Source organism: Streptomyces sp. NPDC059499 (assembly GCF_042749285.1).
Classification (GTDB): domain Bacteria; phylum Actinomycetota; class Actinomycetes; order Streptomycetales; family Streptomycetaceae; genus Streptomyces.
In genome coordinates this window covers 322,913-379,579 of record NZ_JBHYTT010000003.1, presented here as the reverse complement: position 1 = coordinate 379,579, position 56,667 = coordinate 322,913, and the positions used below count along the sequence as shown (strand labels likewise).

Annotated in this window: 47 protein-coding genes and 2 pseudogenes (1 of these 49 running past the window's edge); 24 read left to right on the top strand and 25 right to left on the bottom strand. The window is 70.6% G+C overall.

Translation table 11 applies throughout. From position 1 onward, the window contains the following. Window positions 1–516 carry the start of a LacI family DNA-binding transcriptional regulator gene (locus ACFW9O_RS10425; protein ID WP_384607254.1) on the bottom strand. 552 nt of this gene lie to the left of the window's left edge, so only the first 516 of its 1,068 coding nucleotides appear in the window; it begins with the start codon at window positions 514–516; its stop codon lies off the left edge, out of view. Between the two features lie 110 nt (window positions 517–626). Between ACFW9O_RS10425 and ACFW9O_RS10420 the strand changes: the two genes are divergently transcribed. The 4 genes from ACFW9O_RS10420 (at window position 627) to ACFW9O_RS10405 (ending at window position 4,563) form a co-directional block, all read left to right on the top strand. Continuing rightward, on the top strand, window positions 627–1,778 hold the full coding sequence (locus tag ACFW9O_RS10420; RefSeq protein WP_384607251.1) for a Gfo/Idh/MocA family protein: 1,152 nt from the start codon (window positions 627–629) through the stop codon (window positions 1,776–1,778). Then, window positions 1,775–2,917: a dihydrodipicolinate synthase family protein gene (locus tag ACFW9O_RS10415; protein WP_384607248.1), complete on the top strand. Its 1,143-nt coding sequence runs from the start codon at window positions 1,775–1,777 to the stop codon at window positions 2,915–2,917. The genes ACFW9O_RS10420 and ACFW9O_RS10415 overlap by 4 nt, the downstream gene beginning before the upstream one ends. Continuing rightward, complete coding sequence (locus tag ACFW9O_RS10410; protein ID WP_351171374.1) at window positions 2,914–3,747, top strand: sugar phosphate isomerase/epimerase family protein; 834 nt, start codon at window positions 2,914–2,916, stop codon at window positions 3,745–3,747. The genes ACFW9O_RS10415 and ACFW9O_RS10410 overlap by 4 nt, the downstream gene beginning before the upstream one ends. 264 nt (window positions 3,748–4,011) lie before the next feature. After that, window positions 4,012–4,563, top strand: a complete 552-nt coding sequence (locus ACFW9O_RS10405; RefSeq protein ID WP_384607245.1) for a hypothetical protein — start codon at window positions 4,012–4,014, stop codon at window positions 4,561–4,563. Window positions 4,564–4,594: 31 nt separating this feature from the next. Here the strand turns inward: ACFW9O_RS10405 and ACFW9O_RS10400 are convergent, their stop codons facing one another. Together ACFW9O_RS10400 and ACFW9O_RS10395 are read right to left on the bottom strand one after the other, a co-directional pair. Beyond that, the gene (locus tag ACFW9O_RS10400) at window positions 4,595–5,320 is read right to left on the bottom strand and encodes a class I SAM-dependent methyltransferase (RefSeq protein WP_384607242.1); all 726 of its coding nucleotides are present in this window, start codon (window positions 5,318–5,320) and stop codon (window positions 4,595–4,597) included. Window positions 5,321–5,563: 243 nt separating this feature from the next. Beyond that, window positions 5,564–6,067, bottom strand: coding sequence for a DUF6584 family protein (locus tag ACFW9O_RS10395; RefSeq protein WP_384607239.1), 504 nt, complete (start codon window positions 6,065–6,067; stop codon window positions 5,564–5,566). Window positions 6,068–6,182: 115 nt separating this feature from the next. Here ACFW9O_RS10395 and ACFW9O_RS10390 point away from each other — a divergent pair, with 115 nt between their 5' ends. Continuing rightward, window positions 6,183–8,414, top strand: a complete 2,232-nt coding sequence (locus ACFW9O_RS10390) for an ATP-dependent RecD-like DNA helicase (protein WP_351171386.1) — start codon at window positions 6,183–6,185, stop codon at window positions 8,412–8,414. 197 nt (window positions 8,415–8,611) lie between these two features. After that, window positions 8,612–9,901, top strand: coding sequence for a citrate synthase (locus tag ACFW9O_RS10385; RefSeq protein ID WP_351171389.1), 1,290 nt, complete (start codon window positions 8,612–8,614; stop codon window positions 9,899–9,901). Between the two features lie 645 nt (window positions 9,902–10,546). On the opposite strand, the gene ACFW9O_RS10380 is transcribed toward ACFW9O_RS10385, so the two are convergent. The 3 genes from ACFW9O_RS10380 to ACFW9O_RS10370 all read right to left on the bottom strand — a co-directional run bounded on the left by ACFW9O_RS10380 (window position 10,547) and on the right by ACFW9O_RS10370 (window position 14,214). After that, entirely contained in the window at window positions 10,547–12,955 is a 2,409-nt protein-coding gene (locus tag ACFW9O_RS10380; protein WP_384607235.1) for a heavy metal translocating P-type ATPase, read from the bottom strand. Window positions 12,956–13,109: 154 nt separating this feature from the next. Continuing rightward, window positions 13,110–13,415 (bottom strand): heavy-metal-associated domain-containing protein, encoded by a 306-nt coding sequence (locus ACFW9O_RS10375; RefSeq protein ID WP_384607232.1) that lies wholly within the window; start codon window positions 13,413–13,415, stop codon window positions 13,110–13,112. Window positions 13,416–13,503: 88 nt separating this feature from the next. Next, window positions 13,504–14,214: a TetR family transcriptional regulator gene (locus ACFW9O_RS10370; protein ID WP_384607229.1), complete on the bottom strand. Its 711-nt coding sequence runs from the start codon at window positions 14,212–14,214 to the stop codon at window positions 13,504–13,506. A gap of 152 nt (window positions 14,215–14,366) precedes the next feature. Here ACFW9O_RS10370 and ACFW9O_RS10365 point away from each other — a divergent pair, with 152 nt between their 5' ends. Together ACFW9O_RS10365 and ACFW9O_RS10360 are read left to right on the top strand one after the other, a co-directional pair. Continuing rightward, complete coding sequence (locus tag ACFW9O_RS10365) at window positions 14,367–16,652, top strand: MMPL family transporter (RefSeq protein ID WP_384607227.1); 2,286 nt, start codon at window positions 14,367–14,369, stop codon at window positions 16,650–16,652. Window positions 16,653–16,697: 45 nt separating this feature from the next. Beyond that, complete coding sequence (locus ACFW9O_RS10360; protein ID WP_384607225.1) at window positions 16,698–17,750, top strand: zinc-dependent alcohol dehydrogenase family protein; 1,053 nt, start codon at window positions 16,698–16,700, stop codon at window positions 17,748–17,750. Window positions 17,751–17,754: 4 nt separating this feature from the next. On the opposite strand, the gene ACFW9O_RS10355 is transcribed toward ACFW9O_RS10360, so the two are convergent. Next, window positions 17,755–17,946 (bottom strand): MerR family transcriptional regulator, encoded by a 192-nt coding sequence (locus tag ACFW9O_RS10355; RefSeq protein ID WP_351171406.1) that lies wholly within the window; start codon window positions 17,944–17,946, stop codon window positions 17,755–17,757. A gap of 230 nt (window positions 17,947–18,176) precedes the next feature. Further along, the gene (locus ACFW9O_RS10350) at window positions 18,177–19,103 is read right to left on the bottom strand and encodes a sugar phosphate isomerase/epimerase (protein ID WP_351171409.1); all 927 of its coding nucleotides are present in this window, start codon (window positions 19,101–19,103) and stop codon (window positions 18,177–18,179) included. A 116-nt stretch (window positions 19,104–19,219) separates the two neighbouring features. Between ACFW9O_RS10350 and iolC the strand changes: the two genes are divergently transcribed. From iolC to ACFW9O_RS10325, 5 genes are all read left to right on the top strand, one after another. Next, window positions 19,220–20,341 (top strand): 5-dehydro-2-deoxygluconokinase, encoded by a 1,122-nt coding sequence (gene iolC, locus ACFW9O_RS10345; protein WP_384607223.1) that lies wholly within the window; start codon window positions 19,220–19,222, stop codon window positions 20,339–20,341. Next, window positions 20,338–21,225 (top strand): deoxyribose-phosphate aldolase, encoded by an 888-nt coding sequence (locus ACFW9O_RS10340; RefSeq protein WP_384607221.1) that lies wholly within the window; start codon window positions 20,338–20,340, stop codon window positions 21,223–21,225. The genes iolC and ACFW9O_RS10340 overlap by 4 nt, the downstream gene beginning before the upstream one ends. A gap of 32 nt (window positions 21,226–21,257) precedes the next feature. After that, on the top strand, window positions 21,258–22,139 hold the full coding sequence (gene iolB, locus ACFW9O_RS10335; RefSeq protein ID WP_351171418.1) for a 5-deoxy-glucuronate isomerase: 882 nt from the start codon (window positions 21,258–21,260) through the stop codon (window positions 22,137–22,139). A 74-nt stretch (window positions 22,140–22,213) separates the two neighbouring features. Next, a complete protein-coding gene (iolD, locus tag ACFW9O_RS10330) occupies window positions 22,214–24,115 on the top strand; it encodes a 3D-(3,5/4)-trihydroxycyclohexane-1,2-dione acylhydrolase (decyclizing) (protein ID WP_384607219.1) in 1,902 nt (633 codons plus the stop codon). Window positions 24,116–24,128: 13 nt separating this feature from the next. Then, on the top strand, window positions 24,129–25,628 hold the full coding sequence (locus ACFW9O_RS10325) for a CoA-acylating methylmalonate-semialdehyde dehydrogenase (RefSeq protein ID WP_384607216.1): 1,500 nt from the start codon (window positions 24,129–24,131) through the stop codon (window positions 25,626–25,628). A 60-nt stretch (window positions 25,629–25,688) separates the two neighbouring features. Here the strand turns inward: ACFW9O_RS10325 and ACFW9O_RS10320 are convergent, their stop codons facing one another. Continuing rightward, complete coding sequence (locus tag ACFW9O_RS10320; protein ID WP_384607213.1) at window positions 25,689–26,378, bottom strand: VC0807 family protein; 690 nt, start codon at window positions 26,376–26,378, stop codon at window positions 25,689–25,691. 260 nt (window positions 26,379–26,638) lie between these two features. Here ACFW9O_RS10320 and ACFW9O_RS10315 point away from each other — a divergent pair, with 260 nt between their 5' ends. Continuing rightward, complete coding sequence (locus ACFW9O_RS10315; RefSeq protein WP_384607210.1) at window positions 26,639–27,340, top strand: DUF4291 domain-containing protein; 702 nt, start codon at window positions 26,639–26,641, stop codon at window positions 27,338–27,340. Here the strand turns inward: ACFW9O_RS10315 and ACFW9O_RS10310 are convergent. After that, the gene (locus tag ACFW9O_RS10310; protein WP_384607209.1) at window positions 27,268–27,687 is read right to left on the bottom strand and encodes a GNAT family N-acetyltransferase; all 420 of its coding nucleotides are present in this window, start codon (window positions 27,685–27,687) and stop codon (window positions 27,268–27,270) included. The two genes, ACFW9O_RS10315 and ACFW9O_RS10310, sit on opposite strands and share 73 nt — an antisense overlap. Window positions 27,688–27,818: 131 nt before the next feature. Between ACFW9O_RS10310 and ACFW9O_RS10305 the strand changes: the two genes are divergently transcribed. The 4 genes from ACFW9O_RS10305 (at window position 27,819) to ACFW9O_RS10290 (ending at window position 33,645) form a co-directional block, all read left to right on the top strand. Continuing rightward, complete coding sequence (locus ACFW9O_RS10305; protein WP_384607207.1) at window positions 27,819–30,470, top strand: alpha/beta fold hydrolase; 2,652 nt, start codon at window positions 27,819–27,821, stop codon at window positions 30,468–30,470. Further along, a complete protein-coding gene (locus ACFW9O_RS10300) occupies window positions 30,467–31,354 on the top strand; it encodes an ABC transporter permease (protein WP_351171439.1) in 888 nt (295 codons plus the stop codon). The genes ACFW9O_RS10305 and ACFW9O_RS10300 overlap by 4 nt, the downstream gene beginning before the upstream one ends. A 126-nt stretch (window positions 31,355–31,480) precedes the next feature. Continuing rightward, complete coding sequence (locus ACFW9O_RS10295) at window positions 31,481–33,076, top strand: von Willebrand factor type A domain-containing protein (protein WP_384607205.1); 1,596 nt, start codon at window positions 31,481–31,483, stop codon at window positions 33,074–33,076. Between the two features lie 113 nt (window positions 33,077–33,189). Then, window positions 33,190–33,645: a DUF1772 domain-containing protein gene (locus ACFW9O_RS10290; RefSeq protein ID WP_384607204.1), complete on the top strand. Its 456-nt coding sequence runs from the start codon at window positions 33,190–33,192 to the stop codon at window positions 33,643–33,645. Here the strand turns inward: ACFW9O_RS10290 and ACFW9O_RS10285 are convergent. The 8 genes from ACFW9O_RS10285 to ACFW9O_RS10250 all read right to left on the bottom strand — a co-directional run bounded on the left by ACFW9O_RS10285 (window position 33,605) and on the right by ACFW9O_RS10250 (window position 41,680). Beyond that, on the bottom strand, window positions 33,605–34,186 hold the full coding sequence (locus ACFW9O_RS10285) for a hypothetical protein (protein ID WP_384607201.1): 582 nt from the start codon (window positions 34,184–34,186) through the stop codon (window positions 33,605–33,607). The genes ACFW9O_RS10290 and ACFW9O_RS10285 overlap by 41 nt on opposite strands. Window positions 34,187–34,304: 118 nt before the next feature. Continuing rightward, the gene (locus ACFW9O_RS10280) at window positions 34,305–34,619 is read right to left on the bottom strand and encodes an L-rhamnose mutarotase (RefSeq protein WP_384607199.1); all 315 of its coding nucleotides are present in this window, start codon (window positions 34,617–34,619) and stop codon (window positions 34,305–34,307) included. A 17-nt stretch (window positions 34,620–34,636) separates the two neighbouring features. Next, window positions 34,637–35,722 (bottom strand): rhamnose ABC transporter substrate-binding protein, encoded by a 1,086-nt coding sequence (rhaS, locus tag ACFW9O_RS10275; RefSeq protein WP_384607196.1) that lies wholly within the window; start codon window positions 35,720–35,722, stop codon window positions 34,637–34,639. A gap of 56 nt (window positions 35,723–35,778) precedes the next feature. After that, entirely contained in the window at window positions 35,779–36,840 is a 1,062-nt protein-coding gene (locus ACFW9O_RS10270) for an ABC transporter permease (RefSeq protein WP_384607193.1), read from the bottom strand. Continuing rightward, window positions 36,837–37,877, bottom strand: coding sequence for an ABC transporter permease (locus ACFW9O_RS10265; RefSeq protein WP_384607191.1), 1,041 nt, complete (start codon window positions 37,875–37,877; stop codon window positions 36,837–36,839). The genes ACFW9O_RS10270 and ACFW9O_RS10265 overlap by 4 nt, the downstream gene beginning before the upstream one ends. Beyond that, window positions 37,874–39,397 carry a sugar ABC transporter ATP-binding protein gene (locus tag ACFW9O_RS10260; protein WP_384607189.1) on the bottom strand — a complete coding sequence of 508 codons (1,524 nt, stop codon included), beginning with the start codon at window positions 39,395–39,397 and terminating at the stop codon, window positions 37,874–37,876. The genes ACFW9O_RS10265 and ACFW9O_RS10260 overlap by 4 nt, the downstream gene beginning before the upstream one ends. A 358-nt stretch (window positions 39,398–39,755) precedes the next feature. Next, window positions 39,756–40,346: a GNAT family N-acetyltransferase gene (locus ACFW9O_RS10255; RefSeq protein WP_384607186.1), complete on the bottom strand. Its 591-nt coding sequence runs from the start codon at window positions 40,344–40,346 to the stop codon at window positions 39,756–39,758. Window positions 40,347–40,405: 59 nt separating this feature from the next. After that, the gene (locus tag ACFW9O_RS10250) at window positions 40,406–41,680 is read right to left on the bottom strand and encodes a phosphoribosyltransferase family protein (protein ID WP_384607183.1); all 1,275 of its coding nucleotides are present in this window, start codon (window positions 41,678–41,680) and stop codon (window positions 40,406–40,408) included. Between the two features lie 102 nt (window positions 41,681–41,782). On the opposite strand from ACFW9O_RS10250, the gene ACFW9O_RS10245 reads away from it, so the two are divergent. Next, window positions 41,783–42,586 (top strand): HAD-IIA family hydrolase, encoded by an 804-nt coding sequence (locus ACFW9O_RS10245; protein WP_384607180.1) that lies wholly within the window; start codon window positions 41,783–41,785, stop codon window positions 42,584–42,586. A 109-nt stretch (window positions 42,587–42,695) separates the two neighbouring features. Here the strand turns inward: ACFW9O_RS10245 and ACFW9O_RS10240 are convergent, their stop codons facing one another. Together ACFW9O_RS10240 and ACFW9O_RS10235 are read right to left on the bottom strand one after the other, a co-directional pair. Continuing rightward, complete coding sequence (locus tag ACFW9O_RS10240) at window positions 42,696–44,198, bottom strand: phosphoesterase (protein WP_384607177.1); 1,503 nt, start codon at window positions 44,196–44,198, stop codon at window positions 42,696–42,698. A gap of 191 nt (window positions 44,199–44,389) precedes the next feature. Continuing rightward, window positions 44,390–46,248: pseudogene (locus ACFW9O_RS10235) on the bottom strand (TerD family protein). Window positions 46,249–46,503: 255 nt separating this feature from the next. Between ACFW9O_RS10235 and ACFW9O_RS10230 the strand changes: the two are divergent. After that, window positions 46,504–46,986 (top strand): hypothetical protein, encoded by a 483-nt coding sequence (locus tag ACFW9O_RS10230; RefSeq protein WP_384607175.1) that lies wholly within the window; start codon window positions 46,504–46,506, stop codon window positions 46,984–46,986. Between the two features lie 208 nt (window positions 46,987–47,194). Further along, a complete protein-coding gene (locus ACFW9O_RS10225) occupies window positions 47,195–47,959 on the top strand; it encodes a hypothetical protein (protein ID WP_384607172.1) in 765 nt (254 codons plus the stop codon). A 170-nt stretch (window positions 47,960–48,129) separates the two neighbouring features. Here ACFW9O_RS10225 and ACFW9O_RS10220 read toward each other — a convergent pair whose 3' ends face one another. From ACFW9O_RS10220 to ACFW9O_RS10210, 3 genes are all read right to left on the bottom strand, one after another. Further along, window positions 48,130–48,570: a hypothetical protein gene (locus ACFW9O_RS10220; protein WP_384607170.1), complete on the bottom strand. Its 441-nt coding sequence runs from the start codon at window positions 48,568–48,570 to the stop codon at window positions 48,130–48,132. Between the two features lie 128 nt (window positions 48,571–48,698). Beyond that, on the bottom strand, window positions 48,699–51,602 hold the full coding sequence (locus ACFW9O_RS10215) for an ATP-binding protein (RefSeq protein ID WP_384607168.1): 2,904 nt from the start codon (window positions 51,600–51,602) through the stop codon (window positions 48,699–48,701). A gap of 133 nt (window positions 51,603–51,735) precedes the next feature. Next, entirely contained in the window at window positions 51,736–52,287 is a 552-nt protein-coding gene (locus ACFW9O_RS10210) for a hypothetical protein (RefSeq protein ID WP_384607165.1), read from the bottom strand. Between the two features lie 297 nt (window positions 52,288–52,584). Here ACFW9O_RS10210 and ACFW9O_RS10205 point away from each other — a divergent pair, with 297 nt between their 5' ends. Together ACFW9O_RS10205 and ACFW9O_RS10200 are read left to right on the top strand one after the other, a co-directional pair. Beyond that, a complete protein-coding gene (locus ACFW9O_RS10205; RefSeq protein WP_384607162.1) occupies window positions 52,585–53,289 on the top strand; it encodes a hypothetical protein in 705 nt (234 codons plus the stop codon). Window positions 53,290–54,425: 1,136 nt separating this feature from the next. Then, a complete protein-coding gene (locus ACFW9O_RS10200) occupies window positions 54,426–54,911 on the top strand; it encodes a hypothetical protein (protein WP_384607159.1) in 486 nt (161 codons plus the stop codon). Window positions 54,912–55,095: 184 nt separating this feature from the next. On the opposite strand, the gene ACFW9O_RS10195 is transcribed toward ACFW9O_RS10200, so the two are convergent. Continuing rightward, window positions 55,096–55,419 carry a hypothetical protein gene (locus ACFW9O_RS10195; protein ID WP_384607157.1) on the bottom strand — a complete coding sequence of 108 codons (324 nt, stop codon included), beginning with the start codon at window positions 55,417–55,419 and terminating at the stop codon, window positions 55,096–55,098. A 219-nt stretch (window positions 55,420–55,638) separates the two neighbouring features. On the opposite strand from ACFW9O_RS10195, the pseudogene ACFW9O_RS10190 reads away from it, so the two are divergent. Further along, window positions 55,639–55,743, top strand: a pseudogene (locus ACFW9O_RS10190) (IS5/IS1182 family transposase); the annotation flags it as partial. Window positions 55,744–55,986: 243 nt separating this feature from the next. Here ACFW9O_RS10190 and ACFW9O_RS10185 read toward each other — a convergent pair. Next, the coding region (locus tag ACFW9O_RS10185) for a tetratricopeptide repeat protein (RefSeq protein WP_384607155.1) at window positions 55,987–56,667 on the bottom strand (681 nt) is incomplete at its 5' end.

Below are 56,667 nucleotides of genomic sequence, written 5' to 3'. Positions count from 1 at the left end.
CGCGTCGGTGTCCGGCAGCGGCGGCCGCCCGCAGAACACGATGCGGGTACCGGCGTCCGCGAGCTTCGCCAGCTTCGTGGCCATCGCGGCCTGGTGGGCCGGGTCCTCCAGGGCGCCACCGGTCAGGACGACGGCTGCGGCGCGCTGGCGCTGGAGCAGGGTCAGGTAGGTGAGTTCACGCTCGGGGGAACCGCCGGTGTTGCAGACGACGGCGAGCTTCTCGCCGCCCCCGCGGCCCGATCCGTCGCCGGGTCCGCCGATCTCGGTCTGCGCGGCCCCGGCCATGATCCCGAAGAAGGGGTCGGCGATGTCGTTGACCAGGATCCCGACCAGGTCGGACGTCGAGGCGGCGAGCGAACTGGCGGGGCCGTTCAGTACGTAGTCGAGGTCGTCGACCGCACGCAGGACCCGCTCCCGGGTGGACGCGGCCACCGGGTAGTTGCCGTTCAGCACGCGGGACACGGTGGCCGGGGACACCCGGGCGCGAGCCGCCACGTCCGCCAGGGTGACTGTCATCGCTCTCCTCCGAGGAGTTGTGGCGCGGCCCCTCTTGTCCGGGCCGCTGTCGGCAGGCTAGCGTCATACCAAATAGAAAGCGCTTGCTACGGCTTTATGGAGGGAACTTCGTGACACGCAGGACAGTGCGCATCGCCATGAACGGCGTCACGGGTCGCATGGGATACCGGCAGCACCTGGTGCGCTCGATCCTCGCGATCCGCGAGCAGGGCGGCCTCGACCTCGGCGACGGCGAGGTGCTGTGGCCCGAGCCCGTCCTCGTCGGCCGCCGCGCCCACGCGCTGGAGGCACTCGCCGCGCAGCACGGTCTGACCGAGTGGTCGACCGATCTGGACGCGGTACTCGCCGACGACTCGATCGACATCTACTTCGACGCCCAGGTCACCTCGGCCCGCGTCGAGGCGATCAAGAAGGCCATCGCGGCCGGCAAGCACATCTACACCGAGAAGCCCACCGCCACGGACGTCGAGGGCGCCCTGGACCTGGCCCGCCTCGCCCGCGACGCCGGGATCAAGCACGGCGTCGTCCAGGACAAGATCTTCCTGCCTGGCCTGCTGAAGCTGAAGCGCCTCATCGACGGCGGCTTCTTCGGCGAGATCCTCTCCGTGCGCGGCGAGTTCGGCTACTGGGTGTTCGAAGGCGACTGGCAGGAGGCCCAGCGGCCGTCCTGGAACTACCGCGCGGAGGACGGCGGCGGCATCGTCGTCGACATGTTCCCGCACTGGGAGTACGTGCTCCACGAGCTGTTCGGCCAGGTCACGAGCGTATCCGCGCACGTGCAGACACACATTCCGCAGCGCTGGGACGAGCAGGGCAAGCCCTACGCCGCCACCGCCGACGACGCCGCGTACGGCACCTTCCAGCTGGCGAGCGGCGCCGTCGCCCAGATCAACTCCTCCTGGACGGTCCGCGTCAACCGCGACGAGCTCGTCGAGTTCCAGGTCGACGGCACCCACGGCTCCGCCGTCGCCGGACTGCGCAACTGCCGCGTCCAGCACCGCTCGGCCACCCCGAAGCCGGTCTGGAACCCCGACCTCCCGGTCACCGAGCCGTTCCGCGACCAGTGGCAGGACGTCCCCGACAACGCCGTCTTCGACAACGGCTTCAAGGCCCAGTGGGAGCTCTTCCTGCGCCACATCGTCCTCGACGAGCCCTACACCTGGGACCTGATGGCCGGCGCCCGCGGTGTCCAGCTCGCCGAGCTCGGCCTCAAGTCCTCCGCCGAGGGCCGCCGCTTCGACGTGCCGGAGCTGAACCTGTGACCATCCACCTCCCGCAGGGCCCGTACGAGCCCCGCACCACCCCGCTCGACCTCGCACCGGGCGGTGCGGCGCTCGCCTCCCGTACGGTCTTCTCGGCCGCCCACGTCGTCGCGGACCCGTACGCCGACGTCAGCCCCGACGCTCCCGCCGTCGTCGACTGGGACGCCACCCTCGCCTTCCGCCGCCACCTGTGGTCGCACGGCCTGGGCGTCGCCGAAGCGATGGACACCGCGCAGCGCGGCATGGGCCTGGACTGGGCGGGCGCGGCGGAACTGATCCGCCGGTCCTCCGCCGAGGCGAAGTCCGTCGGCGGCAGGATCGCCTGCGGTGTCGGCACCGACCAGCTCACCGGCCCCGCGACGCTCGCAGAGGTGCGTGCGGCGTACGAGGAGCAACTGGCCCTCGTCGAGGAGAGCGGAGCCCAGGCCATCCTGATGGCCTCCCGCGCCCTCGCCGCCGCGGCGAACGGCCCCGAGGACTACCTGGAGACGTACGCCCATCTCCTGCGCCAGGCCACGGAACCGGTCGTCCTGCACTGGCTCGGCCCGATGTTCGACCCCGCGCTGGAGGGCTACTGGGGCTCCACGGACCTCGACGCCGCCACGGACACCTTCCTGAAGGTCATCGCGGAACATCCGGACAAGGTCGACGGCATCAAGATCTCGCTCCTGGACGCCGAGCGCGAGATCGACGTCCGGCGCCGCCTTCCCGGCGGGGTGCGCTGTTACACCGGCGACGACTTCAACTACCCCGAGCTGATCGCCGGGGACGACCGGGGCTTCAGCCACGCGCTGCTCGGCATCTTCGACCCGCTGGGCCCGCTCGCCGCCCATGCGGTACGGGTCCTGGACACCGGGGACGTCGAGGGCTTCCGCGCCCTCCTCGACCCGACGGTCGAGCTGTCCCGCCACCTCTTCGAGACCCCGACCCGGTACTACAAGACGGGCGTTGTTTTCCTCGCCTGGCTGGCGGGCCACCAGGACCACTTCACGATGGTCGGCGGCCTGCAGTCCGCACGCTCGCTGCCGCACCTGGCGACCGCGTACGAACTCGCCGACCGGCTCGGCCTGTTCCCCGACCCGGAACTGGCCGAGACCCGGATGCGCGCCTTGCTGGCCGTCCACGGAGGAGCACGATGAGCACCGCCCTTTCCCGCCTCTCCATCAACCAGGAGACCATCAAGCAGTGGTCCCTGCCCGAGCTCACCGAGGGCTGCGTCAAGGCGGGCATCGGACAGGTCGGCCTGTGGCGGGCGCCCGTACAGGAATACGGGGTCGAGCGCGCCGCGCAACTGGTGAAGGACGCGGGCCTCACCGTCACCAGCCTCTGCCGGGGCGGCTTCCTCACCGCGGTCGACCCCGCCGAGCGGGCCCGCGCCCTGGACGACAACCGGGCGGCGGTCGACGAGGCCGCGGCCCTGTCCACCGACACCCTGGTCCTGGTCTCCGGCGGACTCCCGTCCGGCGAGAGGGACCTGTACGCCGCCCGGGAGCGGATCGCCGACGCCCTGGGCGAGTTGGGCCCGTACGCGCAGGAGCGGGGTGTACGTCTGGCGATCGAGCCGCTCCACCCGATGTTCGCCTCGGACCGCTGCGTCGTCTCCACCCTGTCCCAGGCCCTCGACCTCGCGGAGCGCTTCCCGGCCGAGCAGGTCGGCGTGGTCGTCGACGCGTACCACATCTGGTGGGACGACCAGGCTCCCGCGCAGATCGCCCGGGCGGGCGCGGGCGGCCGGATCCACTCCTTCCAGCTGGCCGACTGGATCACGCCGCTTCCGGCGGGCGTCCTGGTGGGCCGGGGCCAACTGGGCGACGGGTGCGTGGACTTCAGGACCATGCGCCGTCAGGTCGAGGCCACCGGCTTCGACGGCCCGATCGAGGTCGAGATCTTCAACGAGGACCTGTGGGCGCGTGACGGCGCCGAGGTACTGGCCGAGGTCGCGTCCCGCTACCTGGAACATGCCTGCTGAGAGCGTGTCCGGCGGACTTTGGTAAAGAGAACGTCAAGGCGTGCAACCTTTGCCCGCCTTCCCCGGTCGTACTCAGCGTCGGGACTTCCGGGGAGGGATCCGGGGGGATCGGGAAGACCCGACGGAGGGGGACAGCGAGGGGGGTCCGGCCTTGTGGCCGGACCCCATTCCGCTTTTCCGGGACGCGGCTTCCCGGAACGCCGGCGCCGCGGCGGAGCCCGTCGCCGGTCTGGCAGGATCGCCGGAATGGCGAAGGATTCATTCATGACCTACAGGAGTGTCGGCGCGCTCCTCCGCGAGACCGGCATGGTGTCCGCGGAGAAGGCGCACAGCGTCCTCGAAGGACTCGCCGCCCACGCGGACAAGAAGCTGGCCCCCCACGAGGCGGCCGGTGCCCTGGTGGAATTCGGTGCGGCGGTCTCGGTGCACGTCGACGACATCGACTCCATCTACGAGGACTACGCACCCCTGCTGGCAGCCGCCGCCGAGATCGCCGGCGGCAGAGTCACCGTCACCGACGTCCGGATCGTCAAGGGCGAAGGCGGATTCGAGGACGGCGGCCGCTGCGATCTTCTGGAGTTCGAGAGGAACGGCACGCTCGTCTCCCTCGTGGCCGAGCACTTCTCGGAGGACTACTACGACCACGAGACGGCCTACCTGGCCATCAGGGAAACCGCCCACGACGACGACCCCCGGTCATGGCACAACGTCGACTTCGCACGGGAGCCGGGCTCCATCCACGACAACGTCATCGTGCTGGCCACGCCCGCGCAGAGCGAGGCGCTCCACGAACATCTGGGGCTGACGCTCTTCTGAGTGGGCGCGTGGCCGGTTCGCGGCGGAAGACCTAACCGGCCTTCCTGAACAGTGCGGTCCAGAGGAACTCCTCGCCGAAACAGGGGGAGTCGGCCGGTTCGTCCCGCATCCGGCGCAGTTCGACCTCCGTCAGTTCGGAGAAGATCCAGCGCAGCGACTCCGGCGAGTAGGCGAGTCCGCCCTGGAGTCCCGCCTCACGGTAGAAGTCCGCGTCAGGCAGCTCGGAGCCCATCGCACCCGAGGCGAAGCAGCTGAGGGACAGGTGCCCACCGGGGGCGAGGACACGGTCCACGAACGCGAGGTAACTGACGCGGCGGTGGGGCGGCAGGTGGTGGAAGCAGCCGGAGTCGTGGACGAGGTCGTACGGCCCGGCCGGTGCGTCCTCCGCGAAGGCGTCGCCGCGGTGGAAGCGGATGTCCGCCCCGGCCTCGCGGGCCCGCTCCTCGGCCCAGGCGATGGCCTCGGGCGACAGATCGACCGCGTCCACCTCGAAGCCCCGCGAGGCGAGGTGCAGCGCGTTGCGCCCCGGCCCGCAGCCGAGGTCGAGCGCCCGGCCCGGGGCGATCAGGCCCCGGTCGAGGTACGAGACGAGGTTCTCGTCCGGCTTCGCCACGAAGAACGGAACGGGCTTCGACCGGTCCGCGTAGAACCCGTCCCACCATGAACCCGCCCCGCCGGTCCACCGGTCTGCCCCCGGTGCGAACAGGCTGTCCATGAGCTTCAGTACGTCGTCCACCGAGCGTACGTTCCGGTCCATCCGGACCCCCTTCCAGAGGCCCTCATTCTAGGCGGATTTGCTGCATCACTCCAGGTCAGAGCCACTTTATGGTGAGTCAGGGCGGGCGGCTGCGCGCCTTTCGCGAGGGGGTCGGGAGGCAGGGGTACGGAAGGAGCGGGTGCGCTCCGAGAGGCCCGCCTGCGGGCCTGGACGGGGCGCTGGAAGGGACGCCCGGAGGTGTTTCTCGACCGGTTCACCGTTGCCGGGCCGACCGCGCCCGGCTCAGTCGAACAGGTCGATCAGCCCGTTCACCCAGATCGCCACGAAGGCGGCCACGAGGAGGAACGTCCCCGCACACCCCGCGAAACGGCGCACGCCGCCCGTATCCGGCTCCTCCTCCTCGCCGGTGAAGGTGTCCCAGTCGACGGCCCGGCCCAGCGACTCCGCGCAGGCGGTACGGACAGCGGTCAACTGCGCTTCGGCGAAGGCGGATCCGGCCAGCGACTCATGCCCTCGCCAGGCCAGTGCGCGCATGCGGCGGGCAGGCAGGGTGTACCTGTCCTCGAAGGCGGCCGTCTCCACCGGATCGCGGTCCTCCTCCAGGTACATCCACCGTCCGGCCTGCGCCGGTTCTCCGTACAGCCGGTAGATCTCCGCCAGACGCCGGCGCACCTCCGCGCTCGCGGGGTAGGCCTGGACAAGCCCGCGAAGCCGGGTGCGGGCCATGGGTATGCGTCCGGCGGCGAGGTCGGCGTCCGCGCGCGCCAGGGTGTCGATCAGTGCCATGCGCACATCATCGGCCACCGGGCGCGGTCCGCCGAACGGCCACCCCCTCCTCCGTCCGCCCGCAGGAAGGCCTCCGGCCCGTCCGGCTGTCGGCGCCGACCGGTAACGTCGTCGTATGTCCAACATGGCTGTCCTCGAAGGTGTCCTGGAGAGGATCACGTACGCCAACGAGGAGAACGGGTACACCGTCGCGCGCGTCGACACCGGGCGCGGAGCCAACGACCTGCTCACCGTCGTCGGTTCGCTGCTCGGCGCGCAGCCCGGCGAATCACTGCGCATGGAGGGCCGTTGGGGCTCCCATCCGCAGTTCGGGAAACAGTTCACCGTCGAGAACTACACGACGATCCTCCCCGCCACGATCCAGGGCATCCGCCGCTACCTCGGCTCCGGTCTGATCAAGGGCATCGGACCGGTGATGGCCGACCGCATCACCACGCACTTCGGCGTCGACACCCTGGACATCATCGAGCAGCAGCCCAAGAGGCTCGTCGAGGTGCCCGGTCTCGGTCCGAAGCGGACGAAGATGATCGCCGCGGCCTGGGAGGAACAGAAGGCGATCAAGGAGGTCATGGTCTTCCTGCAGACCGTGGGCGTCTCGACCTCCATCGCCGTCCGCATCTACAAGAAGTACGGGGACGCCTCGATCTCCGTCGTCAAGAACCAGCCCTACCGGCTGGCCGCCGACGTCTGGGGCATCGGTTTCCTCACCGCCGACCGCATCGCCCAGGCCGTCGGCATTCCGCACGACAGTCCGGAGCGGGTCAAGGCCGGACTCCAGTACGCGCTGTCGCAGTCCACCGACCAGGGGCACTGCTTCCTGCCCGAGGAGCGGCTCATCGCGGACGGGGTGAAGCTCCTCCAGGTGGACACGGGGCTCGTCATCGACTGCCTCGCCGAGCTCGCCGAGGACCCGGAGGGCGTCGTACGGGAGAAGGTGCCGGGCCCCGAGGACGGGGTGCCCGTCACCGCCGTGTACCTGGTGCCCTTCCACCGGGCCGAGATCTCGCTCGCCGCCCAGGTGCAGCGCCTGCTGCGTACACCGGAGGACCGTATGCCGGCCTTCCAGGACGTGGACTGGGAGAAGGCCCTCGCCTGGCTCGCGCAGCGCACGGGGGCAACTCTGGCACCCGAGCAGGAGGCGGCCGTCCGGCTCGCGCTCAGCCGGAAGGTGGCCGTCCTCACCGGCGGTCCCGGCTGCGGCAAGTCGTTCACGGTCCGGTCCGTCGTCGAGCTGGCCCGCGCCAAGAAGGCGAAGGTGGTGCTGGCCGCACCCACCGGGCGGGCGGCGAAGCGGCTCTCGGAGCTGACCGGTGCCGAGGCGTCCACCGTGCACCGGTTGCTGGAGCTGAAGCCGGGCGGGGACGCCGCGTACGACCGTGACCGGCCGCTGGACGCCGATCTGGTCGTCGTCGACGAGGCGTCGATGCTCGATCTGCTGCTGGCCAACAAGCTCGTGAAGGCGGTGGCACCCGGTGCCCATCTCCTGCTGGTGGGCGATGTCGACCAGCTGCCCTCGGTCGGCGCGGGGGAGGTGCTGCGGGATCTGCTCGCCGAGGGCGGCCCGGTGCCGGCCGTCCGCCTGACCACGATCTTCCGTCAGGCGCAGCAGTCCGGCGTCGTCACCAACGCCCACCGGATCAATTCGGGAGTGCCCCCGCTGACCGAGGGCCTGAGCGACTTCTTCCTCTTCGTGGAGGACGAGACGGAGGACGCCGGGGTGCTCGCCGTGGACGTCGCGGCCCGCCGTATCCCCGCCAAGTTCGGCCTGAATCCCCGCCGTGACGTGCAGGTCCTCGCCCCGATGCACCGCGGCCCGGCGGGAGCGGGCCATCTCAACGGACTGCTCCAGCAGGCCATCACGCCCGGCCGCCCCGATCTGCCCGAGAAGCGGTTCGGTGGCCGGGTCTTCCGGGTCGGCGACAAGGTCACCCAGATCCGCAACAACTACGACAAGGGGGAGAACGGCGTCTTCAACGGCACGGTCGGCGTCGTCACCGCCCTCGACGTCGACGAGCAGAAGCTGACGGTCCTCACGGACGAGGACGAGGAGATTCCGTACGATTTCGATGAGCTCGACGAGCTCGCCCACGCCTACGCGATGACGATCCACCGCTCCCAGGGCAGCGAGTATCCGGCGGTCGTCATCCCCGTGACCACCAGTGCCTGGATGATGCTGCAGAGGAATCTGCTGTACACGGCGGTGACACGGGCCAAGAAGCTTGTCGTACTGGTCGGTTCACGCAAGGCCATCGGTCAGGCGGTCCGCACGGTTTCCGCAGGCAGACGCTGTACGGGGCTGGATTTCCGGCTCCGCGGTGCGCCGGTCGCAGACTTCGCGGAAAAATGATCGATCAAAACGGTGGGAAACATCACGGAGGCCTTCCGGAACCGGATTCCAGGGGGCAGGATGAGTAAGTTGGCGGCACTCAGTGCCGCCAGTAGGTCCAATGGACGACCCCGAGTGCACTCTCCTGAGCCAAATGGGGGAGGGTGGAGACAGTCAGGGCACCTCGAAGAAGAGGCACTACGTCGGTGAGGGATGACGTGAGCGACAACTCTGTAGTACTGCGGTACGGCGATGACGAGTACACCTACCCGGTGATCGACAGCACCGTCGGCGACAAGGGCTTCGACATCGGGAAGCTCCGGGCCAATACGGGCCTGGTCACGTTGGACAGCGGATACGGCAATACGGCCGCGTATAAATCCGCCATCACCTACCTCGACGGCGAGCAGGGCATCCTGCGGTACCGCGGATACCCGATCGAGCAGCTCGCGGAGAGCTCGACGTTCATCGAGGTCGCCTACACGCTGATCAACGGTGAGCTTCCGAAGGTCGACGAGCTGTCGGCCTTCAAGAACGAGATCACCCAGCACACGCTGCTGCACGAGGACGTCAAGCGGTTCTTCGACGGCTTCCCGCGCGACGCCCACCCGATGGCCATGCTGTCCTCGGTCGTCAGCGCGCTGTCCACGTTCTACCAGGACAGCCACAACCCGTTCGACGAGGAGCAGCGCCACCTCTCGACGATCCGGCTGCTGGCCAAGCTCCCGACGATCGCGGCGTACGCGTACAAGAAGTCGATCGGTCACCCGTTCGTCTACCCGCGCAACGACCTCGGCTACGTCGAGAACTTCCTGCGCATGACCTTCTCGGTCCCCGCCCAGGAGTACGTGCCGGACCCGGTCGTCGTCTCGGCGCTGGAGAAGCTGCTCATCCTGCACGCGGACCACGAGCAGAACTGTTCGACCTCCACCGTGCGTCTGGTCGGCTCCTCGCAGGCGAACATGTTCGCCTCGATCTCCGCCGGCATCTCGGCCCTGTGGGGTCCGCTGCACGGTGGCGCCAACCAGTCGGTGCTGGAGATGCTCGAGGGCATCCAGGCCAACGGCGGCGACGTCGACTCCTTCATCCGCAAGGTGAAGAACAAGGAGGACGGCGTCCGGCTGATGGGCTTCGGCCACCGCGTCTACAAGTCCTTCGACCCGCGCGCCACGATCATCAAGGCCGCGGCGCACGACGTGCTCTCCTCGCTCGGCAAGTCCGACGAGCTGCTCGACATCGCGCTCAAGCTCGAGGAGCACGCGCTCTCCGACGAGTACTTCGTCTCGCGCAACCTCTACCCCAACGTGGACTTCTACACGGGTCTGATCTACCGGGCCATGGGCTTCCCGAGCGAGATGTTCACCGTGCTCTTCGCGATCGGCCGGCTCCCCGGCTGGATCGCCCAGTGGCACGAGATGATCAAGGAGCCGGGATCGCGTATCGGCCGCCCGCGCCAGATCTACACCGGCGAGGTCCTGCGCGACTTCGTCCCGGTCGAGAGTCGCTGAAGCCGACTCCCGTACCAAACGCTGTAGTACCCGGCCGTACTGGCCGACTGCCTTCGCCCCGCGTACCGCGCTCGCTGATTCAGAGCGCGGTGTCCGGGGCGATTCGGCGTTCCGGGGGCTCCGCCGCGGGGCTGCCGGGGGGCGCGGCCATGGGTTGCCGCGGGCGTTTTGAGGTGGCCCCTTGGCGTGGCAAGGGCGGCACATGCGGGGGTCAGGTTGGCGCCAGGGGGTGGTCAGGGCGGCGCCATGGGGTGGTCGGGGCGGTGCCACGGGGTGGCCAGGGTGCGAGAAACGCCCCGCCGCCGATCCCCCCACGGGTCGACGGACAGGGCGCTTCCCATATCCCGGAGCGGATTCCCCCCACGGGATCCGGCCGGGCGTCTGAAGGGAGCCGAGGCTCCCGTTGTTTTGCTGGTGGTGCGTATTCAGTTCGGTCCTGCTGTGCGATCTGCCGGGGTACGTACGAACGGGAGGGCCGCTCAAAGCTCCCCGGTGCACGTGCCCCGGCCAAACGCTTGCCAGGAGCGTCCCCCAAGACACTCCACCGGACGTCCCCCAAGACATCCTTGGCATCGCACTCTTAGACTCACCAACCCATCAGATGGTTACCCTCGAATCGGTGTGATCTAAGTCTCTTTGTGGAAATTACGTGAAGGAGCGCAACCGCAGACTGTTCGTCACGACGAAGACCGACGAAAACGCCATTGCCGCACCCGCGATCATGGGGCTGAGCAGCCCGAACGCAGCCAGAGGCAGCGCGGCAACGTTGTACCCGAAGGCCCAGAAGAGGTTGCTTCTGATGGTCGACAGCGTACGCCGTGACAGCCGGATGGCGTCAGCGGCCACCTTAATATCTCCACGAACGAGTGTGAGGTCGCTCGCCTCGATCGCCGCATCCGTCCCGGTACCCATCGACAGACCCAGATCGGCCACGGCGAGAGCGGCGGCGTCGTTGACCCCGTCACCGACCATGGCGACCGAACGGCCCTCGGCCTGGAGGCGCCGGACGAGCTCCACCTTGTCCTGCGGCATGACCTCCGCGTGGACCTCGTCGATCCCGATCGTGCGTGCCACGGCGTCCGCGACGGCACGGTTGTCGCCGGTCAGCAGAATCGGCCGGAGGCCCAGGGCGCGCAGCTCGGCGACGGCCGCCGCGCTGCTCTCCTTCACCGCGTCGGCGACCTCCAGGACACCCCGCGCCTCGCCGTCCCAGGCGACGGCGACGGCCGTACGGCCCTGGCGCGCGGCCCCGGCCATGGCGTCGGCCAGCGGTGGTGTGAGCACGATCCCGGCGTCGGTGAGCAGTCTCGGGCGGCCCGCCAGTACCTGGTGTCCTTCGACGGTGCCGCGTACCCCGAGTCCGGGGACGGCGGTGAAGGAATCGGGGGAGGGGAGGGGAGCCGCGGTGCGGTCGGCCGCTCCGGCGGCGATGGCCTGGGCGATGGGATGTTCGGACGCGTGCTCGATGGCGCCCGCAAGGCGCAGGACGTCCGCCTCGGTCGTGCCGACGGCGGTGTGGACGCGCCCGAGGGCCATCCGGCCGGTGGTGACGGTCCCGGTCTTGTCGAGGACGATCGTGTCCACGCGGCGGGTGGTCTCCAGGACTTCCGGGCCCTTGATGAGGATGCCGAGCTGGGCGCCGCGCCCGGTGCCGACCATGAGGGCGGTGGGCGTGGCGAGTCCCAGGGCGCAGGGGCAGGCGATGATGAGGACGGCGACGGCGGCTGTGAACGACGCGGTGATGTCGTCGGTGGCCAGCAGCCAGGCGACGAGGGTGCCCAGGGCGATCAGCAGGACGACGGGGACGAAGACCGCCGAGATCCGGTCGGCGAGGCGCTGGGCCGCCGCCTTGCCGCTCTGGGCGTCCTCGACGAGCTTCGCGATCCGGGCCAGCTGGGTGTCGGCCCCGACCCGGGTGGCCTCGACGACGAGCCGTCCGGACACATTGAGCGTGGCTCCGGCCACGGAGTCGCCGGTGGCGGTGTCCACCGGCACCGACTCACCGGTGAGCATCGAGGCGTCGACGGCGGAGAAGCCCTCCACGACGGTGCCGTCCGTGGCGATCTTCTCGCCGGGACGGACGACGAAGCGGTCGCCCACGACGAGCCGGCCGACCGGGACGCGTACCTCCGTACCCCCGCGCAGGACTGTCGCGTCCTTCGCGCCCAGGTGCATCAGTGCGCGCAGGGCGGAGCCCGCCGCCCGCTTGGACCGTGCCTCCAGATAGCGGCCCAGCAGGATGAACCCGATGACCCCGGACGCCACCTCCAGATAGATCGTGGAGGCGGGGTCGGAGCGGGAGACCGTGGCATCGAACCCGTGCCGCATGTCCGGCATGCCCGCGTCGCCGAAGAACAGCGCCCACACCGACCAGCCGAACGCCGCCAGAGTGCCCACCGACACCAGGGTGTCCATCGTCGCGGCACCGTGCCGGAGGTTGGTCCAGGTGGCGCGGTGGAAGGGCAGGCCGCCCCAGACGACGACCGGGGCGGCGAGAGTGAGGGAGAGCCACTGCCAGTTGTCGAACTGGAGCGCGGGAACCATGGCCATCAGGACGACCGGCAGGGCGAGCGTCGCCGACACCAGCAGGCGCAGCCGGAGTGCGGCGAGGGCTTCCGCGGCCGTTCGGTCGCCCACGTCCTGGGAGCCTTCGCGCTCCCGGTCCGGCGCGCCGGATTCCTGGCCCCCCGTGGCGGCCGACGTCTCCTCACTGTGCGAGGTCTCCACGACCTGCGAGGCTTCCCCGTCCTGCGCGGCTTCCCCGTCACGGGAGCCGGGGGTGGCCGGAGACGGGTCGGGGGCCGGGCGGGGTACGGGCTGTGCCGTGTAGCCCGTCCTCTCGACCGTGGCGACGAGGTCGTCGAGCGCGGTTCCGGCGCCGAAGGAGACGCGGGCCTTCTCCGTCGCGTAGTTGACCGTGGCGGTGACACCGTCCATCCGGTTGAGCTTCTTCTCGACGCGGGCCGCGCAGGAGGCGCAGGTCATCCCGCCGATCGTGAGCTCGGCCTCGGAGGTCTCCGCGGCCGGGGCCGCGGCTGCTGTGGTGCTGGCCATGTCCGGACTCCTGGGTAAAGCAGGTCGGGCCGCTCCCTACCAGTATCTGCCGCATCTGGTGAGGGAATCGGCCCGAGGGAAAAGTGGTGCGTGGTGCGGGTCCGGTGGAGGACCTGTTCCAAGGATGCCGCAGGCCGCTCGGGCCCGGGACCGCTCAGGCGAGGCCCACGAGCTCGTAACCCGCCTCGTCGACGGCGGCGCGCACCGCGTCCTCGGCCAGCGGGGCTTTCGAGGCGACGGTCACCCGGCCGGTGGAGGCCTCGGCCTTCACCGAGCTGACCCCATCGATCCCGGAGATCTCCTCGGACACGGCCCCCTCGCAGTGACCGCAGGTCATGCCCTTCACCTCGTACACGGTGGTGACGCCGCCCACCTGGACGTCGGCCGCCCCGTCCTGGCAGGAACCGGTGGACGAGCAGCAGGAGCCGGCGGTCCGGGGGGTCTCGGTCTCGGCGGTCATGACGTTCTCCTCTTTCGCGAGCACACATGGACGTGGCGTGAGGGGACACCGGAAGGCCGGTTCACCCCACCCGTCCCTCACTATACCCCTAGGGGGTATCAAATTCGCGCGAGGCCACCCCTGTGGGCCCCTCGCAGACCAGTGGATCCAGGTAGCGGTACATCACCGTCTTCAACTCCCTGATGTACGCCTCCCGTTCGTCACCCTCGTGGGACATGATCAGGTCAAGTCCGGCCTTGAAGAGGATGAAGGACATGGCGGCGATTCGGGTGACCTGGTCGGCCTGGAGCTCCGGGAGGTAGGAGCCGATGAGCTGCTCGACCCTGGTGGCCATCGTCGCGTGCAGGATGTCGTGCTCCTGGGTGATCACGCCGGGGATCTCGGAGCCGTGGGTGAGGACGGCGAACGCCGGGTTCTCGCAGTTGAAGGCGATCAGCGGGTCGAGGATCGCGTCCAGCATCCGGTCCAGGGGGAGCTCCATGTGGCTGGGGACGAACGCGGCGCCGTACGTCTCCCGCCAGCGGTCCATGAGCCGGTCGCCGAGCTCGACGGCGATGGCCTCCTTGTTGGGGAAGAACTGGTAGAGGGTGCCGGGCGATACGCCGGCCTCGCGCGCGATGGCGTTCGTGCTGGCCCCGTAGTAGCCGCTGGTGCAGAACACGCTGGCGGCGGCGTCGAGCAGCTGGGCGATGCGGGCCTCGCCGCGTGCCTGGCGGCGGCGCGGCCGGGCGGTCCCGGCTTCCTTGGCGCTCTGCGCGGGCGAGGTGGCCTCTCCGGCCTTGGCCTCCGACACGGTCAATCCCCAGCTCTCAAGACGCGGTTGACAAACGCGAGCACCCGCTCGCATTCTTGGATAACGCGAGCGCTGACTCGTGTTTGCCAGTGTAAGTGGCAATGACTGACCCGTGCTGCCCTGTGCTGCCCGGGTCTGGGTGAAGGGGACACCGCACCATGTCCGAAGTCAACAGCTCGGAGCGTGTCGGGGGCTGGACCCGCTTCGTCACCGCACGACCACGGCTGGCGCTGCTGGCCGCCCTGGTCATCACGGCGCTCGCCGTGTTCGCGGGAAGCGGTGTGGCCGACCGGATGGGCAGCGGCGGCTGGGAGGACCCCGACGCCGAGTCGACCTACACGACCAAGGTGCTGGAGCGCGAGTTCCCCGCTTCGCAGCCCAACCTGCTGCTCCTCATCGACAGCGGAAGCGCCTCGGTCGACGATCCCGCGGTGGCCGCGGAGGCTGCCCGGATCACCGAGAGGCTGGCCGAGGAGGAGGGGATCACGGGCGTCGGCTCGTACTGGCAGAGCACGTCCCCCGCTCTGCGCTCCGAGGACGGCCACGAAGCGATCGTGGCCGCGCGGATCGAGGGTGACGAGAAGGCCGCCGGCGAGATCCTCGACCGCATAGCTCCCTCCTTCCGGGGTGTGCACGGCCCGGTGGAGGTCTCCGTCGGCGGGCCCGTCGCAGTGCGGCACGAAATGCAGACGATCATCCAGGACGACCTGCTGAGGGCCGAGCTCATCGCTCTGCCGGTCACGCTGGTGCTGCTGGTCATGGTCTTCGGCAGCGCGATCGCCGCCCTGCTGCCGCTCGCTGTCGGAATCGTCGCGATCCTGGGAACCAACGCGGTGCTGCGAGGCATCACCGAGTTCACCGACGTCTCGGTATTCGCCCAGAACCTCACCACGGCTCTCGGCCTCGGACTGGCCATCGACTACGCCCTGTTCATCGTGCGCCGCTTCCGCGAGGAGCTGGCCGCAGGGGCGGACACCCGTACGGCCATCGGCACCACGCTGCGCACAGCGGGGCGCACGGTGCTCTTCTCCGCGCTGACGGTGGCGGTGTCGCTGGCGGCGATGATGGTCTTCCCGCAGTACTTCCTGCGTTCCTTCGCCTATGCGGGCATCGCCGTGGTGCTGCTGGCCGCGGCCGCTGCCCTGATTCTGCTGCCGGCCGCGCTGATGCTGCTCGGGCCCCGGGTCAACTCGCTCGACCTTCGCCGGCTGCTGCGGCGCCGCGCCAGGGACGAGCATTCCCGGCCGGGCGCGGCAGACACGGCGGGCGGTGTCCCCGACGGCTCCGGTGCGGGATGGGGACGCTTCGCGCTGCTGGTGATGCGCCGGGCTCCGGTCTTCGCCGTCGTCACCACGGTAGGGCTCGTCCTTCTGGGGCTGCCGTTCCTCGGAGTGAAGTTCGGTACGGCGGACGACCGTCAGCTGCCCACGAGCGCCGAGTCCCGTGTCGTGCAGGAGCACATACGGGAGGGCTTCCCAGGCAGTCCGGGCGGCGGCCTCGAAGTGCTCGCCGAAGGCGCGGCGACGCCCGCCCAGTACGCCGAATTCCGTACCAGGATCGCCGCGCTCCCCGGAGTGCAGCGTGTGGACGGCCCGGTCACGGGAGACGGGTCCGCGTACTTCGCCGTGCTTCCCGACGGGGAGTCCGTCGGGCAGGGCGCCCAGCAGCTCGTCCAGGATCTCCGGGCCGAACCCGCCCCCTTCGACACCTCGGTGACCGGCACGGCGGCTGTCCTGGTCGACTCCAAGGACGCCATCGCCGACCGGCTGCCCTGGGCGGTGGGGATCATCGTCGTGGTGACCCTGCTGCTGGTCTTCCTGCTCACCGGCAGCGTGCTGATACCGATCCAGGCGGTGGTGCTCAACGCCCTGAGCCTGACCGCGATGTTCGGAGCGGTGGTCTGGGTCTTCCAGGACGGGAATCTGTCCGGCCTGCTCTCCTTCACCAGCACCGGTGACATAGAGACGACCCTGCCCGTGCTCATGTTCTGCGTCGCCTTCGGTCTCTCCATGGACTACGGCGTGTTCCTGCTCTCCCGGATCAAGGAGGAGTACGACCGCACCGGCGACCACGAGCACTCGGTGACGTTCGGACTGCGGCACACGGGCGGGCTGATCACCGCCGCCGCGGTGATCCTGGCAGTGGTGATGGTGGCCATCGGTACCTCGCGGGTGACCAACACCAAGATGCTCGGGCTCGGTATCGCGCTGGCCGTGCTGATGGACGCCATGGTGGTGCGCAGCCTCCTGGTGCCCGCGGTCATGAAGCTGATGGGCCGGGTCACCTGGTGGGCACCCGCGCCGCTGCGCGCCTTCCACCGGAGGTTCGGGCTGAGCGAGGGGGAGTCCGCACGGCCCCCGGCCCAGGACCTGGCCGCCGAGGAGATATCCGGGACATCCCGGGCGGGGGACGAGGAGCGGGACAAGGTCACCGTCGAAGCGTAGATTCGCCGGACCCAGCAGGTGGGGCACGAGCGAAAGGCGGGGCCGATGCGGGCAGTGGTGTTCGAGGAGTTCGGACAGGAGGCCCGTGTCCAGGACCTCCCGGATCCCGCACCCTCCGCCGGGGGAGTCGTGGTCCGGGTCGGGGCCACCGGGCTGTGCCGGAGCGACTGGCACGGCTGGATGGGTCATGACCCGGACATCGCCCTCCCTCATGTCCCCGGCCACGAACTGGCCGGGGTGGTGGAGGCGGTGGGCTCCGGTGTGTACAACTGGCGCCCGGGCGACCGGGTCACCGTTCCCTTCGTCTGCGCCTGCGGCCACTGCGCCGCCTGCGCGGCCGGCGCCCAGCAGGTCTGCGAAAGGCAGACCCAGCCGGGCTTCAGCCACTGGGGATCGTTCGCCGAGTACGTGGCGCTGGAGCAGGCCGACGTCAATCTCGTCGCCGTGCCCGAGGGCATGCCGTTCGGCACGGCGGCGGGGCTCGGATGCCGGTTCGCCACGGCGTTCCGGGCCGTGGTCGGCCAGGGCCGGGTCTCACCGGGGGAGTGGGTCGCCGTGCACGGATGCGGCGGGGTCGGGCTGTCGGCCGTGATGATCGCGGTGGCGTGCGGGGCCAGGGTCGTGGCCGTCGACGTCTCGTCACACGCCCTCGAGCTGGCGCGGGCATTCGGTGCGGCGGAGTGCGTGGACGCCTCCGCGTACCCCGTCGGCGCGGACGAGGTGGTACGCGAACTGACCGGCGGCGGCGCGCATCTGTCGCTCGATGCGCTGGGGTCCCCGGTCACCTGTGCGGCGTCGGTACGGAGCCTGCGCAGGCAGGGCCGCCACGTCCAGGTCGGGCTGCTGCCGTCGGCAGCCGGAGACCCGGTCGTTCCCATGGCGCGGGTCATCGGTCTGGAGCTGGAGATCCTCGGCAGCCACGGCATGGCCGCGCACGACTACCCGCCCATGATGGACATGGTCCGCGCGGGCACCCTGCGCCCCGACCTGCTGGTGACCTCCACCATCTCTCTGGACGCCGCCCCTGCGGCGCTGGCCGCCATGGGCGGAGCGCCGGGGGCGGGCGTGACGATCATCGAACCGGCACAGCGGGAGTGAGGTCTCAGCGGCCCCGGTTGCTGGGGCGGGAGGCGATCCAGGCGAGGACCGTGTCCACGTACCAGTAGGGCTTTCCGTGCTGGACATCGTCGGGCGGGGGAAGGAGTCCGTGTTTGCGGTACGAGCGGATGGTGTCGGGCTGGACCCGGATGTGCGCGGCAATGTCCTTGTACGACCAGAGCCTTCTGTCCGTCATGAATGACACCTCTCTGTACCTCCGTACTACGCACCGCGGCGGCGGCGGGGACCGTCGGGGGAGCCCCGGTGCGCACGCTGACGACCACTCAGCCTCTGTACCGCCCAACGACGGGCCGACGGGCTGGGCAGGGGGCGTCGCGCGCCTGTGACGCAAACCCTGCGGAACGGAGATATACGTGACGAAGAAGTGACTGCCGTGACGGAGGGGGCCACAGAGAGCGGGAGGGATCAGGCGGAGGGCCGTGCGGGGCCGCAGCTGCGGAGGAACTCGCGGGTGCGGCGGGCGATGGGGAAGGGCTTGTCGGGCGGACACGGGTACATGTCCTGCTCGACGATCGCGAAGAGGTCGGTGCCCAGGGCGCGCGCTGCCTCCAGTACGGGCTCCAGTGCGGGCACCCCGCCCGGCGGCTCGCACATCACACCGCGCGCCACCGCCGGGCCGAACGGCACCTCGTTCGCCACGACATCGGCGAGGACCACCGGATCGACCTGCTTGAGGTGGAGGTAGCCGATCCGTTCGCCGTAGGTCTCGATGAGTTTGACGCTGTCCCCGCCGCAGTACGCGTAGTGCCCGGTGTCGAGGCAGAGCGAGACCAGTTCGGGGTCGGTGGCGTCGAGGAAGCGGTTGACGTTCTCCTCGCTGTCGATGTGCGTATCGGCGTGCGGGTGCACGACGATCCGCAGTCCGTAGCGGTCCCGCACCTCGCGGCCCAGTCGCTCCGTCTGGGTGGTGAGATCGCGCCACTGCGCCGCCGTGAGCGTGCGGTCCTCCAGCACCGCGCCGCTCTTGTCGTCCCGCCAGAACGACGGGATGACCACCAGGTGTTCGGCGCCCATGGCCCGGGTGAGTGCCGCGATGCCGGCGACATGCTCCCAGGTCCGGTCCCAGACGTCGGGGCCGTGGTGCAATCCCGTGAAGACGGTTCCTGCGGAGACGGTGAGGCCGCGGCGTGCGGTCTCGTCCCCGAGCCGGGCCGGGTCGGTCGGCAGATAGCCGTACGGGCCGAGCTCGATCCACTCGTAGCCCGCTTCGGAGACCTCGTCGAGGAATCGTTCCCAGGGCACCTGCTGCGGATCGTCGGGGAACCACACCCCCCATGAATCGGGTGCCGAGCCGATGCGGATACGAGCCGGAGCCGGTACGGAGGAGGTCATATCGCCCACCATTCAGCCCTCCGAGGGGAGTGTCAAGAGTTCGTCCGAATGTCCGGACAAAGTGTTGACAGGGTCCTTGGTGCGGGTTAGACCTGGGGGCAGCCGAAGGGATGCGTATGCCTGAGCCGTACGACGTGATCACCATGGGGCGGATCGGGGTGGACATCTACCCACTCCAGACCGGCGTACCGCTGGCCAGGGTCGAGACCTTCGGGAAGTTCCTCGGCGGCTCGCCGGCCAATGTCGCCGTCGCCGCCGCCCGACTGGGCAGGCGCACGGCCGTGGTCACCAGAACCGGCAAGGACGCCTTCGGCGACTATCTCCACCAGGCGCTCGGGGAATTCGGTGTGGACGACCGGTGGGTGACACCCGTCGCGGAGTACCCGACCCCGGTCACCTTCTGCGAGATCTTCCCGCCCGACGACTTCCCGCTCTACTTCTACCGGCAGCCCAAGGCGCCCGACCTGGAGATCCACGCGGAGGAGCTCGACCTGGACGCGGTGCGCGCCGCGCGGGTCTTCTGGATGACCGGCACCGGGCTCTGCGCCGAACCCAGCCGCACCGCGACCCTCACCGCACTCCGCGCCCGGAGCGCGGGCCAGGCGGAGGACGGTGGGGCACGGGCGGACGGGACCCCGCGCGCCACGGTCTTCGACCTCGACTGGCGGCCCATGTTCTGGGACGAGTCGCAAACGGCTGGGCACACCTCGACCGCCCCCGCGCGCTACCGCGAAGCCCTCGCGCACGCCACGGTCGCCGTCGGCAACCTCGACGAGTGCGAGATCGCCACCGGCGAACGCGAACCGCACGCGGCCGCCCGTGCCCTGCTGGCGGCCGGGGTCGAACTCGCCGTCGTCAAACAGGGCCCCGCAGGCGTCCTCGCCGTCCACCGTGACGGCACCACCGCTCGGATCCCGCCCCTCCCCGTGGACGTCGTCAACGGTCTCGGCGCCGGGGACGCGTTCGGCGGCGCCCTCTGCCACGGGCTGCTCGCCGGCTGGGAGACGGAACGCATCATGCGGTACGCGAACGCCGCAGGGGCCATCGTCGCGTCCCGCCTCGCCTGTTCGTCCGCGATGCCGTTCCCGTACGAGGTCGAACAGGCCCTCGCCGCCGGAGCCGTGACCGGAGCCGTCACCGGAACGGGAGAACCGGGAACGCCCGGAGATACAGAACCGGGAACGCCCGGAGATCCGGGAGCACCCACAGAGACCGGAGCCACCGGAGCCGCCCCATGACACCGCCCGCCGCCTCCGTCGCCGATCTCGTCCGGCTGCGCACCCACCACCCCGAGGCCGTCGCCGAGGCAGCCGCCCGACGGGGCAGACGTCCCCTGGTCGGCGCCACGGGGCGCCTGATGATCATCGCAGCGGACCATCCCGCCCGCGGCGCCCTGGCCGTGGGCGAGGACGAATTCGCCATGGCCAACCGCTTCGACCTCCTGGAACGGCTCTGCCTCGCCCTCTCGCGACCGGGCGTCGACGGAGTCCTCGCCGGCGCCGACGTCCTTGACGACCTGCTGTTGCTCGGCGCCCTGGAGGACAAGGTCGTCATCGGCTCCATGAACCGCGGAGGACTCGCGGGAGCCGCCTTCGAGCTCGACGACCGCTTCACCGGCCACCGCCCCGTCGACCTCGCCCGGTACGGCTTCGACGCGGGCAAGCTGCTGCTGAGAATCGACTACGGCGACCCCGGTTCCCTGGACACCCTCCACACCGCCGCCCGCACCGTCGACGCGATGGCGGCCCACCGGCTGCCCGTCTTCGTCGAGCCGTTCCTCTGCCACCGCACCGAAGGCAGGCTCCGCACCGATCTGGGAGCGGCAGCCGTCACCACCTCCATCGCCATCGCCTCGGGGCTCGGTGGCACCTCCGCGTACACCTGGCTCAAGGTCCCCGTCACCGAGAACCCCGACGACATGGCCGCAGTGATGGAGACCTCGACGCTCCCCGCGGTCCTGCTCGGCGGCGAGGTCAAGGGCGACCTGGACGGCGCGTACGAGAAATGGCGCGGGGCGCTGCGCCTGCCGACCGTCCAGGGGCTGGTCGTCGGGCGCTCGCTGCTCTATCCGGCCGACGGGGACGTGGCGGGTGCCGTCGACACGGCCGTGGGACTTCTGTGAGCGACGGGCAGGGATACGGGTAGGGATGGAACATGACGACGCGTGAGGAGCAACAGCGGTACCACCTCCGGGCCGGCGACGCCGCGAGCGGCCCCTACGCCCTCCATATCGACCCGAAGCGGGCCGGATGGGACCGTTCGAGTCTGCGTGTACTGGAGCTCGAGCCCGGTGGTGTTCATACCTTGGTAACCGGGGAAAGCGAGTGGGTCGTTCTGCCGTTGGCCGGTGGCTGTACGGTGCACACGGCGGATGACGTATTCGAACTCGCGGGCAGGAAAAGCGTGTTCGGTTCGGTGACGGATTTCGCCTATCTACCGCGTGACGCCCGCGCACAGATCGCCTCCGGCGCAGGAGGCCGCTTCGCCCTGGCAGGAGCGAAGTGCGAGCGACGACTCCCCGCTCGCTACGGCCCCGCGCCGGAGGTACCGGTCGAACTCCGAGGCGCCGGGAACTGCTCGCGCCAGGTCAACAACTTCGCCGCCGCGGACACGTTCGAGTGTGACCGCCTCATCGCCGTCGAGGTCCTGACCCCCGGCGGCAACTGGTCCTCGTACCCGCCCCACAAGCACGACGAGCACCACCCCGGCGTCGAGTCCGAGCTCGAGGAGATCTACTACTTCGAGGTAGAGGGCGACGGGCTCGGCTACCACCGCGTGTCGCCGTCACGCGCCGGCGGTACGGACGTCCTCGCCGAGGTGGCCACCGGTGACGCCGTCCTCATTCCCGACGGCTGGCACGGTCCGTCCATCGCCCCGCCCGGCCGCACCCTCTACTACCTGAACGTGATGGCGGGCCCGGGGGAGCAGCGCGAGTGGCTGATCCGAGACCACCCCGGCCACAGCTGGATCCGCGAGACCTGGCCGGCCCAGCCCGTCGACCCCCGGCTTCCGCTCCACGGGGAGGCCGCCGAGTGACCCCGGCTTCCGGTCCACGTTCCGGAGGCCGCCGAGTGACCCCACCACGCGCTCCCGGCTCCGGAGGCCAGCCAGTGACCACGACGCCCACGTCGCACGCCACCCGCAGACTCACCACCGCACAGGCCCTCGTCGCCTTCCTGGCCCGCCAGTACACCGAGCGCGACGGCCGCCGCCAACGGCTGATCAGCGCCACCTGGGGCATCTTCGGCCACGGGAACGTCGCGGGCATCGGTCAGGCGCTCGTCGAGTCCGGCTCCGCGATGCCCTACTTCCAGGGCCGCAACGAGCAGGCCATGGTGCACGCCGCCGTCGGATACGCCCGCCAGTCGGGCCGGCTCTCCGCGCACGCGGTCACCACGTCCATCGGCCCCGGCGCCACCAACCTCGTCACCGGCGCCGCCCTCGCCACGGTCAACCACCTCCCGGTCCTGCTGCTGCCCGGCGACACCTTCGCGACCCGCCCCGCCGACCCCGTGCTCCAGCAGCTCGAAGTGCCGCACGCGGGCGACGTCTCGGTCAACGACTGCCTGCGCCCCGTCTCCCGCTACTTCGACCGGATCACCCGCCCCGAGGCGCTGATCCCGGCCGCCCTGCAGGCCATGCGGACCCTCGCCGACCCGGCGGACACCGGCGCCGTCACGCTGGCGCTGCCGCAGGACGTGCAGGCCGAGGCGTACGACTGGCCGGCGGAGTTCTTCGCCGAGCGCGTGTGGCACGTGCGCAGGCCCGCCCCCGACCTGTCCGAACTCGAACGAGCCGTCCGGGCCGTCCGCACCGCGCGCCGCCCCCTGATCGTCGCGGGCGGCGGCGTCCACCACAGTGCGGCCGAGGAGACCCTCGCCGCCTTCGCCGCGGCCACCCGGATCCCCGTCGCCTCCACCCAGGCAGGCAAGGGCTCCCTGCGCCACGACCACCCCGCCGACGTGGGCGGCATCGGTCACACCGGCACCGCCACGGCCGACGACCTGGCCCGCGAAGCGGACCTCGTGATCGGGATCGGCACCCGCTACACGGACTTCACCACCGCGTCCGGCACCCTCTTCGCCGACCCGGCCGTCCGCTTCCTCAACCTCAACATCACCGGCTTCGACGCCCACAAGCTCGCCGCCCTCCCGCTCGTCGCGGACGCCCGGACCTCGCTCGAAGCCCTCGGCGCCGCGCTCGCCGCACGCGGCTACCACGTCGACGCCGCCTACGAGACCGAGTACACCGACGCCAAGGACCGCTGGGAACAGCGCGTCGACGCGGCCTTCACCGCCGCCGATCCGGACGCCCGCCCCACCCAGGCCCAGGTCCTCGGACTGCTCGACGCCCTCGTCACCGAGGACGACATCCTGATCAACGCGGCGGGCTCGCTCCCCGGCGACCTCCACAAGCTGTGGCGGACCCGCTCCCCGCGGCAGTACCACGTCGAGTACGGCTACTCCTGCATGGGATACGAGATCCCGGCCGCCCTCGGCGTCCAGCTCGCCGCCCCCGGCCGCCCCGTCTGGGCGCTGGTCGGCGACGGCACGTATCTGATGAACCCCACCGAGATCGTCACCGCCGTGCAGCAGGGCCTGCCCATCAAGCTCGTCATCCTGCAGAACCACGGGTACGCCTCCATCGGCGGCCTCTCCGAGTCCGTCGGCGGCGAACGCTTCGGTACGGCCTACCGGCACCGCGCCGCCGACGGCGGCTTCACCGGCACCCCGCTCCCCGTGGACCTCGCGGCCAACGCCGCCTCGCTCGGCATGCGCGTGCTGCGCGCGAAGTCCGTACAGGACCTGCGCCACGCCCTCGCCGAGGCCCGCGGCGCGGACCGTCCCACTTGTGTCTACGTCGAGACCGAAACGCCAGACACAGTGTCGGGGCCCCCTCCCGCACAGGCGTGGTGGGATGTTCCTGTGGCCGAGACCGCGACCCGCCCGTCGGCGGTGGAGGCACGCAAGGAGTACGACCGGCAGACCGCTGCCCGACGCCGACACCTCTGAAGGAGACCCCGTCATGAAGACCGTCAACCACTGGATCGGTGGCAAGACCGTCGAGGGCACGTCGGGCAACTACGGGCCGGTCACCGACCCGGCGACCGGCGCCGTCACCACCCAGGTCGCACTCGCCTCGGCCGAGGAGGTCGACGCCGCGGTCGCCGCCGCGAAGAGCGCGTACGAGACCTGGGGCACCTCCTCGCTGGCCGCCCGCACCGCCGTCCTCTTCCGCTACCGCGCCCTGCTGGACGCCCGCCGCGACGACATCGCCGCGCTGATCACCGCCGAGCACGGCAAGGTCCACTCCGACGCGCTCGGAGAGGTCGCCCGCGGCCTGGAGATCGTCGAGCTGGCCTGCGGCATCACGACCCAGCTCAAGGGCGAGCTGTCCACCCAGGTCTCCAGCCGGGTCGACGTCTCCTCGATCCGCCAGTCGATCGGTGTCGTCGCGGGCATCACCCCGTTCAACTTCCCGGCCATGGTCCCGATGTGGATGTTCCCGCTGGCCATCGCCTGCGGCAACACCTTCGTCCTGAAGCCCAGCGAGAAGGACCCCTCGGCCGCCAACCTGCTGGCCGAACTGGCCGCCGAGGCGGGCCTGCCCGACGGCGTCCTGAACGTCCTGCACGGTGACAAGGTCGCCGTCGACGGCCTCCTGGCCCATCCCGACGTCGCCGCCGTCTCCTTCGTCGGCTCCACCCCGATCGCCCGCTACATCCACGCCACGGCCTCGGCGAACGGCAAGCGCGTCCAGGCGCTCGGCGGCGCGAAGAACCACATGCTGGTCCTCCCTGACGCGGACCTGGACTCGGCCGCCGACGCCGCGGTCTCCGCCGCGTACGGCTCCGCCGGTGAGCGCTGCATGGCCATCTCCGCCGTCGTCGCCGTGGGCTCCGTCGCCGACGAACTGGTGGCCCGGATCAAGGAGCGCGCCGAGAAGATCAAGATCGGCCCGGGCAACGACCCGACGTCCGAGATGGGCCCGCTGATCACCGCCGCCCACCGCGACAAGGTCGCCGGCTACGTCACCGGCGCCGCCGCCCAGGGCGCCGACGTCGTCCTCGACGGCACGGGCCACACGGTCGAGGGCTTCGAGGACGGCCACTGGATCGGCCTGTCCCTCCTCGACCACGTCTCCACGGACTCCGACGCCTACCGCGACGAGATCTTCGGCCCGGTCCTGTGCGTCCTGCGTGTCGACACGTACGAAGAGGGTGTCGCCCTCATGAACGCCTCGCCGTTCGGCAACGGCACCGCGATCTTCACCCGCGACGGCGGCGCGGCCCGCCGCTTCCAGCTGGAGATCGAGGCCGGCATGGTCGGCGTCAACGTCCCGATCCCGGTGCCGGTGGGCTACCACTCCTTCGGCGGCTGGAAGGACTCCCTCTTCGGCGACCACCACATCTACGGCAACGACGGCGTGCACTTCTACACCCGCGGCAAGGTCGTCACCACCCGCTGGCCCGACCCGGCCGACGCCCCGTCCGGCGTGGACCTCGGTTTCCCCCGCAACCACTGACACCCGATACGACGCGTTCGCCCCCGCCCGGACGCACCGGGCGGGGGCGAACGCGTCGGATCAGACGCCCTTACGGGTCTCCTCCTCGATCATCCGCACCATCGGGACGACCGCCAGCGGGCCGGAGACGATGAAGGCCAGCGTGATCGTCACCGACACGATCACCGCGCCGAGCCAGACCATCGTGTCCACCGGCACCGTGTAGGCACCCACCACCCGCACCACGCACTCGGTCAGCAGCGCCGCACCCCACAGCACCGAGAACCGCCGCTCGGCCCGCCGGAAGCGGTCCGACCCGGCCGACAGCCGCTCCCGGGCGTCATCGCGGTCCGCCCGCCCCCGGGTCAGCCACGGCCGCAGGACCGAGGACATCAACGGGCGCCCCCGCAGTGCCGACACCAGGACCACGAGCCCGATCGTGCTGCTCACCCCGCTGTCCTTGGCCAGCATCAGCCGCGCGTCCCCGGTCACCGTGCTGAGCAGCAGCCCCACCACGCTCACCGCGAGGATCAGACCCGCCAGGGCATTGATCCTGCGGTCCCGCACCCACCCCCACATGATGCGCCCCGCGGGCAGCACACCGCTGACCGCCAGCGCCCCCAGGGTTCCCATCCCCGCCGCCCTCAGCAGGTAGTACGCGGCGATCGGCGCCCCGGCGTCCAGGACCAGCGGTGCGAAGCCCGCCAGCAGCGCCCTCCGGGGGCCCGCGGCGACGGGAGCAGGAGCGGGAACGGTGGCCGTGGTGGTCATGTGCGGGGTTCCTTCCAGGTGTGCGGACTCGGGATCGGGGCGGTTTCGAACGCCCGCTCCCGACACCCACACTCTGGCCGCCGGCCCCGGGTGCGCGGCAGAGCCCGCTGTCCTGACCTCCGCATGACAGATGTCAGCAGCCGCGCATGACGGGGACGGCCCCGGGAAAAAAACCTGACGCGATGTCAGTCGCCGTGCGTGACAGGGCGGTCGGGGAAATCCGCTGGCCCACCCGGTGCGCGGGGTGCTGGGATGGCGGCATGACCGCATCCGCGACCGCCCGCGAACTGCCGGTTCCTCAGCACGAGATCCGCGCACAGCACACCGCCACCACCGTGACCGTCTACCAGGCGTACCCGCCCTCCATCGGCCTCCCGGCTGCCCGTGACGGACGCTTCCCCGCCGTCTGGAAGCGCGACCGAATGACCTGGATCAAGCCGAGCTTCCTGTGGATGATGTACCGCTGCGGCTGGGCCACGAAGCAGGACCAGGAGACGGTCCTCGCCGTCGAAATCGTCCGCGAGGGCTTCGACCTGGCCCTCGACGGTGCCGAACTCTCCCACTACGTCGAGGGCGTCCACCCCGACCACGCCACCTGGCGCCGCAACCTGCGCCGCGCCCCGGCCCGCGTCCAGTGGGACCCCGAACGCGACCTCCACCTCAACCGGCTCCCGTACCGCTCCCTGCAGCTCGGCCTCTCCGGCGAGGCGTCGCGCCGCTACGCCGACGAGTGGACGGTCTCCATCCGGGACGTCACGCCGCTGGCCCGCGAGATCCACGCGCTGGTGCGGGCGGGACGGGACGACGCGGCGACCGCTCTGCTGCCCGGGGAACAGTTCTACAGCCCCGGCGGCGCCCAGCCGGTTCCCGGTCTCCGCGCGGACCGCCTTCAGCGCGGACCGTCGAACTCCCACGCCAGCATGGCGAACACACCGTCGTCGACCGCCCCGGCCGAGCCGTAGGTGGCCAGAGCGGCCTCGTTGTCGCGGTCCACGCCCACCCACATCCCGTAGCAGCCGCGCTCCCGGGCCTCGGCCGCGAGGGCGTCCGTCAGCGCCCGGCCGATGCCGCGGCGGCGGTGCGCCTCGTCCACCGCGAGTTCGTACAGGCACATCTCCGAGCCCTTGTCCGGGTGCAGCATCTCGACGCCGGAGACGAACCCCGCCGGTGCCCCGTCCACGTACGCGATCAGCATCAGGTGCCCGCCCGCCGCCAGGAAGCGTGACGCCCACCTCGGGGTCGCGGGACCGTCGTACAGGTGCGAGGCCGCGAGGAGTTCCGCGGTGGTGGTGGCGCGACGGATGTCCATGGAGGTGCCCTTCGTGACGGTGATGTACCACGTACGGAGTACGGAGCGGACCTGCTGTACCTCTCAGGGATGCGGGGTACCTCACCCTGGCGGCACCTCGGGGCCGGGCGCGCGCCCTTTAGGGTCGAGTCATGGAGAAACCGACTTCCCGGTGGCGGCTGCTGCCCCGTACCCGAGGCCGGTGGGCCGCGGTGGTCGCCGTGCTCGCCGTTCTCGCGGGCGCCGGTACCTGGACCGCCGTTGCCGACGACAGTGTGCCGTCCGTGCACCGCGAGGACCGGATGATGCGGATGAACGGGGTGTCCGTCGACACCTCGTACTTCACGACCGGGGGTTCGCAGCGCAGGCCCGCGGTCCTCATCGGGCACGGGTTCGGCGGCAGCAAGAACGATGTGCGCGCCCAGGCCGAGAAGCTGGCCGCCGACGGGTACGCCGTCATGACGTGGTCGGCCCGCGGGTTCGGGAGGACCAGCGGGGAGATCACGCTCAACGCCCCCGACGGCGAGGTCAAGGACGTCTCGGGGCTCATCGACTGGCTGGCGGGCCGGCCCGAGGTGGAGCTCGACGCGAAGGGCGACCCGCGGGTCGGTGTCACCGGTGCCTCGTACGGCGGCGCGGTGTCGCTGCTCGCCGCCGGCTACGACAAGCGGGTCGACGCCATCGCCCCGATGATCAGTTACTGGAACCTGGCCGACGCCCTCTTCCCGGACGGAGTGTTCAAGAAGCTCTGGGCCGGGATCTTCGTCACCACCGGCGGCGGCTGCCAGAAGTTCGAGAAGCAGCTGTGCGACATGTACGAACGGGTCGCCGTCAGCGGCACACCGGACGCGGCCGCGCGTGAGCTCCTGACGGAACGTTCCCCCGTCGCGGTGGCCGACCGCATCGATGTGCCCTCGCTCATCGTGCAGGGCCAGAGCGACTCCCTCTTCCCGCTCGACCAGGCCGACGCGATGGCCAAGGCCATCAGCGAGAACGGCGCGCCCGTGTCCGTCGACTGGATCTCGGGCGGACACGACGGCGGTGACATGGAGGGCGACCGCGTCGAGAACAGGATCGGCGCGTGGTTCGACCGGTACCTGAAGGACGACAAGGGCGCCGACACCGGCCCCGCCTTCCGCGTCACCCGCACCGGCGGAATCGACTCCACCGACGGGGCGGCCCTCAAGCGCGGCGCGGACGGCGACACCTATCCGGGCCTGGTCGGCGACGGCGAGCAGATCGCCCTCGGCGAGCGGCGCACCCAGACCTTCCGTAACCCCGCGGGGGCCAACCCGCCCTCCGTCTCGGCCCTTCCCGGCATCGGCGGCGGGCTCTCCCAGCTGTCCTCCCTCGGTGTCGGCCTCTCCCTCGACTTCCCCGGGCAGTACGCGCGCTTCGACTCCGCCCCGCTGGACAAGTCCCTCCGCGTCACCGGCTCACCCACCGTCCGCGTGAACGTGAAGGCGGACCGGGGCGACGCCGTGCTGTTCGGCAAGGTGTACGACGTCTCGCCGGACGGGAAGCAGCAGGTGCTGCCCTCCCAGCTCGTCGCCCCTTACCGGATCGCCCCCGACGAGCAGGGGAAGCCCGTCGAGCTGACCCTGCCCGCCATCGACCACGAGGTCGACTCCGGGCACCGGCTCCGCCTCGTCCTCTCCGCGACCGACCTCGGCTACGCGTCACCCGCCGAGCCGGCCACCTACACCGTCTCCCTCGACGGGCCGCTGACCGTCCCCACCGCGCCCGCCGTCAGCACCGCGGCGGCCACCCTGCCCTGGTGGACGTGGGGACTGCCCGCCGCGGCCGTGGTGATCGCCGCGGTGCTCCTGCTCACCGCACGCAGGCGCACCGCGACCCCCGCACCCGACCCGGCCCTCGAAGACGTACCGCTGCTCATCACGGACCTGTCCAAGAAGTACGCCAAGTCCTCCGACCGGTACGCCGTGCGCGACCTCGGCTTCCGGGTCGAGAAGGGCCAGGTCCTCGGCCTCCTCGGACCGAACGGCGCCGGGAAGACCACCACGCTGCGCATGCTGATGGGGCTCATCACGCCCGACGCCGGAGAGATCCGGGTCTTCGGGCACGCCATCCGGCCCGGTGCCCCCGTGCTGTCACGGGTCGGTTCCTTCGTCGAGGGCGCCGGCTTCCTGCCGCACCTGTCGGGCCGCGCCAACCTGGAGCTGTACTGGCAGGCCACCGGCCGGCCCGCCGAGGACTCGCACATCGACGACGCCCTGGAGATCGCAGGGCTCGGCGACGCCCTGGCCCGCGCCGTGCGCACCTACTCGCAGGGCATGAGGCAGCGGCTCGCCATCGCCCAGGCCATGCTCGGCATGCCGGACCTGCTCATCCTCGACGAACCGACCAACGGCCTGGACCCGCCCCAGATCCGCGAGATGCGGGACGTGATGATCCGGTACGCGGCCGGGGGCCGCACCGTCATCGTCTCCAGCCACCTCCTGTCCGAGGTCGAACAGTCCTGCACCCACCTCGTGGTCATGGACCGCGGCCGGCTCGTCCAGGCGGGCCCCGTCGCCGAGATCACCGGATCCGGGGACATGCTGCTCGTCACCACCGCGGACGAGGTCACGGAACCCCTCGTGGACAAGGTGGCGGCCCTGCCCGGCATCGGGTCCGCCGTCCGCGTGGAGGACGGCCACGGACTGCTGGTCCGTCTCGACGGCGCCACAGCGGCCCAGCTGGTCGCCGACCTGGTCCGCCTCGACGTACCGGTGACGGGTGTCGGGCCGCACCGCCGCCTGGAGGACGCCTTCCTCACCCTCATCTCCGGAGGATCCGCATGAGCTCCGCCACCGAAGTCCGGGGCCACGCCGAAGCCCCCGGCTACCACGCCCGCCGCACCCTGCCCCTGCGCGTCGAGGCGATGCGGCAGCTCCGCAGGCGCCGCACCCTGCTCATGGGCGGGGTGCTGGCCGCCCTGCCGTTCATCCTGATCATCGCCTTCGCGATCGGCGGCACCCCGGGCGGCGAAGGGGGCGGTGGCGGGGGCGGCTCGCGGATCAACCTCATGGACGTCGCCACCGAGTCCGCGGCGAACTTCGCCGCGACCTGCCTGTTCGTCTCCGCCGGCTTCCTGCTGGTGGTGCCGGTGGCGCTGTTCTGCGGCGACACCGTCGCCTCCGAGGCGAGCTGGTCCTCGCTGCGCTACCTGCTGGCGGCACCCGTACCCCGCTCCCGGCTCCTGTGGAGCAAGCTCGTCGTGGCGCTCGGCTTCAGCCTCGCGGCGATGGTGCTGCTGCCGGTCGTCGCACTGGCCGCCGGAGCCGCCGCGTACGGCTGGGGACCGCTCCAGCTGCCGACCGGCGGCGCACTCTCCACCGCCGACACCGTGCCGCGCCTCGCGCTCGTCGTCGGGTTCATCTTCGTGTCCCAACTCGTCACCGCGGGACTGGCGTTCTGGCTGTCGACCAAGACCGACGCCCCGCTCGGGGCGGTCGGCGGAGCGGTCGGCCTGACCATCGTCGGCAATGTCCTGGATGCCGTCACCGCGCTCGGTTCCTGGAGGGACTTCCTGCCCGCGCACTGGCAGTTCGCGTGGGCCGACGCCCTCCAGCCCGATCTCGAATGGAGCGGGATGGCGAAGGGCGCAGCCATCTCGGTGACGTATGCCCTGATTCTGTTCGCGTTCGCGTTCCGGGGGTTCAGTCGTAAGGACATCGTGTCCTGAACCTGATGTTCCGCCCCGTCGTCACACGCCGTTGCCGCATCGAGACGGATCCGCAACACGTTCGTCCGATCCTGACAGGCGCCCCGTACGTCACATTCACAGATGTCGACGACGTGGGGGGCAATGATGCAACGCCGGACAAGGACTCATCGGGGCGCGCTGGTTCTGCTGTTGGCGGGCGGGATGCTGCTGACCGGCTGCGGGGCCGGTTCCAGCAGCGAATCCACCGCGGACACGTCCAGCGGCAATGGCGGACCGCGTGGCGGGCAGCCCGCGCCCGCCGCGCCGTCCGCCGCACCGGAGCAGCAGGAGGACGGCGCGCAGAACAAGGAGGACGGCGGTGCGCGAGAGGTCGCGCCGCCCGACTACCTCTCGACCTTCGCCCTGGACGTGGACACCGCCAGTTACGGCTACGCGCGCCGTCTGCTCGGTGACGGGAAGGTGCCCGCGTCGGACACCGTGCGGCCGGAGGAGTTCGTCAACAGTTTCCGGCAGGGCTACGAGCGGCCCAAGGGCAACGGCTTCTCGGTGAACGTCGACGGCGCGGCGGTCGGCGCCGGGGCCACCGACTGGTCGCTCGTACGGGTCGGCCTGGCGACGGGGGCAGCCACCGACGCCGGGGAACGCCCGCCCGCCGCACTGACCTTCGTCGTCGACATCTCCGGATCGATGGCCGAACCGGGCCGTCTCGACCTGGCGAAGAAGTCGCTGGGCATCCTCACCGACGAACTGCGCGACGACGACTCCGTCTCCCTGGTCACGTTCAGCGGGGAGGCCGAGACCCGGCTGAAAATGACCCGGCTCGCGGGAAACCGCACCAAGATCCGGGACGCGGTCGACGAGCTGGAACCCGCCGACTCCACCAACGTGGCCGCGGGCGTGGAGCAGGGCTACGACGAGGCGGTCAAGGGCCACCGCAAGGGTGCCAACAACCGGGTCGTCCTGCTCTCCGACGCTCTCGCCAACACCGGTGAGACCGACGTCGACGCGATCCTGGAACGGATCGGCGACGCACGGAAGGAGTACGGCATCACGCTGTTCGGCGTCGGCGTCGGCAGCGACTACGGCGACGCGTTCATGGAACAACTCACCAACAAGGGCGACGGGAACACCACCTACGTCGGGGACGAGACCCAGGCGAGGAAGGTCTTCGTCGACCAGCTGCCCGCCCATGTCGAACTGCGGGCCCGTGACGCCAAGGCCCAGGTGGCCTTCGACCGCAAGACCGTCCAGCAGTTCAAGCTCATCGGCTACGAGAACCGCAAGGTCGCCGACGACGACTTCCGCGACGACAGCGTCGACGGCGGCGAGGTCGGCCCCGGCCACACCGTGACGGCGCTCTACGCCGTACGCCTCCGCGACGGTGCCTCCGGGCACGTGGCGACGGCGACGGTGCGCTGGCTGGACCCGAAGACACGGAAGGCGCACGAGGAGACCGGTTCGGTGGAGACCGGTGCGATCGACGGGAAGCTCTGGGGCGGTGACAGCCCCCGGCTCCAGGTGACGGCGGTGGCCGCGTACTTCGCGGACGTGCTCCGCGGCGGCGACCTGCCCGGCACCCCGACGCTCGACGAACTCGCCACCCGGGCGGGCAAGCTGGCGGACAGTACCGAGGACAGTTCGGTGGCGAAACTCGCGACGGCGATCGAGCAGGCCGAGAGGATCAGGAGCGGCGACGAGGAGAGGCCGACCGGCGGCGACGGGGAGGGCGAGCTCGGCTGACCGCCGGCCGGGGCCCGCACGGAGGTGCGGGCCCCGGCCGTGTGTCCCGCGTGGCTCGCACGGACGTGCGGAAAACCCTGTACGAGTACCGGGCCCGCGTCATCATGGGCCCCATGACCTTCGCGCTCCTGCTGGCCGCCGTGCTCACAGCCGGTCTCTACGCCGGCTTCATGCTGACGTTCCTGATCGCGGTCATGCCCGGCCTCGCGGCCCTGCCGGACGATCAGTTCACCTCCGCGATGCGCCGCTTCAACGAGAAGGTGCCCGGGCCGTCCTTCCTCGTCCTGTTCGCCGGGGTGATCATCTTCCCGGCCGCCGTGCTCATCGCGGGGACGTCCCACTGGCCGACGGTCCTCGGCGCGCTCCTCTGCGCCGTCGTCGGCCACCTGATCACGATCGCCGGGAACATCCCGCTGAACACGGCGCTCGCCGGGTCGGAGGGTGGCGACGACAGCGCGGCACGCACCGCGTTCGAGTCCCGGTGGAACAGCCTCCACCAGGTCAGGACCGTGTTCTCGCTCGCCGCCTTCACCCTGCTGTCGGTGGCCGCTCTGCAGACGGCCCGATGAACGCACGCGCGAGACGCAACTGCAGCCCTACGAGCCGGGTGATCACCCATGGGCCGCAGAAGAACGCGATGACGCCACCCGCGAAGTGCAGCGCGACCACACCGATCGGATACGGGCCGCCCCACGCCGGATCCGGATAGGGGCGCCAACCCCACACCGGGTAACTGAGATTGCGCGCCGAGACGATCAGCCAGCCGGCTGCGGCGGCGAACAGCAGCGTGTCGAGCAGCAGATTGACCACGAAGAACACCGCACCGCCGGCCAGGCGCCCCTGGCCCCTGCGCCGGCCTATCGGCTCACCCAGCCAGAAGCGGGCCCGTGCCCGCTGGAAACCGGGCCCCGCCACGGCGACCAGGACCAGCGCCGCCACCAGGATCATCGGGCCGAGCTCCTCGTGACCGCTGTCCTGCGCGGCCTGCATGACGTACTGGAGCACGACGATCAGACCGAGCGCGAGCGGCAACAGCAGCGCGTACAGCACAGATGCCCAGGTGCGGCGCCTGAACGGCAGGCGCGGCAGCTCACGCAGGACACGGCTCATTCGGACCTCCGGCGAGCGGGCGGCCGGGCGGCCGCGCCCGTACGGTACCGGCGGCTTCCGGCATGCCGGGGGCCGGGCCCCCGGAACGAGGAACCCGGCCCTTCGCCTCACACGCCCTCTAGGCGAGGTGGAAGACCTCCGTCAGCGGGGCCATCGCCTCGTCCGGCGCCTCGGGCTGCTCGAAGAACTCCGCCATCTCCCGCTGCCACCGGCCGTTGACCTCGGTCGCGGCCATCGCCTCACGTGCCGCGTCGAAGTCCTCCGTCTCCAGGTAACCGACGAGCAGTCCGTCCTCGCGCAGGAAGAGCGAGTAGTTGTGCCAGCCGGCCTCCGACAGCGCGGCCAGCATCTCCGGCCACACCGCGGCGTGCCGCTCGCGGTACTCGTCCTTGCGGTCCTCGCGGACCTTCAGCAGAAAGCAGACACGCTGCATGAAGAGGGCTCCCGCGCTCAGAAGTTGAACTCGTCGATGTTCTTCGCGTCGAAGACCGTCGGCTCGCCGAGGATGACCTCGCCGTCCTTGCCGATCGTGTACTCGCCGAGCTTGCCCGCCTTGAACTTCTCGCCCTCCGCGCCGGTGATCTGACCCGACGCCAGGGCGGCGGCGGCGTACGAGCCGAGGTAGCCGAGCTCCTCCGGGTTCCACAGCGAGAACTGCTCGACGGTGCCGTCCTTGACGTACTTGCGCATCTGGTTCGGCGTCCCCAGGCCGTTGAGGACGACCTTCCCCTTGTACGAGGAGTCGCTCAGGTAGCGTGCCGCGGCGGCGATGCCGACCGTCGTGGGCGAGATGATGCCCTTGAGGTCGGGGTAGGCCTGCATGAGGCCCTGCGTCTGCTGGAACGACTTCTGGTCCGCGTCGTCGCCGTACGCGACCTTGACGAGCTCCATGCCCTTGTACTTGGGGAGCTTGAGCTCCTCCTTCATGAACTCGATCCAGGTGTTCTGGTTGGTCGCGTTCTGCGTGGCCGACAGGATCGCGACCTTGCCCTTGTAGTTCAGCTGCTCGCCGAGGTGCTGGACCAGGCTGCGGCCGATCTCCTCGGAACTGGCCTGGTTGATGAAGAGCTGACGGCAGTCCTTCGCCGTGTCGGAGTCGTACGCGACGACCTTGATGTCCTTCTTCATCGCCTGCTTGAGCGGGCCGCACACCGCGTTGGGGTCGTTCGCCGCGACGAGGATGGCGTCCTGGCGCTGCTGGATCAGGGTGTTGATGTAACTGACCTGCGAGGAGGCGCTGGCGTCGGACGGGCCGACCTCCTTGCCCGTGCCGCCGTACTCCTTCGCCGCGGCGATGCCCGCCTCGTCGACGATCTTCTCGTACGGGTTGTTGATCTGCTTGGGCAGGAAGGCGATCTTCAGGCCCTTCTTCAACGGCGCGTTCGGGTCGGCCTTCGCGGAGCCGGCGGCCTTCTCGGTACCGGTGTCCTTGCTGTCCTTCGTGGTGCCGGAACAGGCGGTGAGGGCGAGCGCGAGGGACACGGCGGTGGCGGCGGTCGCGACGGCGCGGCGCCCAGCGGCATTGCGGAGCATCATGGCGGCGTTGTGCCTTTCGGAGAGGTACGGGGGAAGGGGCGGTGGTGACGACGCGGTTATGACGACCGGGGCGCGGGGGTGTTCGCGGCCCGCCTGTGCCGTCGTTCGACGACGGTGGCGATGACCCGTGGGGTGAGGACGGACGCCACGAGCAGCAGGCCGGTCACGATGACCTGCACCTCGTTGGCGATGTCGTTGAGGGTGAGCAGGTTCTTCAGGACACCGATCAGCAGGACACCGGCGACCGCGCCGAAGAGCGTGCCCTTGCCGCCGTCGAAGTCGATGCCGCCGAGCAGCACGGACGCGATGACGAGCATCTCGAAGCCGAGTCCGTTGTCCGCGCGGGCACTTCCGTACCGGAGGGTGAAGACGACACCCGCGAAGGCGGAGAACAGCCCGGTCACGACGAAGAGGAGCAACTTGATCCGCTTGACCCGGATGCCGGCGAAGTACGCGGCCTCCTCCTGGGCCCCGATCGCGAAGAGCGAGCGGCCCAGACCGGTGGCGTGCAGCACCACCGCGGTGACCGCGGCCAGCACGACGAAGAGCAGGACCGGGTAGGTGAGGAAGGTGCCGGCCACGGTCGTGGTGTCGACGGCCCAGTCCGCGTACGTCTGCGGGAAGTCGGTCACCGCGTCACTGCCGAGCGCCACGGAGGCGAGGCCGCGGTAGAGGGCCAGGGTTCCGATGGTGACGGCCAGGGACGGCAGCCCCACCTTGGTGACCAGCCAGCCGTTGAGGAGGCCTCCGGCGACGCCCACCAGGAGCACCACCGGCACGATCGTCTCGAAGGCCCAGCCCGCCTCCCACAGCGCACCCGTCAGCGCACTGCCCAGGCCCAGCATGGAGGCGACCGACAGGTCGACCTGTCCGGCGACGACCAGGAGGGTCATCGGGAGGGCGATGAGGGCGACTTCGGCGATGTCGTTGAAGGCGAACGCGAGGTTCTCCGTCGAGCCGAAGCCCTCCGTGCTGCCGAGGCCGACGACGAGGACGGCCACCAGCAGCACACCGACGGCGGTGTCCCAGCGCAGTGCGAGGCTCCTCAGGGAGCCGGCCGGGGGCCGGGGCGTCTTCCTCGTGCCCTGTGCGGCCTGCTTTTCAGGCGCCGTGGTCATGAACGGGCGCTCCTCTTCCTCAGTGCGGCGGTCATCCGCAGGTTCACGATCCGGTCGACGCTGATGGCCAGCAGGAGGAGCGCACCGGTGATGGCGCCCTGCCAGAAGGAGTCCACCTTCAGCACGACCAGGACGCTGCCGATGGTGGTGAGCAGCAGGGCCCCGAGTGCGGCGCCCCAGACGCTGCCGGTGCCCCCGGTGATGGCGACACCGCCGACGACGACGGCGCTGACGACCGTCAGTTCCCAGCCGTGCGCGTTGTCCGCGACGACGGTGCCGAAGCGGGCCAGCCACAGGGCACCCGCGAAGCCGGCGACGGCTCCGGAGAACGCGTACGCGGCGAGCACCCGGCGGCGGATGGGGATACCGGCGAGACGGGCGGCCTCGGGGCTCGAACCGATCGCGTACAGCTCACGCCCCGAGCGGTAGCTGCGCATGAAGTACGCGGTCGCGGCGAGCAGTACGAGTGCGATCAGCGGCAGGTACGGCACCCCCAGGAAGCTGCCGCTGCCCAGCCCCAGGACTGCCTCCGGCACGTCGGAGGCACTGATCTGTTCGCCCTGCGCCCACCAGTAGTCGACGCCCTGGATGATGTAGAGCATGCCCAGGGTCACGACGAGCGCGGGGACCTTGCCGAAGCTGACCAGAGCGCCGGAGACCAGTCCGCAGACCACACCGATGGCGATGCCGAGCAGCATCACGGTCAGCACGCCGTGGTCGGTACCCGCGACGAACTTGCCGCAGGCGAAGGCGGAGAGGCCGACGACGGAGCCGACCGACAGGTCGATGTTGCGGGTGATCACGACGGCGGACTGGCCGACCGCGAGCAGCACCAGGATCGAGGCGTTGAGCAGCAGGTCCTTGATGCCCTGGTCGGACAGGAAGCGCGGGTTGGCCAGATAGGTGCCGAGGATCAGCAGGACCAGCGCCCCGGCGATGGAGATCTCGCGGGCCCGGAAGACCGTGTCCACGAGGGAGGCGGCACTCCGTTCCGAGGCCTTCGCCGTGTCCGGAGGGCTCTCGATGGTGGTGGTCATGCCGCTGCCCTCTCGTTGCGTCCGGTGGCCGCCGCCATGACCGACTCCTCGGTGGCGCTCCCGCGCGGGATCTCGGCGACGAGCCGGCCCTCGTGCATCACGAGCACCCGGTCGGCCATGCCGATCACCTCCGGCAGGTCGGAGGAGATCATCAGTACGGCGAGGCCGTCCGCCGCGAGCGAGGACAGCAGGCGGTGCACCTCGGCCTTGGTGCCGACATCGATGCCGCGGGTCGGTTCGTCGACGATCAGCACGGCCGGGCCGGTCGCCAGCCACTTGGCCAGCACGACCTTCTGCTGGTTGCCGCCGGACAGCACACCCACGGTGTCGGCCAGCCGGTTGTACTTGAGCTGGAGGCGCACCGCCCAGTCGGCGGCCCGGTCGTGCTCCAGGGCCCGGCTGACGAGCCCGCGCTTGCGGACCTCGTCCAGGCCGGTGAGGCCGATGTTGCGCTCGATCGACATATCCATGACCAGCCCGCGTTGACGCCGGTCCTCGGGTACGAGCGCGATCCCGGCGGCCATCGCGGCGGTCGGCGAACCCGGCCGCAGTACCGTGCCGCCCACCTTCACCTCGCCCGCGTCAGGACGGTCCACGCCGAACACCGCCTGCGCGACCTCGGTGCGCCCGGCGCCGACGAGCCCGGCGAGCGCGACGATCTCGCCGCGGCGGACGTCGAAGGACACATCACGGAAGACGCCCTCGCGGGTCAGCCGGTGCACCGACAGGGCGACTTCGCCGACCTCCGCGTCCTGCTTGGGGTAGAGGTCGTCGAGGTCGCGGCCGACCATCCTGCGCACCAGGTCGTCCTCGGTCAGCCCCTCCAGCGGCTCCGTGGAGATCCACCGGCCGTCGCGCAGTGTCGTGACGCGCTGGCACAGCTCGAAGATCTCGTCGAGCCGGTGCGAGATGAACAGCACCGCCGCGCCCTCGGCGCGCAGCGTCCGCACGACGGAGAAGAGCCGGGCCGTCTCGCTGCCGGTCAGGGCGGCGGTCGGCTCGTCCATGATCAGGACACGGGCGTCGAAGGAGAGCGCCTTGGCGATCTCGACGATCTGCTGGTCGGCGATCGACAGCCCGCGGGCCGGCCGGTCGGGATCCAGATCGACACCGAGACGGCGCATCAGCCCGGCGGTCGTGGCGTGCACGGCCCTGCGGTCGATGCGGCCCAGCGTCCGCCGCGGCTGGCGGCCCATGAAGATGTTCTCGGCGATCGACAGGTCGGGGAAGAGCGTCGGCTCCTGGTAGATGACCGCGATGCCGGCGTCACGGGCGTCCGCGGGGCCGTGGAAGACGACGGGCCGCCCGTCGAGTTGCAGCTCGCCGCTGTCCGGGCGGTGGACCCCGGCGAGGGCCTTGATCAGGGTCGACTTGCCTGCGCCGTTCTCCCCGGCGAGTGCGTGTGCCTCGCCGGGGAACAACTGCAGGGACACGTCCCGCAGGGCCCGTACGGCACCGAAGGACTTGCTCACGCCCTTCAGGGCCAGGACCGGGGCCGGGTCCGGGGCGGACTGGTTCATGGGAGCTCCTCAGCGGTGGGACTGCGTCGCTCCACGCGCCGTGAAAGGTTTCAATGAGGTTGCTCGGAAGCTAAACGGGGATTGCGGGCGCAGTCAATGGGTTGATGGCGAGAAGTTCTTGCCGGAGGAGGGATGCCTGGCCTGAATGGGATGAATGGGGAGAACCCTTGACAGTCCCCGAGGTCGGCAACTATGTTGCGCGTCTCTGAATCGATTCACATGATGGTCGCGCACCGCTCCTCCCGCACGTGCGCACCAGGGGCCCCGAATCCATGCCGAGGCGGGTGGCGGCCCACGGATGGCATCGTTGTCGGACACCTGTCGGACGCCTTGCTCCGGTGCGGCTCCGATGCCCCGATCAGTGCCCCTGAAGCGGTGCCCGTACGCCTCGGCCGAGGGCGCGGATGCCGGCCGCGTGCCGCGGCCCGAGAAGCACGGCAAGTCCCGCCCTGCCGGGTACGGGCGCGTCGATCCGGTGCCAGCCCAGGCGTCGGTAGAAGCGCAGCGTGTCCTCCGCCCGGACCGAGGTGAGCAGCCAGCACCGTCCGTCCGGGGCCGCCTCGGTGACCGCTGCCAGCAGCGCCGCGCCCAGCCCGGCGCCGCGCGCCGCGGGGCCGACGGCCAGCTCGTCCACCTCGACGGCCCCGCACAGCCACTCCGTGACCCGGCCGGGCCCGAGCGCCGCGGCGACCTGCCCGTAGCTGCGGTCGTTCGGGAAGGGGGCGGGCGTCGTCCAGGCGGTGGCGAAGCCGGTCACGGTGTCCGCGTCCAGGGCGAGCGCGGCGGTGAATCCCGGTCGCTCCGCGTCGGTGGCGAGCCGCTCGGCGTACGACGCGGCTGCCGCGGGGTCCTCGTTCCACGGGGGCGCCGAGAACACGTCCGCGTACACGCGCCGTATCCCGTCGGCGTATGCCGGGACGTCCGCGCCGTTCACGGTCCTGACCTGCATGGACTGCCCCTCCCGCCGCCGTGTGTGCCCGGGGGCAAGGATAGGGCGGCGGGCCCGGACTACCCGGCCTGGGGCACCAGGTGCGTGGTGAACCAGTCCTGGGCCAGATCCGCCACCAGACCCAGCGCGCCCGGTTCCTCGAAGAGGTGGGTGGCGCCCGGGACGATCTCCAGGCGGTTCTCGCAGGACAGCGCCGCCTGCGCCTGCCGGTTCAGATCGATCACCGTGGTGTCGTTGCCGCCCACGATGAGCAGCGTCGGCGCCCGCACCCCGGACAGGTCCGCCCCGGCGAGGTCGGGGCGCCCGCCGCGGGAGACGACGGCGCCGATGCCGGAGTCGGCCGCCGCGGCTGCCCGCAGCGCCGCCGCCGCCCCCGTGCTCGCCCCGAAGGAGCCGACCGGTACGGACACCCTGCGCCGCAGCCACTCGGTGGCGCCCGCCAGCCTCCCGGCCAGCAGTCCGATGTCGAAGACATTGGCCCGGTACGTTTCCTCCCCCGGCGTGAGGAGGTCGAAGAGCAGGGTGCCGAGGCCCGCCCGGTTCAGGGTCGTGGCCACGGAGCGGTTGCGCGGACTGTGGCGGCTGCTGCCGGAACCGTGGGCGAAGACCACGACCGCCGCAGTGCCCTCCGGAAGTACGAGATCCCCGGCCAGGCCGACGCCGCCCGCTTCCACCTCGACCTGTTCGGAGGAACCGCGGCCTTCGGGAGTCCGTGCCAGCAGGGAGACGACCTCCTCGTCGGAGGTCTGGGAGAAGTCCCGGTACCACTCACCGACAGCGGAGAAGAGCTGGGGCGTGGACAGGCACACGACCTCGTCGACCTCGGAGCGCAGCCGGTCCGCCACATCCGGCGAGGCCACCGGAACGGCGAGCACGACATGGGCGGCGCCCTGTGCCCGTACCACCTGGCACGCGGCCCGCGCGGTCGCGCCCGTGGCGACCCCGTCGTCCACCACGATCACCGCCCGGCCCTCGAGCGGGAGACGCGGGCGGCCGTCCCGGTACGTCCGTGCCCGCCGTTCGAGCTCCGCCTCCTCGGCCCGCTCGACCGACACCAGGTCCTTCTCCCGGACCCCGGCGTGCCGGACGATCTCGTCGCTGATGACCCGGACCCCGCCCTCGCCGATGGCACCGAAGCCGAGCTCCGGGTGGTACGGGACCCCCAGCTTGCGGACCACGATCACATCGAGCGGGGCACCGAGGAACTGCGCCACTTCGAATGCCACCGGAACCCCACCCCTGGGCAGTCCCAGGACGACGGGCCGACGCGTCTCCAGGTGTCCGAGCGCCTGGGCGAGCCGCCGCCCGGCGTCCGTGCGGTCGGTGAACTGCACAGTGGTTCGCCTCCAAGGAGGGGAGACCGGAACGAACACACACCCCCACCTTCGAAACAATCCCATTTGCACCTGTTCGGCAAGTCGGGGACGGTCGATCGTATGGAACGAATCGGAGCGGTCCTGATCGACATCGACGGCGTACTCACGGTGTCCTGGGAGCCGTTGCCCGGTGCCGTGGAGGCGATGGAGCAGTTGCGGGCAGCGAGAATCCCTCTGGCACTGGTCACCAACACCACCTCACGGACACGCGCCGGGATCGCCGAACGGCTGGCCGGGTCGGGCTTCCCCGTCAGCGCCGACGACATCCTCACCGCCCCGGCGGTGACCGCCGCGTATCTGCGCGAGCACCACCCCGAGGCCCGCTGCCTGCTGATCAACACCGGCGACGTACGGGACGACCTGTCGGGCGTGACACTCGTCGAGGAGGAGGACTGCGAGGGCGCCGTACCGGACGTCGTCGTCCTCGGCGGAGCGGGCGCCGCGTTCACGTACGCGGCACTCAACCGGGCCTTCCGCCACGTACAGCAGGGCGCCCGGCTCGTGGCCATGCACCGGAACCTGTACTGGCGCACCGCCGGCGGGCTCGACCTCGACACCGGGGCGTTCCTCGACGGTCTGGAGCGGGCTGCACGCACGGAGGCGGAGATCACCGGCAAGCCTGCCGGGGCGTTCTTCGCCGCGGCCCTCGCCCACCTCGGCGCCGACCCGTCCGAATCGCTGATGGTGGGCGACGACATCGAGTCGGACGTGCTGGCGGCCCAGCGCGGCGGAATCACCGGCGTACTGGTCAGAACCGGCAAGTACCTGCCCGAGACCCACGCGGCAGCGGACGGCACCCCCGACCACGTCCTCGACTCCTTCGCGGACGTGCCCGCGCTGGTGGAACGGCTGGGGCACCCCTGAGGCTCCCGCCGCCCCGCGCGCGGGCACGGGGCGGCCGGGGGACCATGCGGGCACGGGGCAGCCGGGGGGACCGTGCGGCCACGGGGCGTTCGGGGGCCGGTCGGTCCGCTCAGCGGACCTCGACGAAGACGGGGTTGGAGTAGAACCACAGGTCGTCCCAGGGGCTCTCCAGCCCGTCGGCCAGCGGCTCCGCCTCGTCCGTGCTCGTGCCGCGCACCCGGGCGTACAGGTCGCCCTCCACGTTGCGCAGGGTGTGCCGGACGACGTACTCGCCCTTCTGCCGGTGCCAGTCACCCGGACCGAACCGCGCCACGACCTTCGTCGTCGGGTTGGTGTCCGTGTCGAGACTCGCGGCCGGGCCGGTCACCCGGCCGACGATCAGGTCGACGCGCCGGACCTCCGGACGGTCACCGTTGGCGTTCTTCCCGTCGAGCGGCCGGAACCTGATCTCGATGTCGACGTCCGTGCGGTCGCGCGCGCTCACCGTGAGCGTCTCGCCCATGGCCGCCGCGCGGCCGCGGCTGCTCGCCGTGAGGCCGAGGCCGGTGATCAGGTCACCCGTGCCGACCCAGATCCGGCCGTTGCGGAGCCCGTCCATGATGTCGGCGTAGTCCTGTCTGGCCAGCACATGGGTCTTGCTGTACTCGCCCGGCCAGAAGTCGGAGCCGCCGCGCGTCCAGTGGACGTGCGAGTCCGAGGTCGCGGTGATCCACCAGCGCCGGCCCTCGCCGAGCAGCGAGTCCCACAGCCCGCCGACGAGAGCCGTCATCTGGTCGAAGCCGCCATGGGTCGGGTAGTTGCCGTATCCGCCGCGGGCGCCTCCGTTGAGCGGGCCCGCCTGGTGGCCGGGAGCGCCCTCGAAGCCGATGTAGATGTCCGGTGCCGCGTTGTTGCCGTTGCGGAACTCCCTGGGTGTGTCCTGCCCGTAGACGCCGAGGCCGGTCGCCGAACGCGAGGCGTGGTGCGCGATCACGAGGGGCTTGCGCCGCATGTCCTTCGCGGCCTTGAGGAATTCGACCATCTTCGCCTCGGTGTCCCGGCCAGCATCGGCGGGAAACGGGTCGTACTTGGCGAAGCGGCTCTCCAGCTCGAACAACTGCTGCGCCTCGTCCCGGTGGTGCGGGATCATCAGCGTGTGATGGTCCATGGCGGGGGCGTCGAACTCCATGCCCCAGAACTGCAGGACCTCGGGCACGAGTGCGCGCGAGCGCAGGAGATCGGGATAGGCCTGCTCGAGGTTGACCTTTGAGTGCGTCGGTCCGCCGTGGTCCGTGCACATCACCCAGTCGAGACCGAAGTTCTTGGCCATGATCGCGTTCGTGACGATCGGGTAGACCGCGTCGGCCCCCTTGCGGAACACCGGCGGATTCTTCGTCGTGTCGAAGGCCCCGCTGTACTCCGAGTGCACATGGTGATCACCGGCGCGCCACACCCGGCCACGGGAGTCGCCGGCCTTCCCGCGCCGGTTCTCGCCGCTGTCGGCGACCGCGGAGCCTCCGCCCACCAGCGGGCTCGCGGCCGCCAGGGTCGCCCCGACCCCGGCGTACTTGACCAGCCGACGCCGTGAGATCGCCGCGGCCTCGGGGCCTTCGGAGTTCTTCTTGTCCGTCACAGTGAGCCTCTCGTTCAACCGCGCTGGGGGGCGACGGCCGAGTCTCGGTGACCGAACCGAACGCAGCATGAACACAGACCGCGGCCACGGGGAACAGCTCTGCTCCGGACCGCGTGGTGACGCGCCCGCAGGACAGGGGCAGGAAGCCTGTGGTGCGCCAGGACGCGGCAGAGGTGCGGACCGGTGGGCCGTCAGTCCGCGACATCGACTCCGTGGGCACGTGCGAGGGCGTCGAGGCCGTAGTCGTATCCCTGGCCGACGGTCCGCAGCCGCCACAGCGGCCCGCGACGGTAGAGCTCGGCGAGCAGCATGGTGCGCTCCGTCGTCGCGGCGTCGAGCGTCGACTGGGCGAGAGGTGCCGCGCTGGTGCCGGGAGCGGCGGTGATCTGGATCGCCCCGACGTCGCCGAACGTGAGTTCCCCGTCGATGGCCGCCGCGACGACAACTCTGCTGACCGAGGGAGGAAGTGAGCCGAGACGGACGCTGACGGTCTGCTCGGTGGGCCCGTCACCGAGGATCCGCACCGTGCCGGCCGGGTTCTCCGGGGCACCGTAGAACACGAAGTCCTCGTCGAAGGAGACCTGTTCGTCCTCGTCGACGACGAACGCGACGATGTCGATCTCGCAGTCCGTCCGCTGGCCCCAGGTGGCCGTGACGGTCCAGGGGACCGCTGAGCCGCGGCCTTCGGGAAGGTCCACGACGCCACCCCGGGGCAGCACATGCCGGGCCTGCCCCCGACCGGTCCGACCGGTGTGCGGCTCGGAGTCCGGCGCCTCGATCCAGGTGGCCTCATGCGTGGGGAATTCGAGCGAGGTGATCCGGCGCATGCGCCGGTCGGCTGCCCCGTCGGTGAGGAGCACGACGTCGGTGACGCTCGCAGAGAGATTGATCGCGGCGGACCCGCCGAGCTCGACGATCCGGGTGCGGGCGGCCACGGCCTCGGGGTGCGTGCCGCCCAGGACGAGCACCCGCCGCCCGGCCAGCGGCTTGCCGGGCAGCTCGGCCGGCACGGGCGCCCGGTGCGGCTCGCGCGCCGAAGGGATCGCTGCCGGGACCGGGGCCGGGGAGGGCGGCGCAGCCTCAGCTACCGGAGTGGGAGCCGGAGCCGTGGCGCCGGTGGTGGTCGCGTCGTGCCGGATTCCGGGGCGTACGTCACCGAGCAGGCGCAAGAAGGCGAGCTCGTCGATGACGGGGATGCCCTCCGCGAGGGCGCGTCTCGCCTTCGCGGAGCCCGAGGCGTGGTCGTTGGTGACCAGGACGCTGGTGTGGCGGCTGACGGAGGACATGAGGTTCAGTCCGGCGGCCACGGAACGTTCGACCAGCTCCGGTCGCGGGGTGGTGGTCTCCCCGGTGACGGCGACCTTCATGCCCTGGACCAAGGGGCCGTCGGCCGCGAGCCGCCCAGGGTTGCGGAAGGCGCACGGCACCTTGGGCGAGCGGGGCGTGAACTCCGGGTCCTGGCGGGGCGGGCAAGGCACCAGAGGCAGCGGCAGGCCGAGCTGCGCCGCATCCCGCAGAGTGCCGCGCAGCACCCCGGCCAGCACACGGCTGTCGTCGAGGGCATCGTGCGCCGCCAACTGCGTAACGCCGTAATGGGCGGCCAGTGTGCCCAGCCGGAGGTCCTCGGTCGGCGGATCCACCCGCCGGTTCAGCGCCAGGGTGCACAGCCGCTGGGTGACCGGCAGCCGCAGCCCTGCCCGGGCGAACTCGTGGGCGAGGAAGTCGTAGTCGAACTGGGCGTTGTGGGCGACGAAGACACGGTCCTTGAGCATCTCCCCGATCTCTCCGGCCACGTGCGCGAAGTCCGGCGCACCCCGCAGCCGTTCGGCGGTGAGCCCGTGCACGTGCACCGGCCGGGATCGCAGCCGGGATCGAGCAGGGCGGAGAACTCGCCGGTCTGCACACCGTCCGGACCGAGAGTCACCACGGCGACCGAGAGCACCCGGTCCCGGCGCGCCACCAGACCGGAGGTCTCCACGTCCACCACCGCCCATTCGTAGGCGTAGTCACGCAGGACGGACACATCGAGAGCGGGGGACGCGAGAGACATGGCGGTAAGGATGGCCGGATATAGGCCGGTCCTTCAACCCGGACAGTCATTCATCCGGATATGTCCTTGTGCGTTCGCCTACGGCCCCTCCTGCTCCTGAGCCGGTGCCTCCTTCCTCCGCCCCCTCTCCCGTCCTCAGCGGTGAGGAGGCGGCCGGTTCGACTCCCTCCGACGTGCCCGCGTGCCCCGGACCGCGCTCCTTCCCCGGGTACGGCGGCGGGGGTGCTGTCAGTGCTGCTGGCTAACCTGCGGGGCATGGGAAATTTCGGAGGTTCACTTGCGATCGGATCCGCGGCGGAGCTCCGCGAGCTGCTGAAGGCGACGGGCTTCATCGGCGTCGAGGACACGGACGTTCTGGCGGAAGGCTGGCAGGTGTCGGAATTCGCCGACGCGGATGAGCGCAGCCTGCCAGGACTCGTGGAGAAGTCCGGGGCGCCCGCGGTCATGGTGTCCTTCCTGGACAGCGATGTGGGCTTCGTCGAGGCCGTGACACCGGACGGCACAGCCTGGACGGGACTGCTCAACCGCGGGATGGCGGAGAGCTACGACATACCGCTGGAGGACTTCCCGGTGGACACAGCGGTGGCGGGCGCGCTCGCGTGGTCGGCCGCTGCCGGGCTGACCTCGGAGGCGGAGACCGTCCGACAGGCGCTCACCGGGTCCACCACCTTCGCGGAAGAGCTGTACGGGCTCCTCCTCGTAGGCCTGGGAATCCCCGGGGCCCGCTCGGCCGCGTAGCTCGCCGTCGGCCGGCTGTTCCGGTGGCGGGCGGTTGTCGACAACGTGCTTCATGACGAGGGTCGACGTCAGGCGCCGGGGCGTCGCTGCTGACCCACCGTGGCCGGTACCCGTCCCGGGGCTGCCGGAGCCAACCCCGGCTCACCCGGTAAGGTGGCGATCTTCGGACAGCGGAAGCCGTCCGGAGTCCTCGAAGGCCGGGCACATCATGCAACTCGCCGACCCTCCCGCAGGCCGCCGTCTCGGCGCTGCTCTGGACAACCTGACAGTCGTCTTCCGCGGTATGACCGCGCGTCCGGATGAGATCAACTGTGAGTGTCACTGGGGCAGTTCGGAAGAACTCGGCCTTCTGAAGACGCCGGACGTGGAGCTGGAGCCGGACCTCCTGCGCCGGACCTGGCAGGCCACCGACTGGACCGATTGCGCCGCCGTGCTGCGCCGCGTCCTTCCGCAGTTCGCCAGGGTCCTGGTCGCCGGTCGGGCGGATCCCCTGTTCGGACTGCAGGAGGCCGGTCAAGCCTTCGCCCGCGGCAACTGGCAGATGTGGCCCGACGATCACGCCGGTCCTGTACGCGAGTTCCTGCACGCGTGGTGGGTGCACAGCCTCACCGATCCGGATGCGGCCGTCCCGGCCCACGAGGTCTTCGTGATGTGTGCTGAGGCCTCCGGAACGGTCGGACCCTGGCTGGCCGAATGGGAGAAGCAGACCGGCCACCTCAGCGACCGACGTCTCGCGGAGGCAGCGGCGGAATGGGAGTACGAGCTGTTGGGGGACAGCCTGCCGTGGAGCGGCTGGTACGGGCACGACGAGGAGGAGATGCGCACCGAACTGGTCGCATGGCTCCTCGGACACGCCGCGGTACGGCTGCGCGAGTCGGGCGCGCCGGAGGATCTGCAGCACGGGATACGGCTGCTCGGACTCACTGACGAGGACCGCTGGACGGATCCGCACTGGCCGGGCGACCGCTACTGACGACCAGCGGGTGCGGGGCTCCTGTGCCGGGTGCAGGTACTGGATCGGGCGCGGCGTTCACATCCCGCACCCCCCATGCAAATGAAATGGCCCTGACCGGGTCGATCTCGGTCAGGGCGTCCTCATCTGCGTCGTCCATGGGACCCGACACGACGGGTTCGGCTCAGCCACTACCAGGCCGGTCGCGGATCTTGCCGTTCTGTCGAGAATTCTGCCGGCACGGTGCTGCCGTCATCGGTCCGCCACAGATACCCCGGACTCGGCGCGTAGACCTGGGAGGGCGGAGCCGGGGAATGAAAGCGCCCGGTGCGCGGAAGCGGCACCTCGACCAGTCTGCCGTCATGAATCATCCACAGGCCGAAGCAGTCGTCCTCCTCGTCGTGGATCAGGACCTGCACCTGGCCCGGGTTGGGCCACGGAAGTGATTCGAGATGCTTCAGCAGTCCGGTGCGCGGCTCCACACGGTTGAACTCGATGACCCATCCTCCGACGAACAGGTTGAGGGGCTGGAAGTGACCGCGCCAACTACGTGAATCGTCATCGCGGGTCAGCGGTTCCATGATCTCGTCCGCGTACGTCGCCAACACGATGACCTGCGCAATTCTGCTCATGCCGGAGTATCGCCGCACGCCGCACGTCAACGGCAATCGATTATCGGAGCAGCACTGCCCCGGCCATCGCGCCTCGGTCCGGCGCTTGCGCGCTTCGAGCCGGCGGATGGAGACCGGCCGACCCGGTGTCAGGAACGCGCCATAAGGGCGGCGAGTCCTGCCCGGGTGGCGACGTCCGTCTTGCGGAACACCCGGGAGAGGTGGGTCTCGACCGTGCGTGGACTGAGGAAGAGCCTGGCGGCGACCGCCTGGTTGGTGAGGCCCTCGGCCACGAGTTCGGCGACCTCCCGTTCGCGCGCCGTCAAGGAGGCCAGCCACGGCGGGGCGGGGGAGGGACTGGAAGGGACGGACGGCCGCGTCATCTCCGCCAGGCCGACCAGCAGGCCTGCGCCCCCGCCGGTGGCCAGCCGGTGGCCCTGCTCCCACATGGCCGCACCCCGCGCTGCGAACCCGGCAGCCACCATCGCCGGGGCTGCCAGCAGCAGTGACCGCGCCTCCCAGAACACCGCACCGGACCGGGCGCATTCGGCCGCCGCCTCCGCGAGCAGCGTCGCCGCCCCGGCGGGGTCGCCGCCGTGCAGTGCGAGCTGCGCCGCGCTCCGCATCGCCGAGGCGCGCTGCACGGGCAGGCCGAGCCGCTCCGCGTCCTCGCGGGCCCGTTCGGACCACGCGGACGCGGAGGCGACGTCCCCTGTGAAGAGCGCCGCCGTGACCAGAAGTTCCGACAGGAGGGGGCGCATCGACGGCTGCAGGCCACGCAGGTCGTCGCCACCGGCCCGGAGGAGGGCGTCCCGGGCGCGATGCGGATCGCCGCCGGTGAGCGCCGCGTAGCCGAGCATGCACCAGGCCATGGAAGCCCGCCAGTTGTCGCTCGGACCCATGGAGGCAACGGCCTCCTCGGCGGCCGCCAGCGCCTCCGGGTCGCCGGGTGCGGACGCCGCGATGCGTACCTGGGCCTTGTTGGCCAGGACGAAGGCGAGCAGTTCGCTGCTGCCGATACCGCGGGCGATGTCCTCGGCCTCGTCCGCCAGTTCGCAGGCCGACGGCAGTCGGCAGGTCTGGATCCGTACGTGTGCCTTGCACAGCAGCAGGAGCGGCAGGAGGTAGACCTGCCCGCTGCGCCGGGCGATTCCGAGGCCCCGGTCGGCGTGGCGCTCGGCATCGGTGAAGCGGCCGAGGAACGCCTCCGCCCAGCCCAGCCTGCCCAGCGGTTCGCACAGCGCCGTGAGGTCGTCGTCGGGCAGACCGTCCAGCAACCCGGCCGCCTGCGCGGCGTAGGAGCTTGCCGCGGCCACACCGCCCTCGTAGGCCTCACCGAACGCGGCGACCGCGAGTGCCCCCGCCTCGCCGAGCTCGTTGCCGAGGGAACGGGCATCCGCGAGGGTCCGCGCGACCTCGCCCCGCATCTGCGGATAGGAGGCGTTGTGCGGTGCGGACGAGCTCAGTTCGAGGCCGATCGACACCCTGTCCGACGGCGACAGCTCCGGCTGCCTGCTCAGCTCGCGGCGCAGGAGCGCGATCGCCTCCGGGTATCTTCCGAGGTGCCGCTCCGTCAAGGCGCACAGCACGACCGCCGACGTCCTGACGCCGGCCTCGTCGGGACCGGCCGTGCTGATCACCGTGTGCAGCAGGTCGCGGCTCTCCCGTAACCCGCCGGCGACACCGAGCGCACGTGCACGACGCAGCATCAGATCACGTCGCTCGGGACCGTGTTCGCCCGTATCGGGCAGCAGCCGGAGCGCGGCCCCGAGCCAGTGTGCGCAGCTCGTCGGGGCCGTCGACGCGGTCTGCTCGGCTGCCTCCCTCAGTACGGCGTACGCCTGCGGGTCCCATGTGGTCACCGACTGCTCGACGTGCCGGGCCTGCTCGACGGCCGGTGCGCCGGTGCGGGCCAGCTCGGCGGCTGCGGCGCGATGGATCTCGACGCGCCTCCGGGCGGCGGTGGACTCGTGGACCAGGGTCCGGATCACCGGATGACGCAACACCCATCGTCCGTTCGGGCCCGGCCGCACGAGGTCACGTCGCGCCAGGGTGTCCAGATCGTCGTCGAGCCCGGCATCGGTACGGCCGGTCGCCCTGCGGATCACCGGGGACACCGCGTGATCGCCCAGAACGGCGATCGCCTCCAGGGTCCGGTGCTGCGAAGCCGTCAGCGGCGTCAGCTCGTTCAGCAGCAGCGCGCCGAGTCCGGTGGGCAGTTCGCCGACACTGTCCTCGGCCCAGGACGAGGCCGAGGAGGGCGTGGGGCGACGCGCGGCGCCCTCGCGGTGCGCGTGCAGCAGGGAGAGGAAGTAGAGCGGGTTGCCCTCGCCTGCGGCATAGAGTTGCGCGGCCCGGCCGCGCGGCAGATCGGGGGCCAGCCCTTCGACGCATTCCTGTTCGGCGAGCGGCGCCAGAGCGATCCGGAGCACCGCCTCGGTGTCGACCCCGCGGGTGAGCGCCGCGGTGAGCGCGGCCGGAGTCTGCCGGTCACGACGGGCGACGACGAGGACGACCGGGCCGGGTACGGGATGCCGGACGAGATGGTCCAGGAGCTCCAGTGACGCCGGGTCCGCCCAGTGCACGTCGTCCAGCGCCACCACGAGGCCGCCCGGTCGGCAGACGTGCGCCAACAGCCCTGCCACCGAGCGGTGGAGACCGAAGCGGTCGGCGTTGGCCGGCACCGCTCCGGGGGAGGACGGCCCGGGGCCACGGCCGCCGAGAACCGGGGAGACCGCGTCGAGCAGGTCCGGTGCCGCATGCGGCAGACGACCGTCCAGATCGGCGAACGCGTCGGCGAACGGATGGAACGGCAGATGCCGTTCGTACTCGGCCGCCCGGCCGCGCAGCACCGTCACCCCGCGTCGCCGTGCGCGCAGGCAGAGTTCCGTCATCAACCGGCTCTTGCCGATTCCTGCCGCGCCGGTGATGTCGACGAAGGGCGGGGCCCCATGGCCCAGCTGGTCGATCACCTTGTCGAGCAGCTCCAGTTCGGCCGTGCGGCCGACGAGGGGGCTCGCGCTGTCGTGATGTGTGGCAGTGTCTGCCGACACCGTCACATGTGTGATCTCCCTACCGAACTCCACGGCTTTGTCTATCACGTCGGGCGAAGAGCTGTTCGGGAGTCGTGCACACGCTGCGTCCGGAATCTCCGCCGGACACGGGTCGCGGAACCCCTCCTCCTCCTCAGCCGAACAGGGCAATGGCGATCGAGACGGGGATGCCCACCACGAATCCGAGGACGAGGGCGGCGACCTCGGCGGCGATGAAGACCAGGACGTAGTCACCGTCGTGGCTCCAGGTGCCTTTCCGCGCGCTGGCCCGGAACGACAGCGACAGGGCGAGGAACGGTCCGAGTATGAGACCGGTGGAGGTGACTCCCGCACTCAACGCGTCACCCGACAGTTCGTGGGCCCTGCCTCTCGCCGTGTGCACCTCCATGGTGCTGCCGGGCCTGTGCTTCTCGGCAGCCTTGACCAGCGTGATCTCACGCCGGTGCTCACCCGCCGCACGCGGCGTGTACATACCTGTGCAGGCGATGCCGTCCTGATAACCCTGCCAGTCGGTGGCCTCGTAGCAATGGCTGATGCTCATGGTGCCGTCCACGGGCCCGATCCCCAGGACGGCCGCCAGGTGGGGTCCCGGGAGCAGCCAGATCAGCCACCCGGCGACGGCGAGACTGACCACCGCTCCGGTCAGGCCCACCCTGCGCTCCCATGCCCCCGCCGTTCGCGCCACACCGCCTGCCCTCCCCGAAGGCGGCCGTCACGCAAACCGCCTGCGATGTGTACGGCTCACCGGACCGACTTCGACCCTCCCACCCATTGCGGTGCCGAGAGTCCGTGAATTCCCTGACGGGCCTACGTAGTTCACGGTGTGCGCGGTCGGCCGCCCAGCCACTACGTAGCGAAGTACGTGGTTCCACCGACGCCTGCGGCAGCGGATCCTGCGAGCATCTCGCCGTGCCGCGGCACAGCCACGTACCGGCCGCCACCGGCATTCGGATGATTCACCCGTCGAACAAGAGGTGCTTTCGTGTCACACCGCGTCCTCGTCTCCCACATCCTCGGAGTGGTCCTGGCGATGTCACTCACCGCCTGCGGATCGACGGCGGACAAGGGCCCGGACGTCCCTGGCCCGGCGGCTGCGGGCAGTGCGGCCGGCGGGGGTGCGGCCGACGAGGGCGCGTCACGGGACTGCCCCGACAAGCACGCGGTGACCGTGGAGGACGACAAGTTCGGGGGGACGGCGGACATCGACCTGTGTGCGCGTCCCGAAGTGCACCGGACAGCCGTCAGCGCGCCCTGGGCCAGCGTGTACGAAAGCGTCGGCGTGAGCCCGCCCCTCAACATCATGCCGGTCTCCTGCACGGGCGAGTCCGAGGACAGCTGCACGGTGATCGAAGTCAGTGGTGCCGAGCTGTGCAACCAGGCAAAGCCCAATTGCCACCCGCAGCGCGGCGAAGAGGTACGCGTGCTCTGTTCCGCCGTGGACAAGCTGAACTCCGACAGGCCGTACTACGGCGTGCTCCTCGACAGCAAGCGTCTGCTGGCCATGGGGACGGATCACGACCGCGGCTACACCAAGGTCTTCACCGACAAGGGAGACATCCCCGTGGGCTACGTGGATGCCGAGAAACTGGAGAAGGTGCCGGGCGAACTGCCCGCCTGTGACGGCACCCTGCTCCACGGCTCGGGAGCCCGCACCCTCGGGCAGATGCAGGGCCTTCCCCTCGACTGACTCCCGGTGCGACGGGTGACCGCGTATCCACCGTGGCCACCCGCACAGACCCGTGACAGCCGGACAGCGCCGGACCCTCCCCGCCGTGACCTGGGGGCGGTCCGGCGCTTACGCGTTGGCCAGGGTGCATCCATGAGCCCACGTCCGGAAGGGTGCTCCACAGCTCCCTGGGCCTGCCAGTCGTCGACCCAGTTCGTAAGCGCCATACCCCCATCATCCGCCGCGGGTTGGGCAGCTGGACGCCCGCAGTGGTGCAGTGCGCAGGCGTCGTTCTCTCTTGGTGAGGTGAGCCTGTGAATTCCTTGCTCGAGGACGGGCCGGTGGTGCAAGATCCGTGAGCTGCCGGGTCACGGGGATCAGGGGCTCGGCCTGTGGGGGTTGTTGTGGCTGGTGCGGACCGGCCGAAGAATCGGCTTGGGGAACCCGATGTCCGCGCGAGTCGCCGACGGCGGTGGCTCGTCGCGCTCGTGGGCGTCGGTCTCATGCCTTTCATCGCAGCCTGTGCGAACGAAGACAGACCTGGATCGTCGAGCGTCACCGAAGCCCAGGCGCGGAAGGTCCTCAAGGATACGATTTCCGATATCGCGGACAACGCCACGGAACACTTCTGCGAGAAGTCCACTGTTCAGGTCGAAAGCTGTGCGTACATTCTGGACGAGGCGCGGGCCGAATGCCTCTCGCCCGGCGCGGCGCCGAAAGTGGTGAACTCCGCCCGAGTGCCCAGGAAGCCGAACCGTGACGGCGGATGGGTCCTGGCAGTGGAGGGCCGAACGGCCGGCGGGCAACGATATGTCTCTCACTTCTTCGTTACCGCTCCGAATGGAATACCCCGCGCATCCATCGGCATCTACTGGACCGGAATCGGCTTGGGTGACCGCCCTTTCGACAAGTGGCGCACCGTCCTTCCACGGTCCGAGTGCCCGAAGGGAGCCCGGACGTAGCTCGATGGCGGACAGCGGAACCCCGAACTGGGTGCGGTCAGGTGTTGACCTGCGCCGATGGTGCCGCGCGAACCCTGTCGCCCCCACCGCACCGAGCGGGCGGTCGAGCCGTAGTTGGGGGAGGCGCCGGGCGTTCCCCTTGGGGGAACCGTTTTCACCGCTGACCCGTCGTACTTGCGACGTTCTGGGGGAGAGATGAAGCGCGACGCGAAGAGACGACGATTGCTCTTTCTTTTCGCCGTGCCCGGCCTGCTGGTCACCGGCTGCACGGGCTTCGGCGGAGAACGGCCGTGCACCATGATCGGCGGGGAGTCGGGAGTCGTCGTGGCCTGGGAGCTGGACGACTTCGCCGACTCAAGGAAGGAGGGTTCGGACTCGGGCTCGCTCGTCGCCCGATTGTGCGCACAGGAGGTCTGCGAGAGCAGGTCCGTGGCGAAGAACAGCGACGTTCCGGTGCCCCACCGCAACAGCGTGGCGTTCGACGGGGACATCGGTGAGGCGACGGTGCACGTACGGTTCACGGTCACTTCGCGGGACGACGGCAAGCGCGTCCTTTTCGACGAGCGTACGGATGTCGAGTTGCGCAAGTCCCAGCCCAACGGGAAGGGCTGCGCCCCGACACTTTTCCGAGCCGCGCTTACGGCCGACCCGGAGCGAGGACTGATCGCCAACAGCGGTTGAGGACGTGAGTTCACCGATACTCAGCTTGTCCTGATGGTCCACCGAACGCTGCCTCGAACGTGATCACCCGTGCGACGATTCCGGGCGACGTGAACGGCCTTCGTCCGAATCCGCTTTCCACGGCACGCTCACCGTGGCTGCGATCCGCCCATGGCTTCGGCCGTGATCCGCTCCGCCGACACCTTCAGACACCCGAGGGATTGGTGTGATCCCTGCTTCTGCGGATCGGTAGCAACTGGCTGAGGGCAATCAGGAGCAGCCCAGCAAGCAGGAGGGCGTTCCCACCGAAGAAGCGGGCCTCCCAGGAGACGCTCGGCAGGACTCGAAAGTAGAAGAGGCCCTGCAGAACCACGGAGGCGCCGGTGAGCAGGGCACCGAGACCGTGGAGTTGGGGTCTGGTGACGTGACGGCGCGCCGTGGGCAGGATCCACCCGGTCCGAAGCGTGACGAGTCCCCAAGCCACCGCCAACAGCCCCAAGAACGAGCCGGTTCCTACTACCCACGCCATGTTGTCGCTCCGCTCCGACCGCAAGAAGCCCGAGAACGCGAGTAACGCCCGGCCCAGGGACGCCCATAGTGCTGGATCCGACTGCGCCCGACGATGCCGGTACCCGGCAATCTTCGCGCGGCTCCGCTGCCGTCTCTCCGCGGAGGGCCCGCATGATCCGCCGGACAGTGCCTTAAGTCTGCATCTGCCCCCGCTTGTCACGGGCGAGGTGATCTTGTTGTGGCTGGTGTGATCATGGCGTCTGAGCCGTTCTGGACAGCCCCGTTCACTGGGCTGACTCCGGTTCCCAAGGGCCGCCCCTGGCCTCTTCCCCTGGACGGCCGTCGGCCTCGCTGCGCAGAGCGTGGAGGCCCCCTTCGTCACCCCCTTCTGAACGGCACTGCCCGGGAACATGGGAACCCAGCGCCGGGGCCAGGTCGTGAACCCGGTTTTACTCGCAGCGGAGTCCTGCACGGCGCCCGGCAGGTCACCCGCCGCACGGCGGCCTCCCGCTGGAAGCTATGCACCCGCGCCCGTCCCCGCACCACCGACGACTCCTTGGGAAGCGGGTATGCCCCTGCGCGGCAACTATTCTTCCAGGATCTCCGTGCTATCCGCGTGGGCACGGGAAGCAGCTGCTTCCTCATCCGCGGCGCCCGCCCGCGTATACGCGGTGGCGGACTCGTTCCACGCGTCACGCACCTGCGCCGGGTCGGCGCCCGCTGCGGTTAGGGTCGTGGCCAGCTCACCCCACGCCTCACCGGTCCGGAACCAGTCCTGAGCCGCGGCCAGCATTTCAACAGCCCGTTGGCCGGCTGCTACGCCGTCATCGAAACGGCCCAAGCCCCGATATGCGGCGCCGAGGTTGTTCCAGGCGGTGGCTTGGCCGTGGGTGTCGCCGGTCTGCTGGAACAGGGTGCGGGCGGTTTCGTGGGCGGGGTGGGCGTCGTCGAAGCGGCGCAGTTCCCGGAGTGTGCTGCCGAGGTTGTTCCAGGCGCCGGCTTCGCCGTGGGTGTCGCCGGTCTGTTGGAGCAGGGTGCGGGCGGTTTCGTGTGCGTGGAGGGCGTCGTCGAAGCGGCGCAGTTGCCGGAGTGCGAGGCCGAGGTTGTTCCAGGCGGTGGCTTGGCCGTGGGTGTCGCCGGTCTGCTGGAACAGGGTGCGGGCGGTTTGGTGTGCGGGGTGGGCGTCGTCGAAGCGGCGCAGTTCCCGGAGTGTGCTGCCGAGGTTGTTCCAGGCGGTGGCTTGGCCGTGGGTGTCGCCGGCCTGTTG

Bases quoted from the DNA above. Each gene is read 5' to 3' on its own strand.
- ACFW9O_RS10410 (WP_351171374.1), top strand. From the start codon at position 2,914: ATGAGCACCGCCCTTTCCCGCCTCTCCATCAACCAGGAGACCATCAAG.
- ACFW9O_RS10405 (WP_384607245.1), top strand. From the start codon at position 4,012: ATGACCTACAGGAGTGTCGGCGCGCTCCTCCGCGAGACCGGCATGGTG.
- ACFW9O_RS10400 (WP_384607242.1), bottom strand. From the start codon at position 5,320: ATGGACCGGAACGTACGCTCGGTGGACGACGTACTGAAGCTCATGGAC.
- ACFW9O_RS10395 (WP_384607239.1), bottom strand. From the start codon at position 6,067: ATGGCACTGATCGACACCCTGGCGCGCGCGGACGCCGACCTCGCCGCC.
- ACFW9O_RS10390 (WP_351171386.1), top strand. From the start codon at position 6,183: ATGTCCAACATGGCTGTCCTCGAAGGTGTCCTGGAGAGGATCACGTAC.
- ACFW9O_RS10380 (WP_384607235.1), bottom strand. From the start codon at position 12,955: ATGGCCAGCACCACAGCAGCCGCGGCCCCGGCCGCGGAGACCTCCGAG.
- ACFW9O_RS10375 (WP_384607232.1), bottom strand. From the start codon at position 13,415: ATGACCGCCGAGACCGAGACCCCCCGGACCGCCGGCTCCTGCTGCTCG.
- ACFW9O_RS10365 (WP_384607227.1), top strand. From the start codon at position 14,367: ATGTCCGAAGTCAACAGCTCGGAGCGTGTCGGGGGCTGGACCCGCTTC.
- ACFW9O_RS10360 (WP_384607225.1), top strand. From the start codon at position 16,698: ATGCGGGCAGTGGTGTTCGAGGAGTTCGGACAGGAGGCCCGTGTCCAG.
- ACFW9O_RS10355 (WP_351171406.1), bottom strand. From the start codon at position 17,946: ATGACGGACAGAAGGCTCTGGTCGTACAAGGACATTGCCGCGCACATC.
- ACFW9O_RS10350 (WP_351171409.1), bottom strand. From the start codon at position 19,103: ATGACCTCCTCCGTACCGGCTCCGGCTCGTATCCGCATCGGCTCGGCA.
- iolC (WP_384607223.1), top strand. From the start codon at position 19,220: ATGCCTGAGCCGTACGACGTGATCACCATGGGGCGGATCGGGGTGGAC.
- ACFW9O_RS10340 (WP_384607221.1), top strand. From the start codon at position 20,338: ATGACACCGCCCGCCGCCTCCGTCGCCGATCTCGTCCGGCTGCGCACC.
- iolB (WP_351171418.1), top strand. From the start codon at position 21,258: ATGACGACGCGTGAGGAGCAACAGCGGTACCACCTCCGGGCCGGCGAC.
- ACFW9O_RS10325 (WP_384607216.1), top strand. From the start codon at position 24,129: ATGAAGACCGTCAACCACTGGATCGGTGGCAAGACCGTCGAGGGCACG.
- ACFW9O_RS10320 (WP_384607213.1), bottom strand. From the start codon at position 26,378: ATGACCACCACGGCCACCGTTCCCGCTCCTGCTCCCGTCGCCGCGGGC.
- ACFW9O_RS10315 (WP_384607210.1), top strand. From the start codon at position 26,639: ATGACCGCATCCGCGACCGCCCGCGAACTGCCGGTTCCTCAGCACGAG.
- ACFW9O_RS10310 (WP_384607209.1), bottom strand. From the start codon at position 27,687: ATGGACATCCGTCGCGCCACCACCACCGCGGAACTCCTCGCGGCCTCG.
- ACFW9O_RS10305 (WP_384607207.1), top strand. From the start codon at position 27,819: ATGGAGAAACCGACTTCCCGGTGGCGGCTGCTGCCCCGTACCCGAGGC.
- ACFW9O_RS10300 (WP_351171439.1), top strand. From the start codon at position 30,467: ATGAGCTCCGCCACCGAAGTCCGGGGCCACGCCGAAGCCCCCGGCTAC.
- ACFW9O_RS10295 (WP_384607205.1), top strand. From the start codon at position 31,481: ATGCAACGCCGGACAAGGACTCATCGGGGCGCGCTGGTTCTGCTGTTG.
- ACFW9O_RS10290 (WP_384607204.1), top strand. From the start codon at position 33,190: ATGACCTTCGCGCTCCTGCTGGCCGCCGTGCTCACAGCCGGTCTCTAC.
- ACFW9O_RS10285 (WP_384607201.1), bottom strand. From the start codon at position 34,186: ATGAGCCGTGTCCTGCGTGAGCTGCCGCGCCTGCCGTTCAGGCGCCGC.
- ACFW9O_RS10280 (WP_384607199.1), bottom strand. From the start codon at position 34,619: ATGCAGCGTGTCTGCTTTCTGCTGAAGGTCCGCGAGGACCGCAAGGAC.
- rhaS (WP_384607196.1), bottom strand. From the start codon at position 35,722: ATGATGCTCCGCAATGCCGCTGGGCGCCGCGCCGTCGCGACCGCCGCC.
- ACFW9O_RS10270 (WP_384607193.1), bottom strand. From the start codon at position 36,840: ATGACCACGGCGCCTGAAAAGCAGGCCGCACAGGGCACGAGGAAGACG.
- ACFW9O_RS10265 (WP_384607191.1), bottom strand. From the start codon at position 37,877: ATGACCACCACCATCGAGAGCCCTCCGGACACGGCGAAGGCCTCGGAA.
- ACFW9O_RS10260 (WP_384607189.1), bottom strand. From the start codon at position 39,397: ATGAACCAGTCCGCCCCGGACCCGGCCCCGGTCCTGGCCCTGAAGGGC.
- ACFW9O_RS10255 (WP_384607186.1), bottom strand. From the start codon at position 40,346: ATGCAGGTCAGGACCGTGAACGGCGCGGACGTCCCGGCATACGCCGAC.
- ACFW9O_RS10245 (WP_384607180.1), top strand. From the start codon at position 41,783: ATGGAACGAATCGGAGCGGTCCTGATCGACATCGACGGCGTACTCACG.
- ACFW9O_RS10230 (WP_384607175.1), top strand. From the start codon at position 46,504: ATGGGAAATTTCGGAGGTTCACTTGCGATCGGATCCGCGGCGGAGCTC.
- ACFW9O_RS10225 (WP_384607172.1), top strand. From the start codon at position 47,195: ATGCAACTCGCCGACCCTCCCGCAGGCCGCCGTCTCGGCGCTGCTCTG.
- ACFW9O_RS10220 (WP_384607170.1), bottom strand. From the start codon at position 48,570: ATGAGCAGAATTGCGCAGGTCATCGTGTTGGCGACGTACGCGGACGAG.
- ACFW9O_RS10200 (WP_384607159.1), top strand. From the start codon at position 54,426: ATGAAGCGCGACGCGAAGAGACGACGATTGCTCTTTCTTTTCGCCGTG.
- ACFW9O_RS10195 (WP_384607157.1), bottom strand. From the start codon at position 55,419: ATGGCGTGGGTAGTAGGAACCGGCTCGTTCTTGGGGCTGTTGGCGGTG.